Raw genomic sequence first — 57,671 nt, 5'->3', positions numbered from 1 at the left:
CGATGCCGTTGAGCCTGACCCGTCTCTGGAGACCGTTATGAAGGGCGCGAAGCTGTTCATGCAGGATCATGCAGACCTGATCATTGCACTGGGCGGCGGTTCCCCCATAGATGCGGCCAAGGCCATCGGTCACTTCGGTCACAAGGCAAGTGAGAACCCGGTCAAGCCTATGCTGGTAGCCATTCCGACAACCAGTGGCACTGGCTCCGAAGTGACCGCCATCTCCGTGGTCACCGACAAGGTCAACGAGGTCAAGATTCCCCTCAATGATGACGACCTGATCCCGGACATGGCCATTCTGGACGCCCGCTTCACCCGCTCCCTGCCGCCCCACGTCACCGCGGCAACGGGTATGGACGTGCTTACCCACGCCATCGAGGCATACACCTCCAGACAGGCCAACGCATTCACTTCCATCTACGCCCTGCACGCCATCAAGTGCGTCTTTGAATTCCTGCCCCGCGCGTACGCCAACGGCGACGACATGGAAGCGCGTACGCAGATGCTGCTCGCCTCCTGCATGGCTGGCATGGCGTTCAACAACAGCGGTCTGGGTATCACCCACGGCGTGGCCCACAGCCTCGGCGGCATCTTCCACGTACCCCACGGTCTGGCCAATGCCTCCATGCTTTCCCACGCCATCCGCTTCAACATCTTCGACGCAGGAATCCGCTATCAGGAAATCGCACAGGCCCTCGGCCTCGCAGCCACCAAGGTGGAAGAAGGCACGGAGAGCCTGATTCAGGCCATTCGCGACATGAACGACTCCATGGGCATCCCCAATCGCATCCGCGACCTGAAGATCGACGAGTCCGTATTCCGCGAACAGATGGACACCATGGCAAGCAACGTCCTCGAAGACATCTGCACCGGGGGCAACCCCAGGCAACCGTCACACGGCGACGTGAAACTTCTGCTGGAAGAGGCCTGGTAAACAACGACTGTCATACTAACAAAGAGGAGTGGTCATGCAGCAGGATATCGTAACGAAAATCAGGGAAGCAGGCATTATCGGTGCTGGCGGCGCAGGGTTTCCGACCCATGTGAAAGCCGGCGCCAATGTGGACACCGTTCTGGTCAACGGCGCATCCTGCGAGCCACTCCTCAAGAGTGACATCCATCTTCTTGAAAAAGATCCGGACACCGTTATTCGAGGCCTCATAACAGTCATGGACTGTGTCGGGGCCGCGAAGGGCATCGTCTGCGTCAAGGGCAGACACGCCGCAACCGTGAAGGCCGTGCAGGAATGTATTAACCAGCTCAAGGATGCTCGTCTCGAGGTCTTTGAGCTGGGCGACTTTTATCCTATCGGCGACGAACAGGTACTGGTGCAGGAAGTCCTCGGCAGGACCATTCCGGAACAGGGGTTGCCCTTGCAGGTAGGCGCCGTGGTCAGCAACGTCGAATCCCTGCTGAACATCGCCCGCGCCATGGAAGACCAGCCTGTCACCCACCGCTATCTCACTGTTCTCGGTGAAGTTAAGAATCCCATGGTGCTCAAAGTACCTGTGGGAACGCTGATCAGCGAAGTGCTCGAATTTGCGGGCGGCCCGACCATCTCCGATTTCAAAGTCGTCAACGGCGGCCCCATGATGGGCCGGGTGATTGAGGACATTAACCAGCCCGTGACCAAAACCACCACGGGCCTCATCGTGCTGCCGCCCGACCACAACGTGGTCGCTCCAAAGATCATGTCTCCGGAGCGTCTGCGCCGCATCACCACGACGATCTGCTGCCAGTGCACACGATGCACTGACCTGTGTCCCCGCAACCTGCTGGGCCATTCCATTCATCCACATAAGCTCATGCGCGTGATGGAATCCCAAACCATGGAGACCGAATCCGCCAAGGAAGCCCTGCTCTGCTCCGAGTGCGGCGTGTGCGAAAAGTTCGCCTGCCCCATGGGCATCTCTCCGCGAGAGGTCAACGCCCAGATCAAGCGTGAGTTCATGGCCAATCGGGTTCGGTGGGAAGCAACAACCGACGAGTACAAGCCCAATCCTTTCCGCAAACAGCGAAGGGTGCCCATTGATCGTCTCATCCAGCGCCTTGACCTCACCAAATACAACGTCGATCGCCCCTATTGTGGCGAAATGACCGTCTCCTCGGTCACCATCCCGCTGCACCAGCACATCGGTGCGCCGTCGACCTGCAAGGTCTCGGTGGGCGACAATGTCCAGCAGGGAGACCTGATCGGAGATATTCCAGAGGGCGCACTTGGCGCGCAGATCCACGCCAGCATCAGCGGTGTGGTCGAATCCATCACTGACAACGCCGTCACCATCAAAGCATAAGGGGAAATAGCATGAAGATACGGACAATCGGATGTGTTGAACTCAACAGTGTTGCCATGGGAATGTATGTCGCCGACGAGATGATCAAAGCAGCAGAAGTGCAGCTCGTTCTGGCTCGTCCCACCTGCCCCGGACGGTACGTCGTCATCATCACCGGCGATGTCGGAGCTGTGCAAAGCTCGGTTGATACGGGCTGTAAAATCGGCGCGGACATGGTCGTGGACTGGTTTACCATCCCCAGCGTGCACGAGGACGTGATCCCGGCCCTCAGCGGCACCACCGTTGCCCCGAGAATCGACGCTTTGGGAGTCATCGAGACCTACACCACCGCCTCCTGCATCCTCGCAGCCGATGCTGCCGCCAAGGCCGGTTCTGTTTCTCTGCTGGAGATCCGCACCGCATCCGGAATGGCCGGCAAGGCTTTCGTCACCATGACCGGTGATGTCGGCTCCGTGCAGGCCTCTGTAGACGCCGGTGTCGAGGGCGTGGCCGAGTCCGGCCCGGTCCACAGCCATGTGGTCATCCCCTCTCCCAGCGAAGAGCTCAAAAACCAACTGCTGTAACCTGTTATTTTCAAGGAATCATAATGTCCTACCAACCGGAAGAAACCAAACAGCGGATCATTCAGGAATATGTACCGGGCAAGCAGGTTACGCTTGCCCATCTCATCGCCAGCCCCCAGCGCGACATCTACCTGAAGCTCGGTCTCGACAATGAAACCACTGGCGCCATCGGCATCATGACCATCACCCCCAGCGAGGGTGTGATCATTGCCGCCGACGTCGCCACCAAGGCTGCCTCCGTTGAGATCGGATTCCTGGACCGTTTCGGCGGTTCCCTGCTCTTCACTGGCGATGTGGCGAGCGTGGAAGCATCCCTGCGGGCCGCGCTCGAATACTTTGAGGATGTCCTCAAGTACACTTCCGTGGAACTCACCCGCTCCTAGCCAACCTCTGTCATGAAAAAGACGATGCTCATAGGTGAAACCCGGGCAGGCAAGAGCAGCCTGATCAGGGCGCTCTCGGGAGAGGAATTCCACTCTCACCGGGCCATGGCCGTCGAGTACTTTGGCGACTTCATCAACACACCGGGCGAGTTTCTGGAAAACAGCCGCTACTACCATGCGCTGATCACCTCCTCTGCCGACTGCGACACCCTCATCATGGTGCAGGACGCTACCCGCAACACCAGCCTTTTCCCGCCACTGTTCGCACCCATCTTCAATCGTCCCGTTGTGGGCGTGATCTCCAAGATGGACGCTCCGAACGCCAACGCAGAACGAGCCGAGCTATTTCTCAGAAATGCGGGGGCACGTACCATCGTCCCAACCAGCGCCAAAGACGGCACAGGAATCGACGTCCTCAGGGACATGCTTGATTAGCCTCCAAAGAAAAAGCCCCGAACGGATATTCCGCCCGGGGCTTTTTTAATTACTTCGGTCAGAGCTATGCCTTGACCACCTTCACGGTAGCCTGAGCAATTTCCAACTCTTCATCGGTGGGAACAATCAGGATGGGCACGCCGCTGTTGCCTGCCTGAATTTCACGGACACCAGGCTTGCGGGTGGCATTTTCCTCGGCATCCAGAGTCAGGCCGAAACGCTCCATGCCTTCGCACACGGCTGCACGGGCAATGTCGTCGTTCTCGCCAATGCCGGCGGTAAAGATGATGGCATCCACATCGCCGAGAACAGCGAAGTAGGAGCCGATGGTCTTCTTGATGCGGTAGGCAAACATCTCAAAGGCGAGCTGTGCATCTTCGTTACCCTGCTCACAGGCGGCGTGGATATCGCGCATGTCACTCATGCCACACAGACCGATCAGACCGCTTTCCTTGTTGAGCATCTTGTCGATGTCGGCAACGGAGTCGCCTCGGTTCTCGGCGAGGAAGGAGATGATGGCCGGATCAATATCACCGCTGCGGGAGCCCATCATGAGGCCAGCCAGCGGGGTCATGCCCATGGTGGTGTCCACGCACTTGCCGTTCTTCACGGCAGCCATGGAGCATCCATTGCCAAGGTGCAGGGTGATCAAGTTGACCTCTTCCACCTGCTTGCCCAGGTGCTGGGCTGCCAGACGGGTGACGTACTTGTGAGAGGTGCCGTGGAAACCGTATTTGCGAATGCGGTATTCCTTGTACAGCTCCTTGGGGAGCGGATACATGAACGCCTTTTCCGGCATGGTCTGATGGAACTCGGTGTCAAACACGGCCACTTCCGGCACTTCGGGCAGCAGCTTTATGGCGGCATCAATACCCATCAGGTGGGCGGGGTTGTGCAGCGGTGCCAGCGGGACAAAGGAGCGAATGGTTTCCTTGACCTCTTCGGTGATCAGCACCGGATTCTGGAAGACGTCACCACCCTGCACGATACGATGGCCCACGGCATCGATCTCGTCCAGAGATGCGATAACGCCCCACTCGTCGTTGGTCAGGCGGTCGGCGACCAGAGACATGGCAGCGTCATGGTCAACCACGGGCAGGGTCTCGGAGAACTTCTGTTCTTCACCCTTGGTGGTATTCTTCTGGGTGATGGCACCGTTCTCCTGACCGATGCGCTCGACCAGACCGGAGGCCACAACCATTTCCTTATCCATGTCACGAAGCTGGTACTTCAGCGAGGAGCTGCCACAATTGATAACGAGAATTTTCATTGTCTTTCCTGAATGATGAAGCCTTGGCTGCAGAGGGCCCCTGAGCCTCAGCACTAAATTGTATCGATATGCCACTCTCACGAGCAGCATGCCTAAAACCGACTGAGTTAGATTCTTGAATCCTCTTTTAGTGAGGATTCATCTGCATATGCCGTTGATTACATTATGTGTACCCCTTCCCCTAAGAGGAGGGTTCACTTTTGCCTGGATTGAATCGCGGCACCACCTCCATACGCAAAGCAAAAGGCTTACGAGACACCACCTCGTAAGCCTTTTCGTTGCGATAATAGAACGAGTTTTCCGCTATCGCCAATCACCCTGCAGCACAAAGGCTGCCCAGTAGTATGGATCACCATAACCGTTCTTCATGAGGTAGAGCTTTGCCTCTTGAAGCGCCTGACTCTTGTCCATATTGCGCTTGAGCAGATTCTCGTAAAAGCGCACAGCCAGCAACGCGGTGGACTGGTCGTCGATGGGCCACAACGTGGTGACCAGCGACGGGCTGCCAGCCACAAAGAAGCCGCGCACCAAGCCGATGAGTTCATCGCCGCCGCTGACTCTGGCCCGGCCTGTATCGCAGGCGGAAAGGAAGACCAGACACGGATTGGACTTGAGGCGCATTATATCGCCCACGGTCAACAGGTTGAGGTCCTCCATCTTCAATCTGCCAAGACTCTGCCCCTGTGAACCGCTGGCCATGACCAGAGCGGAATCCAATGGCGAAGCGGGATTGAAGATCCCGTGACAGGCGAAATGGACCACATCTCCCTGCCCCATGGTTGATTCAACCGATGCCGCAGTTACTTGCTCTCCAGTCAGCACCACGGACTCATCAAAGAGGGTCCTGACCGTGTTCACCTCCTGCCGTGCAAAGGAGAGGTCGCCCAAAGGATCGCTGTAGGCCACCAATCGGGTCGGTCTGCCTCTGTTCTTGGTACGGCAAAGACGAAGCGCATTCAGCGACGGGGTGTAGGATACGGCATTGGTTTCAATGAGGTACTTGCCGTCGCTCCCCTTGAGGGTTTCGAACGGCAGGAAGTGCAGGACGCTGTGCGGAACGATGATCAACTGCTTGTTGCCGATATACTGTCTCACCGGCTTGATCAGCACATCATAGAGCGACTGCTTGAGTGGCGTGTAGGAGAAGCCCCGTTCTTCAATGACGATCAGACTGTCATCCTTCCCGGCTTCCGTGATCAGCATGCCCGAGGCAAAGGCGGTCCCGAGGTTCGTTTCGATGTAATTCTCGATGTAATTGCTGTACGACCAGTCACCGCCATACTGTTCTTCTTCGTATATGACAGCCTTCTTTCCGGCCGGAATCGACTGAACATCTGCTGTGACCGCCACCTGCATGCTGTATCCCATAGGCAGATACGGGAAGTGGGCACCACCAGCATATGACCGATACAGGGCGCTGATACCGTTGATTTCCAGAGGAAACGGCATGCCATTGGAGACAGTCAGGCGTTGCGTTCCCTTGTCGACGTTCCAATCCACGGTAACCTTTCCACTCTTGCGAGAGTACTTCGAAGAGGGATCAAGCAGCTTCTGTCGATAGTCATACACCGCTCCAAACATGGCGCTCTTGGAAACGGGAACGACCTCGACCTCTCTGATCCCCTGACCGATGACGTTGATATACAGGGCGTCATCAGACACATAGTAGGAGAGCGCCACCGCATCGGGCCCGAGCAAGGCGGCGAGCTGATTGGCTCCAGCCACATCCACGGATATCAGTGAGTGTAGTTCGGGAGCGTTGCGCTTGAGCTCCTTGAGGCCCTTATCCAGCTCCTTGCCAGCAATGGCCCGGGTTTTTCGCTGCTGGGCCTGCTTGCCGGCCTCGCTGGCCGCCGCCTGCCGATACATGGCGACCATTTGCAACGTGGGGTCATTTATATTCTCGATACCACCCGCCATGAGGTCCACCATGGCGCGAGACTTTGCCCGCTCCATGCCTAGCAAATTGACGCCCGGATCATTTGTCGAAAGCGCGAGATACCGCTCGTACAGGCGCTTGTTGGCTGCCAGATACCCACGCTTGTGGGCCTCGACAGAAAACGATGCACGCGCTGTTTCGCGGGTTTTCAGCAGGTTGTCGATATACCTGATACCTTCTCCCTGCTTGCCCACATTTTCATAGAGGGAAGCGATTTCAGAAGCTGCCAGTTCCTGATACCGGTCGCCAAGAATTGCTTCACGCATGATATTTGACATTATGGCAGCCTGCTTCTCGGCCTGAGATGCGCTTGAGACATCAATGGCAGGTCTATTCAGCTCGTCGATGACCCTGTCCCACTCCACGATGGCCCGGGGATCATTCATCCGGGTCAGGATTTGCGCCCTGAGAAAACGCCATGCAATGAGATCAAAGCTCTGTTGATCCATCATGGTTTGCCAGTAGCTGCCAATGAAATCCGTTTCAACTTGCGGCATGGGGGCAGGAGACTTGATCTTCGCAAGAGCTTGATCAAGGAAGCGAAGCGCCTCTTGTGGACGATTCACATCCAGAAGTAACGTGGCCTTTACTGCCATACCCCACGGCTTGGAGACGTTTTCACGATGATAATCCCCCAAACGACGATAATCCCGGGCCTGAGCGATCTGCGCCGCCTGCCCACTCTTTTCCGCATTCTTCGCATTATTCTCATACATGAGCGGACCCGTGGGATTCTGTTCGACAACAATCTCAACAAAGCGATCGATCAGCTCTTCGATCCCACCTTCACCGACCATGCTGCGCCGAAAGATTTCCGCCCTGAGGGCAGTGCGTTCCTGCATGGCACGCTGTGTCTCTTCCATCATCCTCAAGGAAGCCTGTGCCTGCTCCTCGGCCCGCCGTTCGATCTCGGCCTCAGTGAGGGTCTTGTCGTACTTGGCCTGAACTCTCAGTGAGTCGATGTACGTCTTCTTGGTCGCTTCATAGGTATTCTCAACCTGTTTTTCGCTCCGCTTTGCCATCTTGCGACCAATGTCATCCGCCTTATCTGACTCGCCGGCAGCACGATAATACTGCATCCGGACGGAATCATTGGTCGTACGCCAGGCGTCGAACATCCTTTCCTTGTTGCCGCCGAAATTCCGATATTCCGGTTCCTTGCTGCTATCCAGGACCCCATAGCCGTCGTCATCAATGGCAACCACGCCAATTTTCTCGACCACATCCAACAACTTGTCAGACTGCTCGGCATAGCCAAGCGCCTTACCGTAATCCTTCTCCTTGACGTACAGTTGAGCGATATTCGAGCAGATAGACGCTCTGGTGAAGGGCCAATTCTGAGAATCATACTGAGCTAAAGCCTGCTCCCAAATCCGTATGGCTTCCGGATTGTCCCCACGTTCCCCCTGGGCGGCGTAGGCCTCCCGCTGAGCTTTCTGATACGCGTTCTGCCCATAGTAACCACTTGATCTGGTGGTCCCAGTTGTTCTGGATGGCTCCGGCGTCCCGGTAGTCAGCACATTGACTGCTGTTTGGACACACGATCCAACCAGCAGCACCATGACCAGAACCAGAATGTTGATATACGGGCGCATCGACTCCTCCTCATGTCTGTTCCCCTCTCCAAGGGAAGGTCGTCGGATGCCGGTAGATACGGGTGTCTGAAGGAATGGATTTTATGCGGACACCGGCACTTATTTTATAGCACAACGGCACCCTTTGGAGGATTAGATTTTTCTCTCGTCCAGAGGGACAAAAATCTAATATCCAACCTTTCTGCAAAGGATTATTTTATTATTAATGGGAGAAGTCTTTTAAGGAGGTGTGCAATGCCTGCTCAGCAAGTCTTCGGACGAATCGCAAAATGTGTCACCTTGCTTGCGATACTCTGCATTGTTCTCTTGGTATCCGGCTGTGTGCCACCCAAGGAATCCACCTATCAGACCTATGAAGACCCGCTGGAACTGATAGGAAAGTCAGGGGTCAATCCAACAGCCCAGTATCAATCCCTCAAGCTTGGCGTCATCTATTCCCCCAATGCCGAAAACGCCATGACGTATCTGGACCAGTCCCGCCAGCAGTACGCAGCATGGGGCCTCAACTCCTACGACAAGGAACCACTCATCAACGGCATCAAGAAAATTCTGGTCAACCGGTTCAATGAGGTTGAACAGGTGATGAATCTGGATGATGCCATGAACAAGAGCTGCAATCTGGTCATGATTCTCGACATGAAGATCACTGCCGGTCAAACCTCGGGAAACGATACCATCATCATGATCGCCGGCATCTTCATGGACATGGATTCCTCCATCCTTGGCAACGTGAAATCCGAAGCAAGAAAAAGAATCCCCTGGCCTGCAACGCTCGTCTACGATGATGTAGTACCTGAAGCATTGAAGGGTTTTGCCACAAACTTTGATCAATCAGCACCGCTGGCGGCCAAGCTGGCCGATCTGGAGCGCGGACCGGAACTCGCACCAGTCCCTCAGGATGCCGCAAGGTATATGGCTACAGGCGATCCTCGCCAACGCTTCGCGCTGGTCATAGGCAACTCCTCATACAAGACCGGACCGCTCAGAAACCCTGTCAATGACGCCAGCGATATGGCTCGGCGTCTCAAGGAAGCGGGCTTCAACGTCACGCTGCTCAAAAATGCCAACCAACGGCTGATGGAAGATGCGGTCCACCGCCTCGGTACGTCATTGCGCAAGGGAGGCGTGGGGCTGTTCTTCTACGCAGGTCACGCCATGCAGGTGGACGGCAGCAACTACCTGATTCCCATCGGTGCCAAGATCCGCTCCGAATCAGACATTCGCTATGAAGCCGTGGACCTTGGACGGATTCTCGGAAAGATGGAGGATGCCGGAAACTCGCTGAACATCGTCGTTCTGGACGCGTGCAGAAACAACCCCTTTGCCCGCAGCTTCCGATCTGCCGCCAAGGGACTGGCAATAATGGATGCCCCCACTGGATCGCTCATCGCCTACTCCACTTCACCCGGCGATGTGGCAGAAGACGGCACTGGACGAAACGGCACCTACACCAAGTACCTGCTCAGACACCTGATGACCCCGGGACTGACCATCGAGGACGTGCTCAAGCGAGTGCGCATCGACGTGAGTCAGGAGACAAATGGTCGCCAGATTCCGTGGGAGTCCTCGTCTCTGACTGGATACTTCTACTTCAGAAAGGATGAATAACAGGGCAGGAGGGCGTCACTTCTTATCCGCCGCTCTCCGCCCTTGCCCTTTCACTTCCACCTGCAATGCAGAGGCCTGCTTGATGTGGATATCCCGCTGAGGGAACGGGAACGAAATGCCGTGCTCTTCAAAGATGTCGCAGATCTCGAAATAGACGTCGCTCTTCACATTTCGTACGCCCACCTCTGCGTCCGCGATCCAGATCCACAGCTCCATATTGATGGCGTTGTCGCCCAGCTCAACGATGCGGGCAACCGGGGCCGGGAATTTGAGTACTCGGGTCACGTTTTCCGAAGCCTTCTCCAACAACACCTTTGCCTGGCGTGTGTTCGTGCCGTAGGCGATGGATACAGGCACGATCAACCGAACAATCCGGTCCGAATGCGTCCAGTTGACGACCTCGTTGGCGATCAACTGCTCGTTGGGGACAAGGTACTCCTTGCCGTCACGGGTGAGCAGCGAGGCATATCGTCCGCGCATATCCTGCACCGTGCCGAGCACACCTCCTATCTCGATGGTATCGCCCGGTTTGATGGAGTTGTCGATGAGCAGCAGGATACCGGAAACATAATTCGAGAAGATGGTTTTCAGCCCAAATCCGATACCCACACCGATTGCGCCGGAGAAGATGGTCAGGCTGGTCAGGTCGATGCCCACGCTGGTCAATGCGAGCAGGATGGCCGCCGTATACAGCAGAATGTTCACGATCTTGGAGATGAGCACCTGAAGCGTTGGCGACAGGCTGCCCGTTGTCTCGATTTTCTTGACCGTAAACCGGGAGATCAGAGAGGCGACCTGTAGACATAGCGCCGCCATGACGATGCCCTTGATGGCACCGTACACCGTTATATGAGCATCTCCCATGGCGATACTGAGGCCTTGGAGATACGCTTTTATGTGGACCATCACGCCCACGATTTGAAGCAGAGTGATGCCCCAGATGAAGACTGCCGCAGTCTTGGCTATGGCTCTATTGGGGATGATGAAGGAAATCAGCCTGATGACGATCCAGGCAAAGGCAAGATCGCTGGCAGCAAACAGCCAGTGCGGGAAATGATCACGCAGGACAAAGGTTGCAATGCATATCTGGGCGAGGACGAAGAAAACAATGCTGTAGCCAATGCCCGTAGAGGCAAGAAACGCTGAGCGGAGCAGCTCATTTTCCACTGACGTCTGCACCCACGTTTCAAACCTAGGGCGAATGACACTGACCACAATGGCAGCAAGGATCAGGGCGCCGAGAATGCACGCCCACTGAGCAGCCGTGAAGGTGGTCAGCACATTGGTCTGCACCCACTCCACTGCGAAAATACGATATTGCTCAAGCCACTGTTCCATGACGCCCGCCTGAAGCAGAGGCTCTATTTATCTCGAATCTCGCACATGTATTCCTGAACCGACTCGTTACCGTCGTCGTCGGCCACCTTGATTTCCAGCTTGAATCGGCCGGACGGAATCTTCACGTTGTTGGCCCTGATGGACTGCCCGAGCAGATACGGCTCCAGCCGCTTGGTCAGGTTCTTGGAGAACCACCCCTTCTTGGCCTTGATATTGAGACTCTTCATATTGACCGGGGCAATACCTTCCCTGAAGAAAACCAGCAGGTCCATGGTACTGGGTGAATCAATGACGAGCCCCTTATCGGTCTCCTTCACCTTTGGACTCTCAAAAACGATCTTTGGACCAATGCCATAGCCCAGAGCCTTGGGCATCCCGCCCTTCTCCCATTCCTCGTCTTCCAAACGCAGTTCTTTGGCCTCATCCATAGACAGGAGCATGAGACCGTCTCCTGCCAGAATTGCCTGAGAAACGATTGTCAGACAGACGATAATAGCTGCAATGAGTAGACGGCTTGCTTTCCAGATCATCGCTCACTCCATTTAGTTTGCAGTTTCCTGGTCATCTTTCCTATCGAACACCACCTTGGTGACGATGCCGGTATTTTTCTTGTAGTATATGTAGGCATTATATTCCTTCACAGGATCATATATCGCCTTGTCCCTAAGGTAGTCATAGACCGAGACCAACAACGACATGATCTCTGAAAGGATACCCTTGTCAGTATCGCTCACAGGAACGAGTTGCACCTCGCCGCCGTATTCTTCCACCTTGGAAAACCAGTGGTCGAGCCGCTTCGGTATTGAGTTGAGGGTGATCGCAGCCGGGAACAAAACGGTGACTTCTGGCAGGTCAGCCCTGAGCGATGAGGAAAGCTGTCGGTCAAAGCTCTCTGAGTCGAAGAACTCGACCTGTCCTTGCGCCTCCGGTAGCGGGACCTGTCTGGCTTTACAACCCGAGATCATCAACGCCGCCACTACGAACAAGATGAGAAGTGCATACTGTTTCATGTCGTCTTTCCTTCGCTATTTAATGGTAACGTAAACAATCCCTGCGCCATACTTTCTCGGCTTGGGCTTGGGAGGCTCCGGCGCCTCCGGCTCGGGAGCGGACTCCACGACAAACCCGCGCGTTGAAGACTTGGACATCATCTTGAACACGCCTTCGCCGTACCCCTGCTCATACATATTGACCTTGTTGGGAGAAACAAACACCGCGATCAACGCCTTGCCGGATGGCGGCGCAGCCTTGAGCACAAATCGGTCTCCAGGAGCCGGGATAGTCACGGTCTGCCCTGCCCCGATCCAATTGTTCACGTGATATTTGTTGGGATAAAGGACCGTCGGCACATTATCCCCCGGCTGCAGGGTGACGATGTTGACATACCCTCCCTTGGCGATCTTGCTGGTGATCACCAAGGAATCTCCGACCTTGAAACTCCGGGCATTGGTCGTGGCCGAAACAGTGTATGCCGCACTATCCACCAGTTCCTTGAGTTCCTCGGACCACGATTGCTTCTTGGGCGGCTTCTGCGGCTTTTGCGGTCTGGGCTTCTTGCTGACAAACATGTTCTTCTGATTATTGTCCGCCCCGCCCACCAACGCAGGCCGATGCACCAGTCCCGGATCAGGCAGCTGCTTGGCAATATATGCGGTTGTCTTGTCGTGCAGGGACAACATGGTGATGGAACGCCTGCCCTTGCTCGCCTTGACGATGGCATCGCGAATACCCAGGGTGAAGAAACTGCCAAGGTTGGAAGCCTGCGCCCGCTGATTATCCTGCGCTGCGCTCAGGGCCGAATATGTGCCAGCTTGCAATCCCTGAATGGACTTTGAGGCAAAACTGACAGAACGGGTTGTCCTCGGCATGCCTGGATACTCAATATACTTCGGGTAAAGCCCTTTCTGGCCGGGAATACTGCGAGTGGCCGTGCCGCTGTGACATGCATCAATCAGGATGAAGACATTTTTCGACGGAATCTTTTCCAACATCTCGTTGAACATGTCGTCCACAAAGACGTTGTTCAGCGTGTTGACGCCGATAGAGGCGTCATGGGTAACCAGCACCTCGTCCGCCTTGTCCGGTTCATCCTTGTTCTTGTCGTAAATCTGCGAACCATGACCGCTGAAATAGAAAAGGACATTATCATCCTTGCCAACGCCCTTGATGAGCCAGCTATCGATTGCATGACGGATATTCTTGAGGGTGGCCTGCTTGTCGAGGAGGACCTTGATCTCGCTTTTCTGGTAACCAAGCGTCAGGGCTACCTCCCGCATCATTTTGATATCCTTGTCGATGCCGGGAAGATTTGCCCCTTTCATCTGGTAATCACCTACCCCGATGAGCAGAGCCCGGTTGGCAGAATGTGCTTCCGTGACAGATACAAAAATGATGGCCAAGAGCAAAAGGATGGTCGCTAACCGCATCTCTCCTCCTCACTTACGGATAACACATCGTTCTATTGGATATTCCCCCTATCCCAAGGAGCCTCACTCCAAGAGGGAGTCCATGATGTAACTATAATATGGCTGGCATTATTTTCGGATTATAATTCTAATGTAGGTAGAGGACCGTCGTTCATGGTGGCCCCATTCATGGGAGGGAGCATGTCTAAAATAGCTATCGCATGCATTGTCAGTCTGATGCTTTCTGTCGTCTGGATCTTCCCGGCAACTGCGAATGAAGACATCGTACAGAGCGAAGAACTGATTCAGCAGTTGAAGAAGCAGCCACAGACACGCAAGACACGTGGCTTCGTGATTTCCGGTGCCGAGACAGGCCCAGCACCGCAACAGGCCGCTCCTCCGTCTGCCACCATCTATGTCTACTTCATCTCCGGAACAGTGGACTTTGCTGACGAGCAATCCCGCCAGCAACTCGACGAGCTTGGCCGGGCATTGACCTCCAAGGCACTGACGGGTGCACGCTTCGAAATAAGCGGCCACACGGACAGCGTGGGCAGCGACGAATACAACATGAACCTTTCCAGAAGGCGCGCCGAAACCGTCAACGCCTATCTGGAAGAAAACTTTGGCTACTCGACCACAGCAGTAGAAGGATATGGCGAGACCCAGCCCATCGCCACCAATGACACATCCGAGGGACGTGCCAGGAACCGGCGCGTCGTCATAACCCGCTTGGATTAACACTCAGACTCAGGCTTCAGACATGACACACACCATCCGCCTCACGACTCTGGCACTCTTGATCGTTTTGTTTACCGGAATACATTCCGCCAATGCCTCCGAACCAGCTATCGGGACAGTGACCCGCATCAAAACAGCCGCCATTATAGACGGAAAAGACGCCGCCCTTGGCACTGATGTCTATTCGGGCAGCAGTATCAGCACAGACGCAGACGGCAGACTCGAAGTGACCTTCAAGGACAACACCATGCTGCAGGTTGGAGGCGGATCGACGTTCGTCATAGACAGCTTCATCTTCGATCCCGAGCAGGATGAGCAGGTGCAAAAGGCCTTCTTCAATCTCACCAAGGGATCATTTCGCATGGTCACCAGTGAGTTGATTGATGCCAACCCCGAAATCTTCGGCGTCAAGACCCCGCTGGCCTCCATCGGCATCCGCGGCACCGACTTCTGGGGCGGGTATCTGTCGGACATCGAGATTGATATCGTCATGCTCAAGGGCAAGGGCGTCATCGTTACCTCGATGGGCGGCGTGGTGGAAATCGACGAGCCCGGCAAAGGCGTTTCCGTTCCCGACCCCATCAACCATCCCATGGGATTCGCCAAGGCGCTCCAACCTCCCACAGTGAAGAGGTGGAGCCAGGAAAAGCTCTCCCGGGCCACGGCAACTGTATCGTTTGAATAAGTACGTCCCAAAAGAAGAAAGAAAAAATAGGCCCCACGCAGATAGCACGCTACGTGGGGCCTGAAGAAACTCCGTTGCCATGTGTCGCAAGGTCCGGCGCGACAGCTTACGGAGGTGTTCTGTCAATCTGGTCGAAATACTCGCTGGTCGTGATGTGCCAGCGAACATCTTGAGCAGTCTGAGAAAAAAGAAAAGCCCGGGACGGGGGAGGTGTCCCCGCCCCGGGTGTTTAGTAGGTTCAGTCTTAGCTGGTCATACGCTTGACCGGGCGACCCAGTTTGGCCAGGAACTGCTTCCTGGACATGGGGCCCTTCTGGATGGACGAAGCGTCTGCGGACAGCATTTCATAGTAGCTGTCAGGATCGGTCTGCACGAGGTAGATGACACGAGTTTCATCGGGGTCTACCAGCATGGCATCAGGCCATTTTTCCTGGACTTCTGCCAAACGTTTTTCGGCCAGAGCCAGCATCTCGTCACGATCACCGAAGTTCATGGTTCCGGTCGGGCAGCTGGTCACGCAGGCAGGTCTCATACCAGCCTGTACGCGATCGATGCACATGTCACATTTCATGACTTTACCGGTCTCCTGATTCGCACGCGGGATATCGTAGGGGCAGGAAGCCTGGAAGGCGTCCTTGTCCTTTTCCTGCATGGTCAGATCGGTGTAGACGACTGCGCCGGTTTCCTCGTCGTGAACGACGGAGCCGGGAACCTCCATGGCGTCGATGCACGGCGGCTCGACACAATGGCGGCACTGTTCAGGGAAGAACAGCCACTGCAGTTTGTCATCGATCTGCACTTCACTGAAGCGGACCAGACGAATGGTGTTGCCGGACAGATCCTTGGGGTTCTGGTGGGAGCCCCAGTTGGTGGTCTTTTCGGCGGGCAGCTTTTTCCACTGCTTGCAGGCTACCTGACAACCGCGGCAGGCGGTACAAAGGGTCAAATCAACAAAGAAGCTTTTACCACTCATTATTTATCCCCTTCTTTCCACTTGCGCAGGTTGACCATGAACGCCTTGTATTCGGGAATACCGGTGTTCGGATCACCAACGTTGGGGGTCACAATGTTCGCAGAGTCACCACCATCAAGCGGCTTCACCCAACCGTAGTGCCAAGGCATACCAACCATGTGGATGTCATTGCCATCGATCTTGTACGGCTGAATGCGTTCAGTCACCATTGCGATAGCCCACAGGGAGCCACGGATACTTTCGATGGTGACTTTCTCACCATTTTCGATGCCGCGCAGCTTGGCCAGCTCAGGGCTGATCTCAACAAACATCTGCGGTTCTGCTTCCACCAGCCAGTCACACCAGCGAGTCATGGAACCAGTCTGCCAGTGTTCAGTGACACGGTAGGTGGTTGCAACGAACGGGTAGCGCGGGTCACACACGGCCTTCTCTTCACCCTTGATCTGAACAGCAGTGGGGTTGTGGAGAGTGCCGGAGAAGGGATGCTCCTTAACGGGGCATTCCAGCGGTTCGTAGTATTCAGGCAGCGGTCCATCTGCGCGGCCGGGGCCAAAGAGCTGACCGAAGCCGTGTTTGCGCATGATGAACGGATTCTTGGTGCCGGGAGCCCAGCCACCATCGGGGACGTCGCCGATCCACTTCTTGCCGTCCCACTCGATGACAGTACGTTCCGGGTTCCAGGGCTTGCCCTGCAGGTCAACGGAAGCTCTGTTGTAGAGGATGCGGCGGTTGACAGGCCAGCACCAGGTCCAGTTCGGGAACAGGCCGATCTTCTTCTGAAGGTCAGTCTGTGCCGGGTTGTGACGCTGGGACTTGTTCTCTGTGTCAGACACGGAGTTACAGTAGAGCCAGTTACCGGAAGTGGTGGAACCATCGTCCTGCAGGTAAGCGAAGCTCGGGACCTGCTGGCCCTTCTTGAACTGCTTGCCTTTGACGACGGTGTCACGGGTGAACCAACCGTTGCAGAGACGGGCGGTCTTTTCAGCACTGAAGTGCATGTGACCATGGCCATCGTCTTCACACATGTTCTCGAAGCTCAGGCGAGTGATAGCCTCGGGGAATGCGCCGCCCTCTTTCTTGTAGAGTTCGGCCATTTCTTCCCACAGCTCGTGGAACATGTGACCATCGGTGAGCACGCCGTCCTTCGGTTCCGGACCAGCGTAACGCCACTGCATCCAGCGACCGGAGTTGGAGACGGAGCCGTCTTTTTCGATTGCGGTTGCGCAAGGAATGAAGAAGGTCTCGGTCTTGACCTTGGCGGGATCCATGTCCGGGCCTTTCCAGAAGCTGGAGGTCTCACAGTCAAAGACGTTGACGTTGACCATCCAGTCGAGTTCGGCAAGAGCCTTACGGGTCTTGACGGAGTCGGAGCTGGAACAAGCCGGGTTCATGCCCCAGATCCACGCACCGGTGAAGCCGCCTTCGTACATGCGGTCGATGAGCGGAATCCAGGAGTACTTGCTGGCAGCATGGGTATCCAGCTTGGGCAGGTACTTGTATGCTTCTGCCGGGGTATCGTCAGAGTACATGGCCTTGAGCAGGCTGGCGGAGTACTTGGGATAGTTCTGCCACCAGTTTGCACTCATCGGATCGTTGGAAACAGGCGCGAACTTCTTGTTGTACTGGTCAAGAGTGTCCAGTCCGGCAAGAGGAGTTGCGATGTAACCAGGCAGGATGTGGTACAGGAGAGCGTAGTCAGTGGAACCCTGAACATTACACTCACCGCGCAGTGCGTTAACACCGCCACCGGCGATACCGATGTTACCGAGCAGGAGCTGGATCATGGCCATGGCGCGGATGTTCTGCACACCAACGCTATGCTGAGTCCAACCCATGGCGTACATGATGGTACCGGCTTTCTTGGCAGTACCGGTGGAGGAGTACATTTCGTACAGCTCATCCAGATCTGCGTGAGAGAGACCCGACATGCTGGACACCTTGTCATAGGTGTAACGCTCGAAGTGCTTCTTCACGATCTGGAAGACACAACGGGGATGCTGCAGGGTCTTGTCTTTTTTGGGGATGCCATTGGCGTCAGTTTCAAACGCCCACTTGGACTTATCGTAAGAGGCGGTCTTCTCGTCGAAACCGGAGAAGATGCCGTCCTCGAAACCGTAACCTTCGCCAACGATGAAAGAAGCGTTGGTGTAGTCACGCATGTATTCGAGGAAGTAGCGCTTTTTCTCGATGATATACTTAATCATACCACCGAGGACCGCGATATCGGAACCGGGTCGCAGCGCAATATATTTGTCAGAACGTGCGGAAGTACGCGTGTAACGCGGATCAACGTGAATGATCTTTCCGCCCTTTGCTTGCGCTTTCAGGGCCCATTTGAAGGAAATGGGGTGGTTTTCGGCAGCATTACTGCCCATTATCAAAATACAGTCACTGTTCTGAAGATCATTCCAGTGATTGGTCATCGCACCGCGTCCGAACGACTCTCCCAGAGCCGCAACAGTTGCACTGTGTCAGATACGGGCCTGATGTTCGAGGTATACGATACCCTGGGCACGCATAAATGCATGCATTGCGTAACATTCTTCATTGTCGAGTGCAGCAGAGCCTAGAGAAGCTACACCCATGTTACGGTTGACGATCTGGCCTTTGGCGTTCTTTTCCTCGAAACCCTTGTCGCGGGATTTCTTGGCAAGCTTGGCGATGCGTTTCTTACACCAGTCCCAGCTCTTCTCTTCCCACTGACCGGAATAGGGAGCGCGGTAGAGACATTTGCCATTACGAGAAGCGTTCTCGGTCATCTGGATAGAGCTTGCGCCCTTTGCACAGAGAGAACCTTCGTTAATGGGGTGGTCGGGGTTACCTTCCACGTTGATAGCTCTTTTGGTCTTCAGAGAAGTAGTAACGACCAGTCCACAACCAACAGAGCAATAAGCACAAACGGAGGTCGTTTCCTTACTCCATTCGGGCTTCATCTGTTCGATTTTGTTGACCACTGTTTTCTTACAGCCAAGGCCGAGCCCGCCAAAGGCGACGCCAACCGCTGCTGTAGAAGACAGCTTAACAAAGTCACGACGATTCAGTTTCATTCCTAACCCTTAACTTGTTATTTATCGTCCACGAATCTCACAGCCGAGCACTGTAAGAAGCCTATAGCCAGAGAGCGCCACAGGAGGCTCATGAAGAGTCATGCCGTCGCAACAAGAAACCGGAGCCCAAGTAAAGACTCGGACCTCCAGAGTGCTGGCATATTCTTCACACGCCTCGAGAGACACCCCCAGCCCTCCAAAAGGAAGGTCGGCTGTGCTCCGCGCTGTTATAGATTTTTCATTGAGTGCCAAGATGCACCTCCATGACCTTGCTTCTCTACTTTGTGTACAAAAGCCTGAGTTTTCTATGGAGGATACTGGTGAACAGCAAAAATATGGAACAGCCTCGAATTTCTACACAACCGCCCCAATCCAACTTAAGGATCTTTAATTACTGACTTATTAAGGCATGAAACATGGGCGTTTTCACACAGCAAACACTCTATCAATACCAAGAGTTTGCACTGCGGACAGTCTTGTAAGTTGAACACCTCGCCAAGACGACAGACAATCACGCGAGAGGATTTAGGCCTTGGCGTGATTGAGTTTCCCATGTTCGCCAAGTTCACCTACACTTTTGTAGGCAGGTGGAATGACACTTAAAATCCGCAATTGAGTATCGACAACACTGGTAAGATTTTTTTGTTTTTTTCACATCTTCACAACAATAAAGACTTACAAACCATGATTTGTAAGCCTTTACAGTTCGTTCAGGAGGATCAAATAATCCAAGCCCCAGCTCGAAGTACTATTTCACCATGTATTTCAGATCTGATGTATATGTAGGATAGGCCCACAGGAAATCTGCGAGATCCGAAGCCCGTATGTTAAACTTCATTGCCAATCCAAACACATTGATCACTTCGGCGGCATTGTGTCTGACGATGTGTGCCCCCAGGATCAAGTCGGACTCATTGTCGATAAGAACCTTGTAGGTTCCAAACTCCTCGCCAATTCTCTTGGATGAAGGCCAGCCTGTGGTGTCACCATTGTTCACGCGGAAGTCCCGCCCCTCTTTTCGAGCCGCCGTCTCTGTCAAACCAACCGAAGCAAGCGCCGGAATGCTGAACACGGCAGAGGGAATCACGCCATAGTCGACCACGGATGAATTGCCATGGAGAATGTTCGAGGCAGCGACCTGCCCTTCCTTATCCGCGACAGGAGCCAGCATATACGGTGTATCAACGCAATCCCCTACGGCATAAACCTGTGGATTGCTGACACTCTGCATATATTCGTTCACGACAATTCCCTTTCGTGAATGTTCAACATTGCCGAGATCCCCGTCGAGGACCGAAAGGTTGGGATGACGTCCTGTTGCTTCAATGACGAGATCGACCTCATACACCGCCCCAGTAGAGGAATAGACTTCATATCCAGTTTCAGTGTGAACAATCCGTTCGGGAGACTCACCAAGCAAAACGTCAATCCCGGCAGCAGTGCTGGCCTTCAACAGGGTATCAACCATATCGCTATCAAAAGCCTTCAATGGCTGCGCGGAACGATGCATGATCTGGACTTTGGACGCCCCTGCACGAATGGCGACATGCGCAAACTCGAATGAAATGAAGCCGCCCCCGACAAAAAGGACTCGCTCGGGCAGACTCTGCATATCAAGAAAATACTCACTATCGCGGACGTGCTCCGCCCCCTCAATTGAGAGAGCATTAGGCAACGCACCGGTTGCCAGCACGATCTTCCGCCCCTTAATGGTCTGTCCGCCAACTTCAATCTGGTCATCCGCTATCATTCGAGCTTTACCATTGAAGGTGGTGACGCCACTCTTCTCCCAATGGGCCTGATCGGCTTCCGAACGCCCTTCAAGGAACGCGTTCTTCAATTCCTGCAAAGCCGCCCAGTCAGTCTTGGCCTGCCCCTCAATACCACGCCCCAGCAGGTGGGATACCGAGGCCACAACCTCGGCGTTGCTCACAAGATATTTCTTGGGCTGACACCCCCGCAATGCGCACGTCCCGCCGTATGGACGTTCATCAATAATGGCGACTCGCAAAGCCTTATCCTTGATTACCCCTGAAACAACATAATAAGCGGACGTACCAGATCCAACGACGATGACATCAAAGTTTTCCATATTCATCTATTTCCCAAACAGAGTAGTTTTCAATTCTGGATGCAATATCACTCAACAGTATTTTGAGCTAAGGCTATACCAAAACCAAAAGAGAAAAAAGGACTTCAGCATCTCATCTGAAGTCTTTTGTTTTCTATGGAATGTTTGCCAACTGCACGGCAACCAGGACGTCAGTAACCTTCTATGAAAACACGCCATAATTGAATCTCTGAAATTCTCATCCAATCAGATATTGACAAAGGTAGTAATCACTGAATATAGGCACGACATCAATTTAAAGGAGCTTTGATGTTTACCAATGTAAAAAGGGTGTTCCTGTCCTAGGAATGCGCTTGAAGGGCTTAACCATTAGAAAACAATTCTAATGGAAGCTTTCTGCTTTTTTATACCCATATATTCATTCCGCATTCCGCAAAACAGGGCACCCCTGCCCCGGATTGTCATTACTACCGATTAGTTAATTGTAGCTGCTTTCATTAGCCGCTCTTGGTTTGTGCTGTGCGCAAGCAAAACAACTCGCGAGAATCTCCAAGTAGGTTCCATGATTTCACTTTGCCGCGCCCTTTAACCGCCAACCAAGAGTCTGACTTCGTAAACAGCTGCATAGATAGGTAAATACAATTTGTATTTGCAGGAGCAGACTCATGTCCAGACAGCGGAAAACCATACACTTTGATACGAACCCATTCATATGTGAGCATTGCGGCCTCACAGTCCCATCACCATTAAGCGGAACCAAAAACCGAAATCATTGCTGCCACTGCCTGCACAGCAAGCACGTAGACATGAAAATTGGTGATCGCCGTTCCGGTTGCCGAGGCACCATGGAGCCAATCGGCCTATGGGTTAAGGACAGCGAGGAGTGCGCCGTGATACATCGGTGCCAAAAGTGCGGCTTCATCCGCACCAACCGCATTGCCGGTGACGACAATGAGGTCGTGCTGTTTACGCTGGCAGCGCGCCTGATTACGCAATTACCATTTCCGGCCAAAGTAGCTTTGGAAAAAATTGAACGTCAGCAAATGGGTGGCGAACATGTATAGTATGGAACAACTCGGTTGGAACGCGTTCTTTGAGGACCATTTCCAGCCATACAAGGAACAAGGATTAGGCGTTGGCCGCGTATTGAGAGAAGTACGCCACCAATACAGGATATACACACCGCAAGGCATCGTGGACGGAGACGTCTCAGGGCATTTCCAATACACCGCGATCGACCGGGCCGATTACCCCACGGTAGGTGACTGGGTCGTCATACGACAGCATGATGATTACGCCCTGATCGAGAAGGTCCTGCCACGCACCAGTGCGTTCTCCCGCAACAGAGCCGGCACCGAAGTGCAGGAGCAGGTCGTTGCAGCGAACATTGACTATCTCTGCATAGTCTGCGGCTTGGACGGCGGAAGGAACTTCAACCTCCGAGGTATTGAGCGGTATATTGCCATGACAATGGAAGGCGGAGCAAAGCCTGTCATCGTCCTGAACAAGTCAGACCTCTGTGCAGACGGAGAACTCGCCATGCTCCAGGCCCAAAGTGTCGCGGACGCTTTCCCCATCCATCTGGTAAGTGCGTTGACCCATGAGGGGCTTGAGGAGTTTTCCATGAGCTTTGAAAGCGGCTCTACCGTCGCCTTTGCCGGGCATTCCGGTGTGGGGAAATCCTCATTGATCAACACCCTGTTGGGCCGCGCTGAATTGAAAACCAACTCACTTCGAGAGAGCGACCTGCGCGGGAGGCATACGACCACTCACAAGGAACTGTTCTTTCTGCAAAGCGGAGCCATGGTGATCGATACGCCCGGCATGCGCGAACTCCAACTATGGGGAAGCCAGCAAAGCTTGAACGACACCTACAGTGAAATACATGAAGCTGCCCAAAGGTGCCGTTTCAATGACTGCACTCATCAGAATGAACCCGGCTGTGCCGTGCGGGAACTGTTGATTGACGGTTCAGTGGAGATGGAGCGCTACGAAAACTATTTGGATATGCGTTCCGAGCTTCTCTTCCTTGAGAGCAAAAGAAATGAAAAGAAAAGTCATGAAAGGAAGGCAAAAGAGAAAGCCCTTTCAAGATTGATTCGTCGGTCGCAAAAGAACCACAAAAGGAAGTAATTCCAAACGGCAACATCCATTAACACAATACAAAAGGGTGACTCGGCTAAAGCCGAGTCACCCTTTTTAATTACAAAACGAAATAACAGCCTGGGCTTTCAGGACACTGTTCACGAAAGCTTTTCAAGTATCCAGTCAAACCACAATTTATGAAGATTTTCGCTGTAATTCTCCGACATCGGGTTCATGAAACCGTGCCCGCCGTCAGCCTTGAAACACTGAGTCCGGTCTTTCCCCTGCAGTTGCACAATGACTTCATCGACATCGAAGTGTTTTTCATAATTGGGGAAAACCAGATACGTCGGCACCCTTGGCGTCCGATCATGCATTGTACGTATGGATGAACCATAGAAACAAAACGCACTTAACGCCTCGCCAGTCACTTCCGTAACCGCAGCCCAAACAGCGCCTGCGCCTGCACTAAAACCAAGAAGGCTCACCGGCCCTTCAACTTCACACAAGCCCTGTACCACCCTGCGGGCATACTCTTCATGCCCACACGCAGCGAGATATTCCGCATACGCCTCATCTTCATTCACAAAGCCCGGATCGGTACCATCATATGGATCAACAATTAACACGGAATTCCCAACACTTCGCAAGGCATCAGCCATTGCTTCAACGTGTGAGGTTCTCCCCCAGATTTCCGTGACAAGAAGTATAGTCATCGCTTTCCACCTTGAGTGGTACACAGCTAGTGTATTCAAGAAAACAAATCAATTCTCCCATACTGCATCACATGGAGGTCCAGTCCATTCCAGTGTACCGTTATGCACAGCTAACCGCTCTTAATCATTCACATCCATAGGCAAGCGAACTCAATTCACCGACTGACTCTGGAACGTTTTATGCTTGGATTGCATATTTGTGACAGGATAAATTGCCATACGTCTTAGTTTTTTTCATGACAAAACAGCATGTTAAAACAAGACAACACTTACCGGCGTTAGCTGTAGCGACTTAAGCGGACAGAAAAACGTTGCAAAAAGCAACAAGCCACGCCCGTAGGAATCGTCCAAACGCCCGGCAAGAGAAGTGAGTGAATGATGACTGCTATTACTATTTTCAACGGTTTGTTTTGTGATGCCGAGTCTGTCGTTAAAGAGGTTGTGGACATCACCGGATATAGCCTAGTTACTGACATAGATGTAATTGACGAAGCCGCACGGCTTTCCGGCATAAGCCAAAAAACAATTCTCAAATCTTTCCCTTCTGGACGAGGCACACCCAAACCAGATCACTTCCGCAGCAAACGCGTTTTCCGGGCGTTGCGTTTTGCAATGGCTAAAATGATTTCTGAAAAACAAGACATCGTATTTTGGGGATATATGTCTCTGCTGCCACCGCCTTCTATCGAAAATTTACTCAGGGTATGTCTGATTGACGGGATGGATGCCCGTGTTTGCAAAGCTACCCAACAAAAAGGATATCCCATTGCAGATGCCCGTGAGCACATCCGCAATGACGACAGCATCCGAAGCAATCTGATCCTCGATGTTACAGATTGCAACGATCCTTGGGATAGCAGCCTCTATGACCTTCTTATTCCCGTCACTTCCACGGGGATAAAAGAGAGTGCGAATATTATCGTCCAACAACTCGCCAGCAACGAACAGGATTCCTTGTCCTTCCAAAAAAGTATGGATGATTATTTGTTGGAGAGCAGTGTTCAGACGACTCTGGCAGATAAAGGCTACGACGTTTTTGTTTCAGCCAAAGAACAGTCCCTGATCATCAGCTTTGAAGACCATCAGAACGTACTGGACAACATGTCCCTTCATCTGACTGAAACTATTTCTGGATTTGAAGGGGTTGAGGGCGTGGAAGTAGGCGTCGGCGACCGTTATAATCCCAATGACATATTTCAGAGAGTCCCACGGTTGAGGACCCCCAAGGATCATTACTCAGCGAAGCCGTCTTCACTTGAAAGTGTAGGACTCTTAGGTGACGGAGTGGATGACACTGCGTTGGCACTCGAGATTCAGAATTCATTGTTGAATCAGGACCTGGATGTTTCCGTCGCAGCCAAAAACGGTTTTGTTTCAATTTCCATAAACGATCATCGTTCCACCCTAACCCATATGGCCCGCTATCTTTGCGACTCCATTTCCAAGCAGGAGGGCGTCAAGGACGTGGATATCAGTGTGGGCAGAAAGTACTATCAGATGTCTGGCTATATGCGAATGCGTAAACAGTACGCCGAAGCGTTTATTGCCGATGACAACCGTGAATTCGTGCTGGCCCTGTCAGACAGGGTGCAGCAAAGGGAACGGAAAGGGACGTTCGTTTCCCCGGACAGACCAGTCAAAAGGAAAACCCTTTCCAACATCACAAGGTCTGCCCCTCAAAAGAATCGCATGTATTTATATCGTTGAGGCGAGTCTTTAATTCAAGATTTCCTTCTGCACAACTCCGACTGCCTCTCCCCAAAAGCAGTCGAATCATTCGGCACGGCCTTGAAACACCGAATAGGCAATCATTGGAATAGGGAGCTATTCTCCTGACTCTCCGGCATCATGCCCCCTTGCATTTTCTCTTGGCGAGGCATAGCCTTGATTCTTCCGAAATCCTCAGAGGACACCATGCTCAGACCGAACCTCAGACAAACCATCGTCATCGGCATAGCCATATTCACTCTTGCCTTCAGCGGTATTGCCATGCTGTCGCTCTCCAATATCAACCAACTGGAGCAGGAAGTAATCCTCGTCGAACGGGCAGACGACCTTCGTAATCTCATTCTCGAAATCCGGCGAGAGGAAAAAAACTTCTTCCTCTATCACGACAGAGCCGTGTTCACGCTGAACCGGAGTAATATTGAAAGAGCAACCAAGCTGCTCGACACCCTTTCATATGAGATAGACAAGCCCGATGGACGAGAACACGGCCAGGCCTTGCTCCGTGGTCTGGAGCAATACGGCACCCTGCTCAAGCAACTCACGGCAAGCTCCACTCAGGTCAGGGAGAATGATCCCACGGCCAAAGCCCTTCGCGAGACAGGCCAAAAGCTGGTAGAACACTCACGGGCCATCGCTGAATTTGAACGGCAGAACATCCTCTCGATCAACGATAAACTCCGGACGACATTGATCATTTCCATGGCTGTCGTCGCGGTGGTTGTCCTTGCCCTTGTCTTCTTTGTCTCCAAAAGTATCCTTGGTCCACTTCGCCAGGTTCAGGAGGCGACCCGCCAGATTGCCCAAGGCTCCTTTGTGCCCCTTGCCGTCCAGAACGCGGACGATGAAATACAACAGGTTTTTGTCGCCCTTAATTCCATGGTCGAAGAGCTCAAACAACGCCAGACACAGCTCGTTCAGGCACAAAAACTCTCATCCATCGGCACCCTGGCCTCCGGCATCGCCCACCAGTTGAACAACCCCCTGAACAACATCTCCACCTCGGCGCAGATCCTTGCCGAGGAGACGCTTGGGCACAACGAATTCGGCGACAAGATGATGAACAACATCCTTCAAGAGACCATCCGCGCCCGCGACATCGTCAAAGGGCTGCTGGAATTCTCCCGCCACAAGGATTTCTCTCCAGCCCCGCACGACCTGCGCACGGTCCTTGAGACAGCAATCCAACTCGTCTCCAGCCAGGCAGGTTCAGGAATCTCCATCAAACTGGGAGTCCCTGAAGGCGTCAGTCTCTATCTGGACCGGCAACGATTCCAGGAAGCCGTTATCAACCTCATCATCAATGCCATTCAGGCCATTGGAGATCGCGAAGGCGTCATTGAGATTCAATCGGCACAGGAACCCGACGCCAAAATCATCACCATTTCTGACACTGGTGCAGGCATGACACCCGAGACTCTCCAACGTATTTTTGATCCGTTCTTCACCACCAAGGAAGTGGGACAAGGTACGGGCCTCGGCCTCTATGTCGTGTACGGCATCATCAATGAGCACAACGGGACCATTCGAGCAGAAAGCACCCCGGGTGAAGGGACGACCTTCACCATTCAACTCCCCCTCGAACCAGAGGAGCAGGCATGATAACCTCGTCCATCCTGTTGGTCGAAGACGAAAAGATCGCCCGCGAAAACCTGACCCATGTCCTGACAACAACAGGATACACCGTCACGGCTACAGGCTCGGCCGAGGAAGCCCTTCGTGAATTGAAGCGAAAGGAATACGACCTGCTGATCACCGACCTGATGCTGCCCGGCATGGACGGCATCCAACTGCTGGACCGTGTACGAGCCCGGCACCCGCTGACCATCGTCATCATGATCACAGGGCATGCGACCGTTGCCAACGCGGTCACGGCCATGCAGAAAGGAGCGCACTCGTACATCGCCAAGCCGGTCAAACTGGACGAACTACGGCTCCAGGTCGAACGCGCCTTGGAGCAACACGCCCTCTCCGCTGAGGTTCTCCGCCTGCGCAAGATCATTGCACAGGGCAAAAGCGATTTTCCGCTGGTCGGTCAAAGCGACAAGTTCAGCAAGCTCAAGAAAATGGTCAAACAACTGGCCTTGATGAACTGCAACGTCCTTATTCAGGGCGAGACAGGCACCGGTAAGGAATTGGTGGCGCAAGGCATTCATCAACTCAGCCAACGTTCCGAAGAACGGTTCATGGCCATCAACTGCGGCACCTTTACCGCTGAACTCATGGACAAAGAGCTGTTCGGGCATGAGAAGGAAGCCTTTACCGGAGCCAACCGCGGGCAGAAAGGCATCCTTGAAGTCGCGGATGGCGGCACCGTCTTCTTTGATGAAATCGGCGAACTGCCATTGAACATGCAGGTCAAGCTGCTTCGGGTGCTTCAGGAACGAACCTTCCTCCGGGTCGGCGGCACCAAGGAAATCCCTGTGGACATCCGCGTAGTGGCGGCCACGAACTGCGACCTGCGTGAATTGGTTGAGAAAGGCGAATTTCGACAGGACCTCTACTACCGCCTGAATGTGGTAACCCTCGAAGCGCCGCCATTACGGGAACATCATGAAGATATCCCGGTTCTCGTCGGACACTTCCTTGAAAAGCACCGCCATCCGGGCCAGACCATCCACTCCATCACCCAGGACACGCTGGATATTCTGATGCATTACCCCTTCCCCGGCAATGTGCGAGAACTGGAAAACATCGTGCAACGGGCGCTCGCCCTTGGACAGGGACCTGAGTTTACGCCTGATCTGCTGCCGGAAGAGGTCAGCCATGTGCAACCGGAAAACCCTCTCCCCACGCTAGAGGAGTTGGAGAAGGCACATATTCGCAAGGTGCTTGCGGCCTCGGCTGGCAACAAGACTCAGGCCGCACGGGCGCTGGGCATAGACAGGGTTTCGCTCTGGCGAAAGATTAAGCGACACAATCTGGAGTAAGATCGTCGCACAGTGCGATCCGAGCCGCCTCTTCCATGGTGGAAACGTAGTGAATATCAAGTCCTTCCGTCACTTCAGGCTCAATGGACTGCACACGGGACGCACATCCTTCCGGCAGAATGACAACCTTAATGCCCGCAGTCTGGGCAGCCATCAGCTTTTCCCTGACTCCGCCCACAGGAAGCACTTCCCCCAACAACGACAATTCGCCGGTGGAGGCAACGTCCGGACGGACTGCCCGGCCGGTCATGAGCGACAACAAGGCGATAGTGATGGCCAAGCCTGCCGACGGCCCCTCTTTGGAAACCGCACCGGCAGGGATATGCACGTGAATATCCGACAGTTCGTAAAAATCCGGATTAATATCAAATATCTCAGCATGACTACGGCAATAGCTCAGCGCGGTCTGCGCTGATTCTCGCAGAATTTCACCGAGAGAACCAGTGAGGATGAGTTGCTTGTTGCCCTGCATGCGTGCGGCCTCAACAAAAATGATCTCGCCGCCGTTTTCCGTCCACACCAAACTCGTAGCCAAACCAACCTTGGATTGCTTCTGAGCCATGGTCGAAGAATTGAGTGGCGCACCCAACATCTGGTGAACCATATCCGTGTCAACGGAAACAGCTCCCTGCCCTTCTGACAAAATCTGCTTCGCAATCTTGCGGCACAGGGCAGCCAATTGCTTACGCAAACCTCTCAGTCCTGCCTCGCGAGTATAGCCTGTTATCAATTCCCGTATCGCCTCGGGGGAAACTGAGACCAATTGCTCGTCCAACCCATGCTGATGTAACTGATCTGGAAGGACGAAATGGGAAGCAATGTGATGCTTTTCATGCAGCGTATAGCTCGGGAACTCGATCACCTCGAGCCGGTCACGCAATGGGGCGGGCAAACGCTCAACCGAGTTGGCAGTACAAATGAATAATGCGCTCGAGAGATCAAAGGGCAATCCCAGAAAATGGTCCATAAAACCGTTGTTCTGTTCCGGGTCCAGCATTTCCAGAAGGACAGAAGTCGCATCGCCCTGAAAATCCTGAACAGCTTTGTCCACTTCATCGAGCATGATGACAGGATTTCGCGAGCCCGCCTTCTGAATACCCTGAAGAATGCGTCCGGGCATTGCTCCGACATACGTTCTTCTATGTCCACGCAACTCTGCTTCGTCTCTGAGACCTGCAAGGGAAAGTCGAAAGAACTTGCGCCCCATTGCTTCGGCAATGGCTCGCCCGATGGAAGTCTTGCCCATGCCGGGAGGCCCGGAAAAGCACAGGACCGGTCCCCGCAGGTGTTGCATTCTGAGACTCTTTTCATACATCTCGGCAACATAGCCGCGCAGCTTGGTCAGATTGACCGGTTTGCCAAGGTACTGGTCAGCGCCCTGCTGCATCGCGGCAACGGCCGTTTTGACCGTGGCATAGCCTGTAATCATGATCACTTTGGTATCAGGCCAACGCTGCCGCAACACCTGCAGCAGTTCCATGCCGTCCATACCTTCCATCTTGAGATCAGAGACAACGATGTCGGCCGGAGACTTTTCCATTGCCGCAACAGCTTCCAGCCCATTGGCAACGGCCTCAACATCATACCCCTCGCCCTGAAAGACGATAGCCATGTTCTCTCGTGCGATGACTTCATCATCCACAAGCAATATACGGGGGTTGTGCCGAGCACACAGGTTCTTCACCGCAAGGAACTCAAGGATACGATCCTTCACGCGGTTCAAGCCATAATGCCGGGCATTAAGCACTTCTTCTGCTCTGGCGATATCCAGATCATCTTTCGTGGTCGTATCCCAGGGTAATGAAAGAAGCACCTCAAGAAAATTCAAGGCAATCGAATACTCAGGAGACGACGGATCGGTTACGTCGATCCGATCACACTCAGCCCGGGCCGCAGCCAAGATCTCCGGAGGAAATCCGGCAGACTCGATGTCTTCCCGAAGTGAAGCATGGGGAGTAGGGGCAGTTTTTTCAACACTGGCCTTCGAAATATCCTCGGTGACAGATTCCACTTCCCTTGAAGAAGATTTCTTACTGAACCACCCCATATATGTCGCCTCCGATTGTTGAGAGGAAGGTATGTATTAGTCGAAATACGCAAGGCGTCTCTATCGATTTCCTGAATATATCACGCGCCTTATGCCTTGTTAAGGTTGCAATTCGTAACACGGGCTGGTTCCCCGGCCCTTTATGCCAAGAAAATGGTCATCTCCACACAGGATCAAACGAGACCCAGATAAATTATACATATTTTACAGCACATTACATCGACATAGAAACAACTGATCATGTGAAATTTTGTTCAAGCGAACCACAGTATTCTTACCAATCGGGCCTCTTATACCCCTCACGCAACCCCCTCGTTGCGTTTTGCAACATGCGTCGTAAACCCTTTGTTTTAGGCCATTCCGCATTATTCGTGCTCAGCACAGGAATAGATCGTTGCAAATTGCATCACATCGTTATCACATATTTTGTGCAAAACATATTTTATTCAATACATTCAGCACTTTAATGAAAGCGCCATTATTGGCATGCGATTTGATTAATAGGGAGCGGGAAGAAGAGAACGAGCAATCTCACACAACAACCAAGGAGTAGAGATATGCCCCTCTTTACAACATTAAGAGCACTGATGGACAAGCATTACAAAGCACAGGCCGAGGCCAACTGCAACACATGCCATGTCGGATCATGGGTGATCTGCCGTGAAGACCATCTGATGCAAAAAAATGGAGGATCTTCGATGATAGATATGTTCAAACGATTCACTCAGAACCGCAAGAAAATGATCACCGACACCCCCGTCAGTGCTGAAGCCTACTGCGATTGCGAACGCCAGGAATGCAAAATCCTCATCGTATGCAAAGGCAATTCGTTTTCCCGCGCCATCTCCGACTATGCCATCCACATGGCCAAGAAAACCCGTAGCTCGCTGGTAGCACTCAATCTCGATGAGTCCGGCCGCGACTTCAACGGATTCTCTGACAAGGCAAAAAACAATATCGATTACTTTTCATGCAAGGCCGCTGAATCCGGCATCAGCTTCTGTCACGAAATTCGTCAGGGAGACGAGGAAACCATCGTCGCCCAGATGCATGAAGCTGACCCCCGTTTCAAGTATGTAATGGATGACACTGCTGTTGTTTGCAAAAGCCGAAACACCATTCCCGTCTACACCCGAGCAACGTTGCGAGCCAAATAGGGCGCTCGCAACGTTTTTCTCCATACGTTTTAAGGATTTCACATGACTCCAGAGATTATAACGGTTATGGCCGTTCTCGTTTTCGCTATTCTCCTTTTCATCTTCGAATGGGTTCGGGTAGACGTTGTCGGCATCATCATGATGGTATTACTGCCGCTTCTCGGTCTCGTTACGCCGCAACAGGCTATCAGCGGACTGAGCAGTAACGCCGTCGTTTCGATCATAGCCGTCATCATAATTGGCGCCGGTCTTGATAAGACCGGCGTCATGAATTCAATGGCACGCGTCATTCTCCGATTTGCCGGGAAAAGCGAATCCCGCATCATGACACTCATATCGGGAACCGTCGCAATCATTTCCGGTTTCATGCAGAACATCGGCGCCGCTGCGCTGTTTCTGCCTGCCGCCAAACGAATCGGCAATCAGACCGGCGTTCCCATTGGCCGACTGCTCATGCCCATGGGTTTTTGCGCAATCATCGGTGGCTGCCTGACCCTGGTTGGCTCAAGCCCGCTCATCCTGCTTAACGACCTCATGGTCGTTGGCGGCACCAAGTACGAACCTTTCGGCTTGTTCAGCGTCACTCCGGTCGGCCTCGTGTTGATCGCCGCTGCGTTGATATACTTCATTCTTCTTGGTCGTTTCATCCTGCCTAACCGCTCAGACGATGAAACTTCAGGCCCGATGTCTTCCGTGCTCGCCAGCACCTACGACCACGTCGGTACCCTTTACGAGCTTGCCATCCCGGCAGACTGGGAAAATGATGCTCCGCTCAAGTCCCTCGACCTCAGACCCATATACTTCTGCACCCTGGTTGCCATCGCCCGCGACAATGCCGCGACCCGAATCTTCGCTCCGACTCCGGAAGAGACGATTCAGCCAGGCGACCATATCGTCGTCGTCGGACCGCAGGAATTCGTCGAGCATATGGCCGACGACATGGGCTGGGCATTGCAACCGGAACTGTCGACGTTCGCCGAGGAGCTTTCTCCGAACAACGCAGGCATCATGGAAGGCATTGTTACTCCCCGCTCCGAGTTCATGGGCCATACCATTGGCGAACTCCGCATCAGAGAACGTTTTCAGGTCTCCCCCCTCGCCATCTTCCGCGGGGAAAAGATATTCGTCAGCGGCTTGAGCGACATCGTCATCGAATCCGGTGATGCTTTGCTGCTGCACGGCCGCTGGGAAATGTTCCACATGCTCAAAGGCCTGCCTGACCTCGTCTTCACTGAGACGGTCAAGGGCGAACTGTTGCGCACAGACAAGGCGAAGTTTGCACTCATGTGGCTGGCCATTTCCCTTGTCATGATCCTCGGCTTCCACGTTCAGCTTTCCATCGCGCTCCTTACAGGCGCTCTCGGCATGATCCTGACCAAGGTCCTGACCATCGACGAGGCTTACCAGTCCGTTGACTGGATGACCGTCTTCCTGCTGGGTGGACTCATCCCGCTGGGTATGGCCTTTGAGAACACCGGTGCCGCAAAATTCATTGCCGACACCATCATGGCTGCCCTTGGCACACCGTCTGCCGTAATGTTGCTGACGGTCATCGGTATCCTGACCTCCTTCTTCACGCTGGTGGCATCCAACGTCGGCGCAACAGTCCTGCTCGTACCGTTATCGATGAACATGGCAATCAACGCCGGCGTCGATCCGCGAGTGGCTGCCCTGACAGTAGCCATAGCCGCATCGAACACCTTTGTTCTGCCTACCCACCAGGTAAACGCATTGATCATGCGTCCCGGAGGATACCGTACGGTTGACTACGTTCGCAGTGGCGCAGGCATGACCGTCATATACATGGTCGTGATGATCGCTGCCCTGATGATGTTCTATTAGCTCACATAGGGCACCGGGAACTCTTCCCGGTGCCCATTTTAGATATTCCAACAGCACATATTTTCTTTAACCCAAGCGACGTCCGGCTGTGCAAAAGCCGTATGGCGTCTTGTCATGTTTTAGGAGAACTTCATGAAAAAACCGATAACAACCGTCTTCGCCGAGACCTTCCTTGGAAGCGCACCGGCCTGGTACAAACTGGTCCTGCTGGGTTTCCTTGTAGTTAACCCGATCCTCATGTTCACCGTCGGCCCATTCATAACCGGCTGGGCACTGATCGCCGAATTCATTTTCACTCTGGCTATGGCCCTGAAATGTTATCCGCTTCCAGCTGGTGGTTTGTTGGCCCTCGAAGCCATCTTTCTGAAACTGACGTCGCCGGAGACCGTCTACCACGAAGCGCTCAACAACTTCGAAGTCATCCTGCTTCTTATCTTCATGGTGGCAGGTATCTACTTCATGAAGGACTTCCTGCAGTTCACCTTCACCAGAATCCTTGTACGCGTTCAGTCCAAGAAACTGATCGCCCTGTTGTTCTGCTTCGCCGGAGCCTTTCTTTCCGCCTTCCTTGATGCCCTGACGGTCACGGCTGTCATCATGGCGGTGGCCTACGGGTTTTACAACATTTACCACCGCTTCGTATCCGGTAAGGGGCATACTGATTCGCACGACTTGGTTTCAGACAATGCCGTTAAGGACAAGAATCGCGAAGAGCTCCAGCAATTTCGTGGCTTTCTGCGAAATCTGATGATGCACGGCGCAGTCGGAACTGCTCTGGGCGGTGTCTGCACCCTCGTTGGAGAACCCCAGAACCTGCTCATCGGCAAGGAGATGGGATGGCACTTTGTCCCCTTCTTCCTGCACGCCATGCCTGTCACCCTGCCCGTATTCGCTATCGGCCTGTTGACGTGTCTGGCAGTAGAGCAGTTCAAACTCTTTGGTTACGGGTTTCAGATGCCTGGCAACATTCGTTCCTTCCTTCTTGAAACCGCCATTGAGATGGAAGAGAAGCAAGGACAGAAAGGCCGTCTTAAACTTGTCATCCAGGCGCTCGTCGGGGTTTGGCTCATTCTGGCCCTTGCCTTCCACCTCGGAGCCGTCGGCCTGATCGGCCTCTCGGTCATCATCCTCCTGACCTCTTTCACCGGCATTATCGAGGAGCACCAACTTGGTCACGCTTTCGAGGAAGCGCTTCCCTTCACCGCCCTGCTGGTGGTTTTCTTCTCGGTGGTTGCAGTTATTCACTCTCAGGAGCTTTTCGCACCTATCATCGAATATGTCCTGAGCCTCAAGGGTCAGAACCAACTCGCCGCCTATTACGCGGCCAACGGTCTTCTCTCCTCTATCTCAGACAACGTCTTTGTGGCGACGGTCTACATTTCTGAGACCAAGCTGCACTTTATTCACGTGTTGGATGCCATTCCCGGAATCGGAATGAGCGGACATGACCTCATGGCGAAACTGACGGACGCCCACATAGCACGGGCCGACGTGCTCGCGACTCTTCCTCAACCAGTCGCAGCACACGTCAAGGAAACCATGGAGCACTTTGACAAGCTGGCCGTTGCCATCAATACCGGGACCAATATCCCGTCTGTGGCTACACCTAACGGCCAGGCAGCATTCCTCTTCCTGCTTACGAGTGCGCTTGCTCCGGTTATCCGCCTTTCCTACGGCAGGATGGTATTGTTGGCGCTCCCATACACCATCACCATGTCCTTGACCGGACTGGCGGCGGTGTACGCCTTCCTCTAGAACTCGAAAGCACTATAGTCCAACACGTAAGGGCTCCCGGCCGACCAGACCCGGGAGCCCTTTTCTGATGCAGAGAATCTGGATTTGATGACGGCATTGACAGCTAAACCGGAACAACAGGATAAAAAGGCCGACAGGAGTCAGTGACCCTGCAGCCCGTAAAGAACGAACTCCCTTCCACCAGGATGGACTAGGAAATAGCATGGAAAATATTAATCGCCTCATCAGTCACATCATCTCCCGTGTGAACATAAACCTTGATCCGGTACACATGGATGTCGAACCATTGGTACGAAATACTGTCAGCCTGGAAAAAATGACGAAGTACTATGCCTACTACGCCCTTTCGATGGGCCACCCGTGGTACTTCTCCTTCAAGGAAAGCAACCTGAGTGGAAGCTACTTCATGGGCCGTTGCGAAGTGGACCGCTCCATCATCCACATGAGCGACATCCGGGGAGATGAGCTGAAGCCCAAGGGCACAGTGGTCAACTCCGGGAGCAGAGCAACCGAACTCTATCAGGATGAGACCATCCAGATCACCAACTGCTGCCTCATCAAGACCTTGGTTCACAACAACTCAAAGAATACGGAAACACCTGAGTTCTTCCGCATTCTGAACACCGTGGCCATGCACTACTCCAACATCCACGGCACCACGACCGAAGGGGTCTGCCTCGGGGCATTTGCCACGGCAGACCTTTCAGTAATGCGCAATTGTGTTCTGGGTGACTTTTCCTACGTACAGGCAGAGGATCTGTCACGGACCATCATTGAACCAGGCAGGGTATGGATCAAATGCGGCACTTCGTTTGAATTCGATTACACCTACCCAGAAAACGTGGTTGAAAAATACGTCTCATGGACGCCGGATGGGAAGCTGACCGGTGCGTTCTCCGATTTTCTCAAGAACAGACGAAGCGACTTTCTGCCCGTATACGATTCCCTTGCTATCGAGATGCCCGTTCCCGTTCCTGAAAGCGCATTCGTCAGCCGCTACTGCGTGGTCAAAGACGACTGCACCATCGGCGAGAACACTCTTGTCGCCCAACGCGCCTATGTGGAGGATACGGATATGGGCATCGGATCCAATGCCCAGGAAAACAGCTTCATCGTTAGCAGCAGCCTTGCAGGACGGGACATCATTGCCCACGGCGGCAAGGTCATTCACGCCGTGCTGGACGAAAAAGTCTTCGTCGGGTTCAACTCTTTCCTCCGTGGCGAGGAAGAACACAAAATCACGATCGGCTCCGGCTCCATCATCATGCCGCATACCATCATCGATGCCGACGAACCGATCACCATTGATGATCAGACTTTGGTATGGGGGTACGTTACCTGCCAGGAAGACCTTGCCTTCCAGTCCATGCCCCTGTCCGAATTCTCCACGAAAAAGTCCTTCTGCATCGGCAGGCTCACTTTCAACGGAAGCGGCGCCGAGTTTGTCGAAGCCTTCCAGCACCGCATAGAACACATCCTCGAAGAAAACGGAGCCGACTTCGACGGCAGTCACGAAACGATGGGGCATTCCCAAAAGACGCAACGGGTATCATACAACCTTTTCCAGCCCTACCTCGGTGGGGAAGAAGAAGGCATGTTCCCGGCCATTGTGGTCGGAAGCAGTTCGTAGATCGGACATGGGCGGAACATGCATCCGTCTTCTCCCAATTCGCGGGTTTTCTTTTTCGTTTCCTTGTTATTAGCGCCTTCCACTTGAAACCATTGGGCTGAGCATGTAACAGTTCTTGTATGCAAAATCCTGATCAATCCGTATCGCTTCAGTTCTCTGCTGAAACTCGATTCATCCCCCTTGTGCAGGGGGTAGTGGAACATTCCGCCAAGGCGTTTGAGTTGGATGCAGCCAAGAGCCTGCGCCTGACCATGGCAGCGGAGGAAATCGTCTCGCACCTGGTTCAAACCGCAAGGGGAACCGAGGTGAAAGTCTCTCTTTCCACGCGCCGTTGGTGTGTCCTTGCCGACTTCTCTTTTGAAGCCAATCCTTCTGACCTTTGGGCCATGAATCTGGCGGCCAAGGAACGTGTCGGAGGAGAACAATCCATAGAGCATCTCGGTCTGCTGCTGGCGTCACGGATGGTCGATGGGTTTTCCATCCGCCTACAGGGAAAGATCGTTCATCTAGAGTTGCGTCAGGACCATGCGTATCCGACCATTGAGGCGCAGCCCGGAACACAAGGGAAGCTCACGGGAGCTCTCTCCATTGCGGAGAATCCCGAACCGGCCCTGATCAAGGAAGCATGCACTTTGGCTGTGAACAACTATCCTGCCTACCTGATCAATCAGGTGTTGTTCACGCCGGGTAAAGTCGTGGATATGGTCGCCCAGGGAGACCTTGATATGGCCATCTGTGTCGATGAGATCGGCACCCTCGCAGGGATAATGGTCTGGCGGTCCCCCTCTGAAAAAAGCGTCAGCTTTTCCGGCCCGTACATCCTGACAGGCGAAAGCGAAGTTGCCGACCTGCTTGAGCAACATCTCCTGAGTATCGTTTCCCGGACACAGGCAGTGAGTCTGTTCAGCGATTTGGCAACGCCTGACATGACGCCTCTGAACTATGAACACCTCGGTCGGCTCGACTTCACTCAGGCGGACAATCAGGACAAGGCGCTGGATATCTGGTTCCGGCATTTGCGCGAAGACATGGGCGCTGCCGTCTGGACCCACCCAACAGTGCGAACCTTCCTTGAAGAGACGTATGATCGATTGGTCCTTATGCGCACCATTCGAGAGGTGGACAATGCCGGTGAAGGCGTACCCGACAACTCGGTCTTCTCCGCCCAGTTGAGACCGGAGCTGAAAGAGGCAGTCCTCTCGCCCATGGTTGTGGGAGCCGATGTAAGCGAAGCCGTCAAGAGTCACCTCGATTGCCTCAAGCAAGACGGGTACGAGAACATCCTGTTCCATCTGGACTTGGCTTATGGATGGCAGGCATCAATGGGCGGCGTCCTCTGCGAGCATGGATTCTCGCCAACGATTCTCCTTCCCCATGGCGGCATTTCGGACGTGGTGGTGTTCCGACATGGCTAACCTTGATTTTCAACACCTCGTTCCCGCCTACATCCAGACCTTTGAGGCCTACTACCCCAGCCTGCCCGACCAGGAATTAATGGTCACCTATGGCGTGGACCACCTTCATAGGCTGAACAACAATGAAAACGCCCTTGGACCGCCTCCCAAAGCAGCAGAGATAGTGGATGAATTCCCGCCGCGCATGGTGCCGGAGTACCCCAATGGCGACTGTTTCTACCTGCGTCATAAACTGGCCGAAAAGTTCAACAAGGAACCAGAACAATTTCTTGTGGGCAATGGCTCGTGTGAAGTCATTGGTAGCGTCATCAAGGCTTTTTGCGAAGAAGGCGACAATATCATCACTGCGGACAAGACCTTTGCCGTATACGAATGGGTCGCGGAATTTTCCGGGTTCGAGGCACGCCTCATCCCACTCAAAGACCACGCCTTTGATCATCGCGCCATGCTTGATGCCATGGACGAACGGACCAAGATCCTGTTTGTCTGCAATCCCAACAACCCCACCGGGACATATTGGGACAAAGAGACCATGAACGCCTTCCTGGACGAGGTGGATAACCGCGCCATTGTGGTGATTGACGAGGCATATTGCGAATATGTGGAGCAGGAAGACTACCCCAACGGCATGGAGCTCATGGAGCGCTACCCCAATGTCATCGTCTTCCGTACCTTTTCCAAGATGTATGCGCTGGCCGCCTTACGCATAGGCTACCTGTGCGGAACAAACGAGATTGTGGACATCGTCCGCCGCACACATATCGTCTACTCCGTAAACACTCTTGCCCAACGTGCGGCAGTGGCCGCGCTCTCCAATGACAGTCCTTTCATCGAGGCCACACGAGCCATGATCCGCGATGCCAAAAAGCTGGTGACTGCCACCTGTGAATCACTGGGGCTCGAATACATCTGTGGAGAGGGAAGCTACATCATGATCAAGGTGCCCATGCCGGACACCCTCATGTACCGCAAGCTGATGAAAAAAGGCGTCATGGTTCGCACCATGACCGGATTCAGGTTTCCCAACTGGATCAGGGTGAGCCTTGTGCAGCAACCGGTGATGGAAATATTCTGCCAGGCCTTCACCGAAGTCATTGAAGGACGATAATCTGATCAGATAGTTAGCCTATCACACATTTCAGCCGGAACTCAGCTGGTAAACTGACCTCCATACCCCTGCCTAGACAGGAAGGAGTCGGCACTACCCTCGTTCCATCCTTTCAAAATCCGCTTTGACGGCACGCATGACCGCTGCGCCATTCTCCGAATGGAATTGCGGCAAGCTGAAATCCGGTGGGATCGGCAGCTTCTGCATCATGATCCCGTCGCTTTCAAACCACAGAGGAAGATAGCCGCCAAGGAAGAATCCGTTTTCACGAATGATGTCCACTGCCCAAGGCGCACCCGGCTGACTGACATCGACTTTGACCTGGCGTCGATACGATGCAGCTTCGGCCTCAAACCGAGCCAGCACCTCGCCCAAATCAGCACCGACACGGGACACCGTCAGCGTGGCAATACCCGCATCACCGATGATGTTTGTCGAGCTCTGTGTCGAGCCTTCTCCTGGGGTAATTGCGGTCTGCACACGCCGATCTATGGCGAGCGCCGAGCAGGTGGACTTCACGAACTCGGCATAGGCAGGATGGACAAATATTTCTCGAGGCTCATCTTCGAGCGTCTTGAACATCATCAACAGGGTAATATTCCGCTCAAGCGTTTCAGCATTGTCGAAATTGATGGTCGGCAACCACTCCAACTCCAGAGCCGTGGGTACTAATCCATATCCTTCGGCCATCTTCTGGGAAATGGTATGATTGCAGAGAGCCTCCCCGAATTGTCCCTTGACCGGAACCTGGGTAGGAAATTCGTTGAATGTGGCCTTAGAAAGTTCCTCGGCAATTCCCCGCTTTCGATACGTCTTTCTGACCATTAGCTGCCCCACCTCATAGAGCAGCGGATTTGGAGCGGAGCGGAACATGCTTACCATTCCGGCAAGCTCTCCTCCCTCAAGACGAGCCATGGCAGTGCGATGCTTAATACCATCATATTGTGCAACGATCGCTTCAGGATCGTAGACATACTTGAGAGGGAAATCTTCGCCATACACTTCCCGGTAGAGGGCACACACGTCTGGAGCATCTTCCGGCTGGAAAAGCGATACATTAAAGTCTCTAGTCATGAGTAATCCTTTGATACGATGAGGCAAACGTCTCCAAACATTCCGCCAGAAGATTAGCGGCTATGGAGCGACGATAGAGAGCCGAAGAACGATGATCGTCAATGGGAGCAATGGCAGTTTCAACCATACTGCTCAACGCGGGAACGGCGGCTTCAAGGTCGGACAGCAGCAGTCCTGCGCATGCCGCCTCAATCTCAGGGCAACGAATTATGGTAGGTCCTACCGAACCGTACGCAATGCGTATTTCTTCCACCTTCTGATCTTCTACACTGGCCCCGACGGCAAGGGAGACCTTGGTGATGGCATTGGCAACGCGCGGACTCACTTTACGATGATAGAACATGTTGATTCCACTGTCGGGGAGAATAATTGCACTGACGAGTTCATCTGATTCAAGCACGGTCCGCCCGGGGCCGAGGACAAACTCGCTGATAGGCACAGTCCGGCTTCCTTCCGGAGAACAGATTTCAACCTTCGCACCGAGCACGTACAGGGCAGGCAGGCTGTCCCCAGCCGGAGAGGCTGTGCAGACGTTACCGCCGATGGTCGCCACATTGCGAAGGGCTGGCGACCCCACGCAGTTGCATGCCGTTGCAAGCAGGCGTGGTATGGCCGTATCCACCGAGAGCTCGGCCATGGTCGTTAGAGCACCGATTCGCAGACCGGATTCCAGAACGGATATACCGGAGAACTCCCTGACTCCTTCAAGAAATATGAGCGGAGGACATTGCCCCGTCTGCACTGCCTTGGCATGACGGACCATGAAATCCGTGCCTCCGGCATAGGGGACACCCCCTTCCAATCTGGCGCGGCACGCTTCCCGGACAGTGGTGGGATGCGGGTTGAATGTGGTTACCATGCCTCCCCCCTGCGTTGAGCTGCAAGCGAAACCGCTTCCACAATCATGGAGTACCCCGTGCATCGACAGAGATTTCCGGCCATGGCCGTACGGATGGTCGTTTCATCCGGTTCGGGATGATCACGAAGAAGCGCATAGGTCGTCATGATCATTCCCGGCGTGCAGAAGCCACATTGCACTGCACCCGCGTCATTGAACGCCTGAGCCAGAATCGCAAAGCCCGGCGCATTCCGCAGCCCTTCGATAGTGACGATTTCTTTCTCTTTAGCTGCACCGAGCAATACCAAACACGAGAGAGTGGGACGACCGTTCATCAGCACCATACACGCGCCGCACTCCCCTTCGCCGCACCCTTCCTTGGTGCCCATGAGATGGAATTCGTCACGCAGTACATCGACCAGACGGACACTCAGTGGTGCTGTGGTGGAAACGGATTCCCCGTTGAGAGTAAATGAAAGAGAAGTTGTCATGATTTGTTCGCCATTGCTTGCATGAGATATTCAGGAGAAACAGGAAGTTGCCACACTTCCACGCCACAGGCATTGGCCACGGCATCGGCAATGGCCGGGGCGACGCCCACCAAAGGCGGCTCGCCCACGCATTTGGCACCGTAAGGCCCGGGAGGATAGGGGTTGGCAATCAACGCACTCTCCACAGGGGGGGCATCCAACGTGGTCGGGATGACATAATCGGCCAGCGAGGTCGTCATGCCATCAGGAGGCATGGATTCAAGGAGACTGTATCCAAGTCCCTGAATGGTCCCGCCGTCGATCTGGCCCTTCACTATGCGTCGGTCAATTGCCGTGCCCACATCCAGTGCGGTCCAGATTTTCCGCGTGGCAACCTGCCATGTGACGGTGTCCACCTCAACTTCAGCTATGACCGTGCCCCACACATAGGAATGGAAGGGATCACCCTGCTGTTTTTCCGCATCCCACTTGAGATGTTCCGGCTGGCGGATCGCTTCCAGCACACGGAATTCGCCGGGCTCATCCAGCTTGGGTTTGAGCTTGTCTGCAGCGTCCTTCAACATTTGACCGAACAACACCACGGACATGGATGCTCCGGTGATGGACGCTTCCGGATCACAGTCCGTGTCGGCATCCTCATAGACGACACGCTCCATGGGGATCTCCAGCGCGTGAGCCACAATTTTCCTGAGCGCAGTATGCAGCCCCTGGCCCATGTCCACCAACTCCGAAAGGATCTCAACCTTGCCGTCTGTCCGCTTGAGCAATCCCATATACCGTTCCGGCAAGGGATGATTAGTGCTCAGAGAAAATGGCGCTCCGAAATTGAAAAGCGCCTGCCCAATGCCACGCAGTTTCCGCCCCTGTTGCACAGGCTGTAGCCTGCGCCGAGCGTAATCTGCCAGCTTGGTGGCTTCTTCAACGGTTTCGGGCAATGCCACATGAAAATGGTATTTGCCACCAGTGAGGGTCTCCCCACCCTGTTTTGTAAAGTAAGCTGCCTTGAACTCAAGTGGCTCCCGTCCGAGCTTGCGGGCCAGAGCGTTCATGTGTGTTTCAATGGCAAAAAATGTCTGCGGACCGCCGAATCCCCGGTACGCGCCGCACATGGGATTGTTAGTGGCAACAGCCCGTCCACGCACGCTCGCTGCCGGGAAGTGATACACTCCCGTAGCTTTCTTCAACCCGGTATCAAGGACCATGCGGCAGGAAAGGGCGTACCCCCCAGCCTGAAACACCACATCCACGTCCACAGCGAGGATATTGCCATCGCAGTCAAGAGCGGACCGTGTGATGACTCTGGAGGGATGGCGCTTGGTGGTGACCAGCAAGTCCTCCTCCCTGCTGTAGATCAGCCGAACGGGACGATTGCATTTATGAGCGGCAAAGGAGGCGTGTCCGGCCAACAGAAACGGGGGCTCGATCTTGCCGCCGAAACCGCCGCCAAGCATGGTCTGACGCACACGGAATCGCTCCTCTTCCCATCCGAATGCCCCAGCGAGCACCTTGCGCATGGCGTGCGGCCCCTGTGTAGAGGCGTGGACGGTGATCCGCCCCTCCTCGGGAACCGCGACCACTCCCTGAGTCTCAAGGTAGAGATGTTCCTGATACCCCGTATGTGTCTCTGTCTCAAAAATCTCGGCAGCACGGGAAAAGGCTTCATCCACATCGCCGTAGGCAAAGCGTTCCCCGAAATACACATTGTCTTCATTGTGCAACGGAGGCTTGTCCCCATTCAATGCTTCATCCAATGTATGTATGGCGGGAATTGTTTCATATTCCACACGAACCTCGTGGGCGAGCCTGCGCACAGTTCGCACGTCAGGTCCCACAACGAGCAGGATGGGCTGCCCGATGTACCGGACTTCATCCTCGGCAAAATAAGGACAGGGATCATAAAAGTAGGTGACCTGATTGAGGTCTGGAATATCCGAAGCATCCACAGTGTAGTACCCATCAGGCAACTCCGGCAGGATGATCGCTTTGATCTTCCCCCGCCGGATCGTGGAACGAACCGTCACGGCCTCAAGCATACCGTCAAAACGAAGGTCGCCCACATACGCGGTGGCACCAGAGCACTTGCCGGGCGTATCCGCCCTGTCTGCATTCTTTGAGAAAGGCATGTATGTCCTCTATTCGGAGATGTCTGCTACGTGCATGGCCTGCGTCATGAAATCCAGAGTGACATACTTGGGCGCAAAGATCGGCTCTCTTTCAACAAGCCCGGTATCGGCCAGCAAATACGCGAGGACCTCGTTGGCAAGCAGGGCATTGGATGCCAGTCCGCCGATAGCCGTGGTGGGCAACACCCCCTTGGACAAGCCCTGCTTCATCCGCGCCATGGCCTCACCGCTGAAGCAGTCCTGCATGACCGAGGGTAAAAGCCCGCCGCCGGAATCGTTCTCTTTGGCGAGTTTCCAGAACACATCCTCTTTCATGCCGCCCGGTGCATAATTCACCATCAGCGCCCCAAACCCGATGGCACCACAGGTGAACGCCGGAATCTGATGCTTCTCCAGCAAGGCGGGCGTCATCTGCTTCACATCTTCACCCTTCTCCACATCAATGACCGCGACAAAGGCATCCGAATCCACGAGAAAATCGTCGAGATTGTCAGCATTGATGCCGTCGGGATAGGTCTCCAGCTTGATATCCGGATTGATGGAACGGGCCAGCTCCACGTACACATCTATTTTCTGACGATCCATGGTGTGGCCAAATGCGCCTGCCTGGCGATTCATGTCCGGAGGATCGAATACACCGTTCTCGGCAATACGGAAATTGCTGGCACCGCAACGGACGAGGGCAAGGAATGCACCGCCGCCCACACCACCGAGTCCGGCAAATGAGATGGTTTTTTCCTGGAGGATAGCAAACCCGTCATCCTTGAAGAATGGGGTCGCCCTATCGAGAAAGTTCATTAAGACCTCACATGTTCAGTTACGGAAGAAGGCGCTCTTCCTTCTCGTTTCATGAAAAAAACAGCAAAAGCCATCAGCAGCACCGCACAAACGACAACCCCCACCAGGGCCAGAGAGAACCCGCCCTGAGCTGCAGCCACCCCGCTCTTGCCCGTGCTACCGAACATATACAGGGAGGCAAAGAGGGAGAGTCCCAACGAACCGCCTACGGAAACCGAAAGGGAATTGAGCGCAGAGAAAACCCCCTCCTGACCTTTGGGAGCCCTCTCCAGCAGCAGGGTCGTGCTCGAAACCATGAGCGGAGCCACGGCGATACCGAACAAGGCAAGCACAAGAGCAAGTGTCATCTGCCCGGGTGATGCTGGAAGCATAAGTGTCCCTGCTGCAATGAGCGCGAGGCAGCCCGATGCAATGGCCTGAATGGTTTTACCGCCATAAAGATCGGTCAACTTGCCGCCAAGCGGAGTCGCAATGGCCATGGCAATGGCATTAGCCAGCATGGTAACCCCTGCCTGGGATGCCGTCATGCCCACGCTCCTCGTCAGGAAGAAGGGAAATACGATCATGACCCCATTGACCACCATGAGGAGGAACAGCTTGATGGCGAGCAGGATATTCACTCCCTGATCACCAAAAAGCGAGAGCGGTACCAGGGGGTGTTCGGCCCTTTTTTCCACCATCACAAAAAGCACCAGCGAAATGGAAAAAAGAAGCAGCAATCCCCAGACCTGCGGGGAACGCCATCCCGAATCGGCAACAGTAGCCAAGGCAATGGGAAATGAGCTGAACATGAGGATGCTTAGAACACCACCTTTGATGTCAATCAGCGAGAGCCTGCTTCGAAACGGCTTTCTTTCCCGAGCAGGCACTGCCCGCAGATGGACCAGCAAAGCCCCGATGCCTATGAGGCAGAGAGGAACATTGATGAGGAACGCCCAGTGCCATGAAAAGTGTTCAGCAAGATAGCCCCCCAGAGGCGGCCCCACAATCGTGCCGACACTCATGATCATAAGCACGATGCCGATGGTACTCCCGGTCTTTTCCCGCGCAACATGCTTGAGAATGACCGCACCAAAAGACGAAGCCAGCATGGCCCCGCCAATACCCTGCACCATGCGTCCAGTGAGGATGTGTGCAAAGGAAAACGAAAGCGCACATCCCACTGACCCGATAAGGAAGACGATGACGCCCAATAAAAAGACTTTTGACGCACTGAAAATATCGGCACAGCGGCCAAAGAGCATCTGCAGCGAAGCGAGCATTGTCAGATATATGGTCGCCAGCATCATGGATTGCGACACATTGACTTTGAACACGGTCTGCAGTGTCGGCAAAATGATGTTGACGATACTGGCATCGAGACCGCAGACAAGCATGCCGAGCATCAAGCCACACACCGCAGCCAACTGCGAGGACGCCATGGCCGCGGCGGTTGGATCCTTTCGAGCCATTACCTGCACTCCTTGCAGTCGCACAAGGAGAAGGCCATATCCCCTTCCGTTTCAATGCTTTCACGCGTGATGCCAAGGTCGTCCAGCAGCGGCTGGAGCGGTTCCGGTTCCCCGAAATAGCCAAGCCCTTCCAGTTCGGCGAATCCTTCCTCACGACTGATGAGGCCAAAATAAATTCCGGCACTGACTTCAACGATGGACTGGGGGAAGAAGGTGCTGCGCATGTTCTGATACCGCATGAACTGGCAATAGTCCTTGACCCGCTCAATGACGCAACTGGTGTGGAGCAAGCCCTTGTGTCCCGGAGGCATCTTCCACTCCATTTCGGTTTTCACCAAGTCGGCCACTTCACTCCATGTTCCATAGGTCTTGTTGGTCCTCAACCTGCGAAATTCAGGAATGGGAAGAGAGGGCTCCTCTTTCGCCCGCTTGAGCGTATTGTCGAGGTGCTCGTACAACGGCTCCAGCTGTTCTCGAACAGAGCGTTGGTATCGCATGAAGTCAGATGTAATGGCATGCGGCTTTGGCGGTTCAGGGGCATGTGCCACCGTGCTGAAAAAACCAAGTGTCATATCACGGTGACTCGGGGCAGGAGCAGGTTTTGCTTTCTTTCCGGATTTCAATTCGTCCATGACGTAACTGGTAACCGCCAGTTGAACCTCTTCCACTCCCTGCATGATGAATGGAATCCGTTCCTCCACAGCCATGGGGAAGAAAAGCACATGGGCAACAGTGGGACACAGGCAGGGAACGCCCACTTTCGCGAACTGCCCTTTCATGGCCTCCCTGATCATATTCCACGGCAACGTCCGCTCTACAAGCTCCACGGACGGGAGCAACTCAACCGAACGGCGAAGATTATCTTTGCAGGTATCATTGGTGTACGGCATGTTCCATGACACTGCCAGCACCCTGAGGCCGAGCTTCTTGCCCAACAGCCAGAGTAAATAAGTGGAGTCTTTGCCACCGGTGCACAACACCATCACATCAAAACGCGACTGCGTGTTGTTACGTGAAGCTTCCAGCAGTTCTTCTTCAGTGATGAAATTCTGCGGACCGGCAGACGCGCCGATCTTTTCCGCCCGCTCATAGCACTGACAGAATGCGCACACCCCTTCTTCATTAAACTCAAGTCCGGGCAACAACATATCGTTATTGATACAACGGGTGCATTCCTGCTTTGTCTCTTCCGTGGCAGGATGGCGCACCGCATTCGCGTCAACCACAATCCCGTCTTCCACCAGTTTCATAAACTGGGGGTGTGCGAGCAGTTCCTCTGGAAGCTCATCCCTTTTCCGAGCCTCGGCCAATGCACCAATGTGTTCGGCGACCAGATCCTCCAGATCAATCGAAAGCTGTGTATGCAAGGGAGGATTTCGCAACCCGTAATAAACCAAAGTCTGCTTATCGCCTTCGTTTCGTATTTGCCACCGGTACTGTAAAGCCATCAACTCGGGGAAACTCATATCCTCTCCTCATCTCGTTCAAAGTGCCAACTCGATCTGATGCATACCCCATTTCAAATCAAAGATGAATGAGCGCGCCTCTTCCGTACTCTCTCATTCAAGCGACGCAACAAGTGCGCTGCTCAGGATATCTCAGACTTGAATGTGATCATTTATTTAACTGGATGCTGCGACCAGATCTTCAAGTATTTTTAGGTATTCAGTGAGTAATTCATTCGCGAAATCGGCATCGCAGAACCCTGCTTGAGCCATGCATTGCAAAACAGGTCTTTCATCATGGTCAACCACCACCAGGGCCAGGGGGAGCGGCCAATGTTTCATTGGCGCCGGAGGGTCCATTCTGCTCTCAAAGTCAACGAACTGAGGGCCTGTCTGTTCGAAGAACGGCACATAGTGGAAAAAGATATCGGGATATCCTTGTCCGTTGGGGTCGACGTCTTGCCAAGTCGGCCACAGAGCATGGCGGGTACCTTCCTGCAGCACAGTCTGAACACGGTTCACACACGTTTTGAAGTGATCCGTATCAATGGTTGCACGGATATATAATCGATTAGTGAGGCATCCAATCAGGTTCTGGAGCTCCGTACGATCACGGAGGGCCGTAACATACGCTGTCAAAACGTCTTCTTTATCACCTTTTCGTCCAAACAGAACCATGTGCGCGGTGAGCAAACCTTCAAAGAAAGTACAGCCTGTTTGCTTGCAAAGGGCTTCGAAGTCGTTTCTCAGCTTGATGGGAAGTGGCTGCATGCTGCTCACTGATGCGTATTTGTGCTGAGCCGTATCTGGTTGGGGAGAAGTATCGAATACGGGCTGCACCCCATCCAGCTGTTCTTTCCAATAAAGCCGAGATTCTTCGAGACGACCATTTTCGACAAGCCCGTTATACCAGTCTGTAAAGTCCATGACCTGATACGGTTCAGGCTCAAGATCAGGCTCTCTGCCCTCTTTGCTGGCATTGTAGAGTTCGACAAGTTCCGATGACATTTTACGCATTGCCCACGCATCAAGAAGTTCATGCGTTCCGACCATAACCAAAGCGTGCTCGGTACGGCTGAAACGGAACAAACGAAATTCGCAACTCGGATAGTTATCGTTCCGGTCGCCCTCAACCCATTGGTTGATGAGTGCAGGGAGTTCCTCTCTTGAGGTATTGATAACCCCACCAGGACCGGCTGTCGTGACAGGGTGGAGACGGACTTCACTCCCCTCTTCACTGATGCGTATCCGTAATGCATCGTGGCGGGCGACAAGTGCATCAAGTGCATCCAGCATGATGTTTTCGTCCATCGGACCATTCATCTGCCATGTCGTGATTGATGCGGGGCTCGGGACACCGGCCGCAATCATGGCCTGTTCCTGCCTGCGCATCATCAAGGCGTTGAGAGGCATGGGTTCGGGTCTGTTGTGTAGCCGTTTTTTCAAGCTGGGCAATTGTGGCCCCACATCGCCGGTTTCAATGAGGACCTGTGCCAGATTGGCGATGGTTCGTTGCTTGCGAACCATTGCAATATCAATATTCAGGCCTTGGTCTTCAGCTTCAGCGATAAGAGACATGCACAATAAGGAATCGCCACCGACGTCAAAAAAGTCGTCCAACACACCGACCTGCTCCAGCTCAAGGAGATCTTGCCAGATCTTGACGAGTTTCCTTTCTATCTCGTTACGTGGCGCCATATACTCGGTGAGCGCAGTATCATCATGAGCAGGTTGAGGCAGCTTGCGTCGATCGATTTTACTGCCGGGAGTCATGGGGAATTTATCCATTATGACAAAGGCTGATGGCACCATGTAGTCAGGCAGCACATTGGCAGCCTCGGTTCTCAGAAAGTCCGGCGTTATGAGCGCTTTCTTGTCAGACGAAGGGATAACGTATGCTACCAGCTTATGCGTAGCTCCACTGGGAAGCGGAATGACGAGACAACTGTTTACGCCGTCCATGCGGGAAATGGCCGTCCCTACTTCACCACATTCAATACGATGTCCTCGAATTTTGACCTGAAAATCCACTCTTCCAATGAACTCGATATGCCCCGTATCCATCCAACGGACCAGATCTCCGCTCTTGTAGTTACGCGGATTTCGCGCTTCTTTTGTAGCGAAAGGATTTTCAAAAAATGCTTTCGCATTCAATTCAGCCCTATTGATGTAGCCTTTGGAAACCTGCAATCCACCGATGAACAATTCTCCGGGAATCCCTACTGGCAGAAGTTGCATGTACGGATCGAGAATATAACAGCTGACATTCTTGAGCGGAGTGCCAATGTCATTGGGAAGGCTGTTGCCGTCAATCAGGCCAGCCGTGGCCGCGACCGTATTCTCTGTCGGACCGTATGCGTTGATGAGCTTTCTGCCCTTGGACCACTGTTTAATGGCATCAGGATCAGTACTTTCACCGGCTACAACAAGAGAGGAGAGAGCCGGCAGTTCCTTGTATGGCATGATGGCCAGCATTGCCGGTGGAATCGTCGCGACTGAAACGTCCATCTCTTCCAGCATTCGACCGAGTACGTTGGCGTCACTCCTGTGTTCTTCCAGCGCGACAACAAGCGTTGCCCCTGTAAGCAGGGCCGGGAAGATTTCTGCAACAGAAGCATCAAAATTGAGCGAGGCAAACTGGAGTACACGGCTCTTGCGGTCTATGAAAAATGCTTTCTTCAATCCATCAACCAGATTGATAACCTGGTGATGCTGAATAGGCACACCTTTTGGCTTGCCCGTAGTGCCAGAGGTATAGATCGCATATGCTTGGTCATCAGGACCAGTCATATCCTCAATGCGTTCCATGCGACCTTTTGGAAAGTCATTGATATCCACGGCAGTCAAACTGCTAAATAGCTTTTCGTGCCCATCGTTAGCCAAAACGATTCCAATCCCGGCATCTTCTGCCATGAACGCAAGCCGCTCTTCCGGATATTCCGGATCCAGTGGCACATACGCGGCACCGCTCTTCAGAATACCCATGATCGCTGCAATCATGGAGATACTGCGTGTCATGGAAATTCCGACATACTGCCCGGACAGGGAGACGCCCTTATTCAACTTCATGAGCCCGTGGGCAATGTTATCAGTCCAGGCATCCAGCTCGGCGTATGTTACAGAGCCTTCAGTACTCATCAGGGCGATATGATCAGGTGATGCACTCACTCTCTCTTTGAACAGAGCAGGAATGGAGAGTTTGTCCCGGTAGGCTTCAAAGCGAGGGTTGAAGCTGAGAACTCGTTGCTTTTCCCTTTCAGAGACAAGGGATAGTTGTCCAACCGGGGTATCCGGAGCGCTTAATGCTTGATTCAATATGGCAGTAAGGCTTTCGTACAGTGTATCAATGTCTTGTTTCGAGTACACTTCACCATCTGCCATAAACAGGATTTCCAGCTTCCCTTCACCATCGGTACCAGCAAGGTTGATATGGATGTTTAAACTGTTCCTGCTTTGACCAGGCAAGACTATTTCGTAGGCAGGCGCATCTGTTTTATTAGGATGTCCCACAATGCTCACATTCATGATGTGTCCAACATCAATGTCATACTCGCGACGCATGTCAGAAACCAAGAGATCAAGCGGGTATCTGGAGTGCTTTTTCAGGATGTTGTTAATCCGCTGACTGGACTCAAGAGCATACTCTGCAAAACTCTTTTGGGGATCGAAATCGAAAACAAAAGGGAGTGTGCTGACAAACATTCCGCACATGTCGTAAAATCGTTTCTCCGATCTATTGTGGTTGGCTATACCAACGGCGAAAGACTCAGAGCGTGTTGCCTTGGCTATATAAACTCCGAAGGCGGACATGATCTGCTTGTAGACAGAGACGCCATACTGGTCTGCGAAGGAATGTATTTTACTGTGCAAATCCTCTGAAACGACACTTGCGACCTGAATCAACTCAGCATCTTCTTCTCCATTTCCGTTTGCCAGCTTGAGCGGCTCGGGAAATGAGGAAAGTTCATTCATCCAAAATGTTCGGTCTGAGTTGAAGGCGGAAGACTTTTTATAAGTATTTTCGAACTCAATGAAATCTTTATAACTATCAATAGTTTTAACAATGGAAGGGTCAGACAATCGTCTTTCAATTTCTTCCATCAAAACCATTGTTGTACGCCCATCGCTGACAATATGATGGAGCATGTAGAAATACCCAATGGCACCATTGATCGAAACACCCGTAAACCGGAACAGAGGAGATCTGTAGAGCTCCATTGGCACCAATGCCTGTTCAAGCATCCATTGGTGTGCAGTTTCCGAGTCTGAAAACTCTTTATGTTCTAGCTCAAAGGGACGGTATTCTGAAAAGAACTGACAGGCACCAAAAGATTCATCGCCGGCACTCCCTTTGGCAATACGGGCCCGTAATGCTTCATTATCCCGGACACATCCGTTAATTGCGTCCTGAAGGGCTTCAAAACTGGTTCCTTTGGGACACGGAACATACAGTGCAATCGTATTGATAGCCGTGTTGGGATACTCGGCCTCGGCAAACCATATACGACGCTGTGGATGACTTAATGGGTATGTTTGCATGATGAATACGTATTGTTGTGGTTCAGCTTCATAACCACCCACAGAAACGTGGGAGCTTGGGGCGATGCTTGATACGCCTACTTAAACCAAATCAAAAGTATGTTCCAGTAAACTTGATACTTAAGATAGAATCAACTCCCAATCAGACAAAAGAAAAAGGACCTCAGCTTTTCATCTGAAGTCCTTAAATTTCTAGTGGTGGAGTTGGAAGGAATTGAACCCACAAGCCTTTGAATGAGGTTCAAGGATACTTGTAAGAAAACAAAAACGGATACTTACTGCTACACTACCTTCAAAACAGCGATGGTCATATCATCCAGCTTGCTGGAACCTCCACGAAACTCTCCGAGGTGGGCGCGAAGCGTTGCAATTATATGTTCGGATTCAGCCTCGGCGTTATTTCTGATGAGCGTCTTGAGACGGTCCTTGCCATACAACTCGCTTGTCTCGGACTGGGTTTCCCAGATGCCGTCAGTGCCAATAATGACAATCTGGCCGGATCGAAGATCTTTCCTCTGATTCAAATCGAAATCAACATCGGGAATGACGCCCAACGGCATTCCGTCACCGGATAACTCTTCAAACGTATCTGTGTTCGGATCATAGAGCAGTGCGGGGTCATGGCCGGCGCGTACCCAACAGACTGAGCCATCGTTGCTCAGCTCCATAAGAAACATGGTCATGAAGCGCCCAGTCCCATCAAGATCTTCAAACATCAGATCGTTAACGGCGGACAACACCTCATCAAGAGAACGTTCACCATACGTCTGTCCCCGCAGATAGGCCCGGGCGGAGGCCATCATCAACGCCGCCTGAAAACCGTGACCGCTGACATCCCCCACAGCTACGACGAGGGAACTACCATCCGTGCCATGTCTCGGAATGAAGCCGTAATAGTCTCCGCCGGTTTCATCGCAATATGCACTGATGGCCGCGATATCAAAGCCGGGGAATTCGGGATTATCAGCTGGTAGCAGATTCTGTTGTACTTCCTGAGCAACTTCAAGATGACTCTTGATCGCCACACGCTCTTTCAGCTCCGGTACCATCTTATTAATAGCCAAACCAAGCTGACCTATTTCGTCTGTGGAACGAATTGTTGCCCTGACATTGAATTCCCCTTTGGCAACCAGTTTGACGGTAGTGACCAGCTCGGAAATGTTACGAGTCACGAACTTGGAAAGAATCAGGGCGGTCAGCACAACCAGTAACGCGACCGACAGGACCACGATTCCCATCTTCCTTTCATGCTCGTCCACTTGCGAAAGGACAAAATCCTGTGCAGCCTTGGCCTCTCTGACAATATCACCTCTCGGCACAACCAGCAGCAATGATGAGTTATTTTCATCGATAGGGGCGTATGCCCAAAGCGCCTCACCGCCTTCGTAGGGCATCCCTACGACGCCAGGCTTTCCTGCCAACAATGCAGTGGTCATAATGCCAAACTGTTCAGAATCATCAGAAGTGAGCCACTGATCCTGTTCGGGAATCTGCCAGTGCCCCCGCCCCGCCTGATACTCTTGTTCCTGTGCAGTTATTCTGACTCTGTCAGGGGTATTACCCTGCCCTTCGATAGGTTTGACCAGAAATGAAACCGCAGCGTCTGAAAACATGCTGACATGCAGGTTTTGATGCAGGACAGAATCCACTGGTACAACCAGAGTCAAGTTACCTTGCAGCTCACCATTTATATTACGAATAGGCGAAGCAACACGGAACACCATTCTTCGAGTTCGTGAATCAACTTGCGGTAATGTCCAGCTCAGCGACTCTTTCAACTCCGATTCGTTCGACCGGGACGTTTGCCTCATGCCCATGCGTTGCTGCTCGACCTTGGGATAGACCAGCTTCGTCCCGTCCGCCAAGGCGACTTCTATCCACATGATCAATCGTGGAAATTCAAATTTGACCCTTCCCAACGGTGTCACAAGCCCTTGCCTGACCATTGGAATATCGGGACCGCTTTCCAAGGCCACCTCGTTGAAGTCGACCTCAAGCTGCTGTTGCCTCCCCTTCATGTGCGTATAGGTGTATTCCCCCATGATTTCATTCATCTGAATATCGGGCGGGATAAACGAACCTGTAGGAGGGATATGGGAATGGCCGTACAAAACTCCTTCGATTTTTGACGCGAGCAGAAGTGACGTTGCTTCCAGTAACTGGCGTTCACGGTGCAACACCCGAGCATGGTCCTGCACAATTCGTTTCAACCCATTGCTCGCTTTATGTACCAACACATTGCCACTTCGTTCTGCCAGCGTGTCCCCCATTTCAGACAAATCACGCTGCACACTTGTCCGCACAACAAGCAACGGGGCTAAAGAAATGAACATCAGTAGTATCAATAGCTTATATCTAATTTGCATAAACGTCCCACGAGCATCTGATCAGCTACATCCGTGCTCGGAAATCAGCTAAAAGGTTACAGGCCACACCCTCTGTTCTTGGCAAGCATCATTCCAAACAATAATACTTTTCAAGAAATACCATAATATTATAATATTAGTCCCATTCATATATCTGTGTAATAGGCGATACATTTGCGCATACGCATTGCACAAAAACAGTGCACCTAATTGCACAACACATGCAGTCATTTGCACCAATCCTGACAAATTTAGTCGGGATTTTTGAGAGCATATTTGGTAACAAGTAGAAATACAAGACGATGCACCGATGGCACGCACCTTGTTAGAGTAATGCAAAATCTGGAGCCCCAATGACCATGACCCCCACCAAGATACTCGGAACATTCTTTCTTCTGCTCTTTGCCATGCTGGTAACTGCATCCGCCGAGGAATCGCCCGAGATGGAAGTCGACACCTTGCCCGGCAGCTATCTCGGTGACAGGACTGAACTGAATGATCTGAAGTCATTCCTTATTTTGGCTGCGGATAACAACAATGAACTCAGAGCAGCATTCCAGAAATGGCAGGCTGCAATTAAAAAGGCCGTTCAAGCTGACACGTTGCCTGATCCCAAATTCTCCTTCGGATATTACACCACCCCACTCGAGACACGTGGCGGCCCAGCGCGGTACAAATATGGTTTGTCACAGACCCTGCCTTTCTTCGGAAAGCTCGATTACAAAGAGCAAATGGCGCTGCGTGAAGCTGATGGTTTCAAGGCGAAGTTCGACAGTCTGAAGCTGGATACGTACTACGAAGTCAAAAAGATATACTATGAATATGCATATCTTGCCCGCGCCATAGATATCACCCGGGAAAACATCGAATTGATGAAGTACCTGGAAAAGATAGCCACAGCTCGCTACACGACAGGGTCTGCCAAACACTCCGACATCATCCGTCCTCAGGTAGAACTCGGAAAACTCGAAGATCGACTCAATTCCCTCAACGATCTGAAATTTCCCCTTGCCGCAAGACTCAATGCCTTGCTCGACCGTCCTGCTGAAACAGAGATCGCGTTGCCTGCCGCCATACCTGTGATGACAATCGTCGATCCGAAAGAAAATCTCAGCGGGATGATTCAAGAGAACAATCCCAAGCTGGCATACTGGGATACCGTCACCGCCAAAGAAGAAGCAGGCAAAGGACTGGCTGAGCGGAACTACTACCCGGATTTCACCTTTGGCGTGGATGTTACCGAAGTGGATAAAGCTCGCAACTCCGGCGTCATGGGGGACGGACAAAACCCGGTCATGACCTCCATGTCCTTCAACATTCCCATCTGGCTCAATGCCCGAGATGCAGCAGTAGAAGAAAGCAACGCCAAAATCATTGCAGCGAAACGCAGCCGCATTGGCCTCGAACGCAAACTGAAAGCCGATCTTGAGTTGGCGCTCTACAAATATCGAGATGCCGGGCGCAAAATCAATCTTTACAAGGACACACTGGTTCCAAAAGCAGAACAGGCTCTGGGAGTCACCATGGAAGCCTTCATGACAGGTCGCGGCACTTCACTCGACCTGATTGACGCTGAGAAGACTCTCCTTGAACTGCAACTCGCTTACTATCGAGCCCTCACCGATCAGGCCCAACGTCTGGCTGAGATCGAAACCCTTGTAGGTCAGGAACTGGCCTGCGAGTTCCACGGATCACTACTCAAGGACAACAAGTAACCATGCGCAAACCATTCTTCATTGCTGCAGCTGCGGTATTCACTCTGATTCTATCAGCAATGCCAACATTCAGCGCTTTTGCCACAGCCGAAACTGGCGACCAAAAGCTGTGCCCTGTAATGGGCTTTGAAATTAACCGGGACCTTTTTTCGGACTACATGGACAAAAGAATCTACTTTTGCTGTCCGATTTGTCCTCCAGAATTCAAGCGATCCCCGGAAAAATACATGGCCGAAATGCGTAAACAGGGTGTCATCCCAGAAAACACCCCGGCATAAACATAGAGGAAATCATGAGCAAACTCAGGAACACAAAGCTGATACTGATCGTCATACTTTCAAGTGTGGTCGCCTTCTCTGCTGGCTATCTGGTCAAGGGAAGCGATATAGCTCCTCCCAAGGGAGTGGCCGAGCATCTTGAAAGCGAGGGTGAACACGACCTCGAAGCCCACATTGACGAGGCGGGCAACATCACCTGGACCTGCTCAATGCACCCTCAAATTCAGCTCCCCGAGCCCGGGAAATGCCCTATCTGTTTCATGGAGCTCATCCCGTTGCAGCGAAAGGATGACGGCGAACAGGCCAGCATCAGGGAAATAACCCTCAGCGAGGGAGCTCGAAAACTGGCAGGGATCACAACCGAAGCGGTCAAGCGCCTTGATGTTGCTATCGAGACACGGATGGTCGGCAAGGTTGACTATGATGAGACAAGGGTGAGGAACATTACGGCATGGACTGGTGGCCGCGTTGACAGAATGTACGTCGACTACACCGGCGGCCTGGTTAAAAAAGGCCAGCCGATGGTGTCGGTTTACAGTCCGGAGCTGCTCACTGCCCAAGCCGAACTGATACAGGCCGTGAAGGCCATGCGCGATCTCAAGGACAGCAAGCTCGACCTGGTCAAGAACAGCGCGGCTCGCACTGAGGAGGCCGCCCGCGAGAAGCTGCGCCTTCTGGGGCTGACAAAAGCCCAGATAGACAAGGTCGTCCAAAACGGAAGGCCTTCAGACCACATTACGCTGTATGCTCCTCAGGGGGGCGTCGTCATCCGCAAGGACGTCAATGAAGGTCAATA

Annotated in this window: 42 protein-coding genes (2 of these 42 only partly in view); 22 read left to right on the top strand and 20 right to left on the bottom strand. The window is 53.2% G+C overall.

The features are described 5' to 3' along the window. The 5 genes in view from HFN16_RS11920 to HFN16_RS11900 are tightly spaced (at most 34 nt apart) and all read left to right on the top strand, a layout consistent with a single transcriptional unit that may run on beyond the window. Positions 1–934 carry the 3' portion of a 1-propanol dehydrogenase PduQ gene (locus HFN16_RS11920; RefSeq protein ID WP_168890961.1) on the top strand. 176 nt of this gene lie to the left of the window's left edge, so the window shows 934 of its 1,110 coding nt (coding positions 177–1,110); the start codon falls outside the window, past its left edge; its stop codon occupies positions 932–934. A 34-nt stretch (positions 935–968) separates the two neighbouring features. Beyond that, entirely contained in the window at positions 969–2,294 is a 1,326-nt protein-coding gene (locus HFN16_RS11915) for a 4Fe-4S dicluster domain-containing protein (protein ID WP_168890960.1), read from the top strand. 11 nt (positions 2,295–2,305) lie between these two features. After that, a complete protein-coding gene (locus HFN16_RS11910; RefSeq protein ID WP_210772191.1) occupies positions 2,306–2,857 on the top strand; it encodes a BMC domain-containing protein in 552 nt (183 codons plus the stop codon). Between the two features lie 23 nt (positions 2,858–2,880). Further along, entirely contained in the window at positions 2,881–3,240 is a 360-nt protein-coding gene (locus tag HFN16_RS11905; RefSeq protein WP_168890959.1) for a BMC domain-containing protein, read from the top strand. 24 nt (positions 3,241–3,264) lie between these two features. Next, on the top strand, positions 3,265–3,675 hold the full coding sequence (locus HFN16_RS11900; protein ID WP_247648325.1) for a EutP/PduV family microcompartment system protein: 411 nt from the start codon (positions 3,265–3,267) through the stop codon (positions 3,673–3,675). 64 nt (positions 3,676–3,739) lie between these two features. On the opposite strand, the gene HFN16_RS11895 is transcribed toward HFN16_RS11900, so the two are convergent. Continuing rightward, positions 3,740–4,945 (bottom strand): acetate kinase, encoded by a 1,206-nt coding sequence (locus tag HFN16_RS11895; protein ID WP_168890957.1) that lies wholly within the window; start codon positions 4,943–4,945, stop codon positions 3,740–3,742. A 303-nt stretch (positions 4,946–5,248) separates the two neighbouring features. Next, entirely contained in the window at positions 5,249–8,479 is a 3,231-nt protein-coding gene (locus HFN16_RS11890; protein WP_168890956.1) for a CHAT domain-containing protein, read from the bottom strand. Between the two features lie 234 nt (positions 8,480–8,713). Here HFN16_RS11890 and HFN16_RS11885 point away from each other — a divergent pair, with 234 nt between their 5' ends. Beyond that, positions 8,714–10,087, top strand: a complete 1,374-nt coding sequence (locus tag HFN16_RS11885) for a caspase family protein (RefSeq protein WP_168890955.1) — start codon at positions 8,714–8,716, stop codon at positions 10,085–10,087. A gap of 15 nt (positions 10,088–10,102) precedes the next feature. On the opposite strand, the gene HFN16_RS11880 is transcribed toward HFN16_RS11885, so the two are convergent. Genes HFN16_RS11880 through HFN16_RS11865 form a run of 4 tightly spaced genes read right to left on the bottom strand, consistent with a single transcriptional unit; the run spans position 10,103 to position 13,851 of the window. After that, a complete protein-coding gene (locus HFN16_RS11880) occupies positions 10,103–11,425 on the bottom strand; it encodes a mechanosensitive ion channel domain-containing protein (RefSeq protein ID WP_168890954.1) in 1,323 nt (440 codons plus the stop codon). 23 nt (positions 11,426–11,448) lie between these two features. Further along, entirely contained in the window at positions 11,449–11,955 is a 507-nt protein-coding gene (locus HFN16_RS11875) for a hypothetical protein (protein WP_168890953.1), read from the bottom strand. 12 nt (positions 11,956–11,967) lie between these two features. Next, positions 11,968–12,435, bottom strand: coding sequence for a hypothetical protein (locus tag HFN16_RS11870; protein WP_168890952.1), 468 nt, complete (start codon positions 12,433–12,435; stop codon positions 11,968–11,970). A gap of 15 nt (positions 12,436–12,450) precedes the next feature. Beyond that, a complete protein-coding gene (locus HFN16_RS11865; RefSeq protein WP_168890951.1) occupies positions 12,451–13,851 on the bottom strand; it encodes a caspase family protein in 1,401 nt (466 codons plus the stop codon). 180 nt (positions 13,852–14,031) lie between these two features. Between HFN16_RS11865 and HFN16_RS11860 the strand changes: the two genes are divergently transcribed. Together HFN16_RS11860 and HFN16_RS11855 are read left to right on the top strand one after the other, a co-directional pair. Beyond that, positions 14,032–14,571 carry an OmpA family protein gene (locus HFN16_RS11860; RefSeq protein ID WP_247648324.1) on the top strand — a complete coding sequence of 180 codons (540 nt, stop codon included), beginning with the start codon at positions 14,032–14,034 and terminating at the stop codon, positions 14,569–14,571. A gap of 22 nt (positions 14,572–14,593) precedes the next feature. Continuing rightward, positions 14,594–15,256 (top strand): FecR family protein, encoded by a 663-nt coding sequence (locus tag HFN16_RS11855; protein WP_168890949.1) that lies wholly within the window; start codon positions 14,594–14,596, stop codon positions 15,254–15,256. A 244-nt stretch (positions 15,257–15,500) separates the two neighbouring features. Here HFN16_RS11855 and HFN16_RS11850 read toward each other — a convergent pair whose 3' ends face one another. The 3 genes from HFN16_RS11850 to HFN16_RS11840 form a co-directional block, all read right to left on the bottom strand. Further along, complete coding sequence (locus HFN16_RS11850) at positions 15,501–16,229, bottom strand: 4Fe-4S dicluster domain-containing protein (protein ID WP_168890948.1); 729 nt, start codon at positions 16,227–16,229, stop codon at positions 15,501–15,503. Further along, positions 16,229–19,276 (bottom strand): formate dehydrogenase-N subunit alpha, encoded by a 3,048-nt coding sequence (gene fdnG, locus HFN16_RS11845; protein WP_168890947.1) that lies wholly within the window; start codon positions 19,274–19,276, stop codon positions 16,229–16,231. Before fdnG ends, HFN16_RS11850 begins: the two co-directional genes overlap by 1 nt. Positions 19,277–20,024: 748 nt before the next feature. After that, positions 20,025–21,368, bottom strand: coding sequence for an NAD(P)/FAD-dependent oxidoreductase (locus tag HFN16_RS11840; protein ID WP_168890946.1), 1,344 nt, complete (start codon positions 21,366–21,368; stop codon positions 20,025–20,027). Between the two features lie 644 nt (positions 21,369–22,012). On the opposite strand from HFN16_RS11840, the gene HFN16_RS11835 reads away from it, so the two are divergent. Both HFN16_RS11835 and rsgA read left to right on the top strand, forming a co-directional pair. Further along, positions 22,013–22,411 carry an RNHCP domain-containing protein gene (locus tag HFN16_RS11835; RefSeq protein ID WP_168890945.1) on the top strand — a complete coding sequence of 133 codons (399 nt, stop codon included), beginning with the start codon at positions 22,013–22,015 and terminating at the stop codon, positions 22,409–22,411. Further along, positions 22,404–23,480, top strand: coding sequence for a ribosome small subunit-dependent GTPase A (gene rsgA / locus HFN16_RS11830; RefSeq protein WP_168890944.1), 1,077 nt, complete (start codon positions 22,404–22,406; stop codon positions 23,478–23,480). The genes HFN16_RS11835 and rsgA overlap by 8 nt, the downstream gene beginning before the upstream one ends. 110 nt (positions 23,481–23,590) lie before the next feature. Here the strand turns inward: rsgA and HFN16_RS11825 are convergent, their stop codons facing one another. Further along, positions 23,591–24,148 carry a dienelactone hydrolase family protein gene (locus tag HFN16_RS11825; protein WP_168890943.1) on the bottom strand — a complete coding sequence of 186 codons (558 nt, stop codon included), beginning with the start codon at positions 24,146–24,148 and terminating at the stop codon, positions 23,591–23,593. A gap of 375 nt (positions 24,149–24,523) precedes the next feature. On the opposite strand from HFN16_RS11825, the gene HFN16_RS11820 reads away from it, so the two are divergent. From HFN16_RS11820 to HFN16_RS11810, 3 genes are all read left to right on the top strand, one after another. Further along, positions 24,524–25,855, top strand: coding sequence for a cytidylate kinase family protein (locus tag HFN16_RS11820; RefSeq protein ID WP_168890942.1), 1,332 nt, complete (start codon positions 24,524–24,526; stop codon positions 25,853–25,855). A gap of 207 nt (positions 25,856–26,062) precedes the next feature. Further along, positions 26,063–27,475 carry a sensor histidine kinase gene (locus HFN16_RS11815; RefSeq protein WP_168890941.1) on the top strand — a complete coding sequence of 471 codons (1,413 nt, stop codon included), beginning with the start codon at positions 26,063–26,065 and terminating at the stop codon, positions 27,473–27,475. After that, positions 27,472–28,803: a sigma-54 dependent transcriptional regulator gene (locus HFN16_RS11810; protein ID WP_168890940.1), complete on the top strand. Its 1,332-nt coding sequence runs from the start codon at positions 27,472–27,474 to the stop codon at positions 28,801–28,803. The genes HFN16_RS11815 and HFN16_RS11810 overlap by 4 nt, the downstream gene beginning before the upstream one ends. Here HFN16_RS11810 and HFN16_RS11805 read toward each other — a convergent pair. Beyond that, on the bottom strand, positions 28,781–30,850 hold the full coding sequence (locus HFN16_RS11805) for a S16 family serine protease (protein ID WP_168890939.1): 2,070 nt from the start codon (positions 30,848–30,850) through the stop codon (positions 28,781–28,783). The two genes, HFN16_RS11810 and HFN16_RS11805, sit on opposite strands and share 23 nt — an antisense overlap. A gap of 557 nt (positions 30,851–31,407) precedes the next feature. On the opposite strand from HFN16_RS11805, the gene HFN16_RS11800 reads away from it, so the two are divergent. The 6 genes from HFN16_RS11800 (at position 31,408) to hisC (ending at position 39,757) form a co-directional block, all read left to right on the top strand. Beyond that, complete coding sequence (locus HFN16_RS11800) at positions 31,408–32,007, top strand: universal stress protein (protein WP_247648323.1); 600 nt, start codon at positions 31,408–31,410, stop codon at positions 32,005–32,007. Between the two features lie 42 nt (positions 32,008–32,049). Next, entirely contained in the window at positions 32,050–33,849 is a 1,800-nt protein-coding gene (locus tag HFN16_RS11795; protein WP_168890938.1) for an SLC13 family permease, read from the top strand. A 132-nt stretch (positions 33,850–33,981) separates the two neighbouring features. Then, positions 33,982–35,604, top strand: a complete 1,623-nt coding sequence (nhaB, locus tag HFN16_RS11790) for a sodium/proton antiporter NhaB (protein WP_168890937.1) — start codon at positions 33,982–33,984, stop codon at positions 35,602–35,604. Positions 35,605–35,806: 202 nt separating this feature from the next. Further along, positions 35,807–37,234, top strand: a complete 1,428-nt coding sequence (locus HFN16_RS11785) for a transferase (RefSeq protein ID WP_168890936.1) — start codon at positions 35,807–35,809, stop codon at positions 37,232–37,234. A gap of 119 nt (positions 37,235–37,353) precedes the next feature. Continuing rightward, positions 37,354–38,649, top strand: coding sequence for a hypothetical protein (locus HFN16_RS11780; RefSeq protein ID WP_168890935.1), 1,296 nt, complete (start codon positions 37,354–37,356; stop codon positions 38,647–38,649). Next, on the top strand, positions 38,642–39,757 hold the full coding sequence (gene hisC / locus HFN16_RS11775) for a histidinol-phosphate transaminase (RefSeq protein ID WP_168890934.1): 1,116 nt from the start codon (positions 38,642–38,644) through the stop codon (positions 39,755–39,757). The genes HFN16_RS11780 and hisC overlap by 8 nt, the downstream gene beginning before the upstream one ends. A gap of 93 nt (positions 39,758–39,850) precedes the next feature. Here the strand turns inward: hisC and HFN16_RS11770 are convergent, their stop codons facing one another. The 9 genes from HFN16_RS11770 to HFN16_RS11730 form a co-directional block, all read right to left on the bottom strand. After that, entirely contained in the window at positions 39,851–40,831 is a 981-nt protein-coding gene (locus tag HFN16_RS11770) for a GNAT family N-acetyltransferase (protein WP_168890933.1), read from the bottom strand. Then, on the bottom strand, positions 40,824–41,690 hold the full coding sequence (locus tag HFN16_RS11765) for an FAD binding domain-containing protein (RefSeq protein WP_168890932.1): 867 nt from the start codon (positions 41,688–41,690) through the stop codon (positions 40,824–40,826). The genes HFN16_RS11770 and HFN16_RS11765 overlap by 8 nt, the downstream gene beginning before the upstream one ends. Continuing rightward, positions 41,684–42,160, bottom strand: a complete 477-nt coding sequence (locus HFN16_RS11760) for a (2Fe-2S)-binding protein (RefSeq protein WP_168890931.1) — start codon at positions 42,158–42,160, stop codon at positions 41,684–41,686. Before HFN16_RS11760 ends, HFN16_RS11765 begins: the two co-directional genes overlap by 7 nt. Continuing rightward, the gene (locus tag HFN16_RS11755) at positions 42,157–44,283 is read right to left on the bottom strand and encodes a xanthine dehydrogenase family protein molybdopterin-binding subunit (RefSeq protein ID WP_168890930.1); all 2,127 of its coding nucleotides are present in this window, start codon (positions 44,281–44,283) and stop codon (positions 42,157–42,159) included. The genes HFN16_RS11760 and HFN16_RS11755 overlap by 4 nt, the downstream gene beginning before the upstream one ends. Positions 44,284–44,292: 9 nt before the next feature. After that, positions 44,293–45,081, bottom strand: a complete 789-nt coding sequence (locus HFN16_RS11750) for a ThiF family adenylyltransferase (RefSeq protein WP_168890929.1) — start codon at positions 45,079–45,081, stop codon at positions 44,293–44,295. Beyond that, entirely contained in the window at positions 45,081–46,532 is a 1,452-nt protein-coding gene (locus HFN16_RS11745; RefSeq protein ID WP_168890928.1) for an MFS transporter, read from the bottom strand. Before HFN16_RS11745 ends, HFN16_RS11750 begins: the two co-directional genes overlap by 1 nt. After that, complete coding sequence (locus HFN16_RS11740; protein WP_168890927.1) at positions 46,532–47,998, bottom strand: hypothetical protein; 1,467 nt, start codon at positions 47,996–47,998, stop codon at positions 46,532–46,534. Before HFN16_RS11740 ends, HFN16_RS11745 begins: the two co-directional genes overlap by 1 nt. A 156-nt stretch (positions 47,999–48,154) precedes the next feature. Then, positions 48,155–52,558, bottom strand: coding sequence for a non-ribosomal peptide synthetase (locus HFN16_RS11735; protein WP_168890926.1), 4,404 nt, complete (start codon positions 52,556–52,558; stop codon positions 48,155–48,157). A 239-nt stretch (positions 52,559–52,797) separates the two neighbouring features. Further along, a complete protein-coding gene (locus HFN16_RS11730; RefSeq protein WP_247648322.1) occupies positions 52,798–54,849 on the bottom strand; it encodes a SpoIIE family protein phosphatase in 2,052 nt (683 codons plus the stop codon). Between the two features lie 386 nt (positions 54,850–55,235). Here HFN16_RS11730 and HFN16_RS11725 point away from each other — a divergent pair, with 386 nt between their 5' ends. The 3 genes in view from HFN16_RS11725 to HFN16_RS11715 are tightly spaced (at most 14 nt apart) and all read left to right on the top strand, a layout consistent with a single transcriptional unit that may run on beyond the window. After that, on the top strand, positions 55,236–56,597 hold the full coding sequence (locus HFN16_RS11725; protein ID WP_168890924.1) for a TolC family protein: 1,362 nt from the start codon (positions 55,236–55,238) through the stop codon (positions 56,595–56,597). Between the two features lie 2 nt (positions 56,598–56,599). Beyond that, positions 56,600–56,875: a hypothetical protein gene (locus HFN16_RS11720; RefSeq protein ID WP_168890923.1), complete on the top strand. Its 276-nt coding sequence runs from the start codon at positions 56,600–56,602 to the stop codon at positions 56,873–56,875. A 14-nt stretch (positions 56,876–56,889) separates the two neighbouring features. Next, a protein-coding gene (locus tag HFN16_RS11715; protein WP_168890922.1) for an efflux RND transporter periplasmic adaptor subunit crosses the window boundary here: on the top strand, positions 56,890–57,671 show its 5' end (the start). Its footprint extends 1,354 nt past the window's final position; the window shows 782 of its 2,136 coding nt (coding positions 1–782); the start codon lies at positions 56,890–56,892; the stop codon falls past the right edge of the window.

The organism is Pseudodesulfovibrio sp. zrk46 (assembly GCF_012516435.1).
Classification (GTDB): Bacteria; Desulfobacterota; Desulfovibrionia; order Desulfovibrionales; family Desulfovibrionaceae; genus Pseudodesulfovibrio.
The sequence above is the reverse complement of the archived record's forward strand: the minus strand, read 5'-3'. Positions and strand labels throughout refer to the sequence as shown.

Bases quoted from the DNA above. Each gene is read 5' to 3' on its own strand.
- HFN16_RS11835 (WP_168890945.1), top strand. From the start codon at position 22,013: ATGTCCAGACAGCGGAAAACCATACACTTTGATACGAACCCATTCATA.
- HFN16_RS11910 (WP_210772191.1), top strand. From the start codon at position 2,306: ATGAAGATACGGACAATCGGATGTGTTGAACTCAACAGTGTTGCCATG.
- HFN16_RS11840 (WP_168890946.1), bottom strand. From the start codon at position 21,368: ATGGAAAACTTTGATGTCATCGTCGTTGGATCTGGTACGTCCGCTTAT.
- hisC (WP_168890934.1), top strand. From the start codon at position 38,642: ATGGCTAACCTTGATTTTCAACACCTCGTTCCCGCCTACATCCAGACC.
- HFN16_RS11750 (WP_168890929.1), bottom strand. From the start codon at position 45,081: ATGAACTTTCTCGATAGGGCGACCCCATTCTTCAAGGATGACGGGTTT.
- HFN16_RS11860 (WP_247648324.1), top strand. From the start codon at position 14,032: ATGTCTAAAATAGCTATCGCATGCATTGTCAGTCTGATGCTTTCTGTC.
- HFN16_RS11745 (WP_168890928.1), bottom strand. From the start codon at position 46,532: ATGGCTCGAAAGGATCCAACCGCCGCGGCCATGGCGTCCTCGCAGTTG.
- HFN16_RS11760 (WP_168890931.1), bottom strand. From the start codon at position 42,160: ATGACAACTTCTCTTTCATTTACTCTCAACGGGGAATCCGTTTCCACC.
- nhaB (WP_168890937.1), top strand. From the start codon at position 33,982: ATGAAAAAACCGATAACAACCGTCTTCGCCGAGACCTTCCTTGGAAGC.
- HFN16_RS11740 (WP_168890927.1), bottom strand. From the start codon at position 47,998: ATGAGTTTCCCCGAGTTGATGGCTTTACAGTACCGGTGGCAAATACGA.
- HFN16_RS11770 (WP_168890933.1), bottom strand. From the start codon at position 40,831: ATGACTAGAGACTTTAATGTATCGCTTTTCCAGCCGGAAGATGCTCCA.
- HFN16_RS11765 (WP_168890932.1), bottom strand. From the start codon at position 41,690: ATGGTAACCACATTCAACCCGCATCCCACCACTGTCCGGGAAGCGTGC.
- HFN16_RS11730 (WP_247648322.1), bottom strand. From the start codon at position 54,849: ATGTTCATTTCTTTAGCCCCGTTGCTTGTTGTGCGGACAAGTGTGCAG.
- HFN16_RS11875 (WP_168890953.1), bottom strand. From the start codon at position 11,955: ATGATCTGGAAAGCAAGCCGTCTACTCATTGCAGCTATTATCGTCTGT.
- HFN16_RS11865 (WP_168890951.1), bottom strand. From the start codon at position 13,851: ATGCGGTTAGCGACCATCCTTTTGCTCTTGGCCATCATTTTTGTATCT.
- HFN16_RS11880 (WP_168890954.1), bottom strand. From the start codon at position 11,425: ATGGAACAGTGGCTTGAGCAATATCGTATTTTCGCAGTGGAGTGGGTG.
- HFN16_RS11820 (WP_168890942.1), top strand. From the start codon at position 24,524: ATGATGACTGCTATTACTATTTTCAACGGTTTGTTTTGTGATGCCGAG.
- rsgA (WP_168890944.1), top strand. From the start codon at position 22,404: ATGTATAGTATGGAACAACTCGGTTGGAACGCGTTCTTTGAGGACCAT.
- HFN16_RS11810 (WP_168890940.1), top strand. From the start codon at position 27,472: ATGATAACCTCGTCCATCCTGTTGGTCGAAGACGAAAAGATCGCCCGC.
- HFN16_RS11915 (WP_168890960.1), top strand. From the start codon at position 969: ATGCAGCAGGATATCGTAACGAAAATCAGGGAAGCAGGCATTATCGGT.
- HFN16_RS11850 (WP_168890948.1), bottom strand. From the start codon at position 16,229: ATGAGTGGTAAAAGCTTCTTTGTTGATTTGACCCTTTGTACCGCCTGC.
- HFN16_RS11780 (WP_168890935.1), top strand. From the start codon at position 37,354: ATGCAAAATCCTGATCAATCCGTATCGCTTCAGTTCTCTGCTGAAACT.
- HFN16_RS11720 (WP_168890923.1), top strand. From the start codon at position 56,600: ATGCGCAAACCATTCTTCATTGCTGCAGCTGCGGTATTCACTCTGATT.
- HFN16_RS11885 (WP_168890955.1), top strand. From the start codon at position 8,714: ATGCCTGCTCAGCAAGTCTTCGGACGAATCGCAAAATGTGTCACCTTG.
- HFN16_RS11805 (WP_168890939.1), bottom strand. From the start codon at position 30,850: ATGGGGTGGTTCAGTAAGAAATCTTCTTCAAGGGAAGTGGAATCTGTC.
- HFN16_RS11815 (WP_168890941.1), top strand. From the start codon at position 26,063: ATGCTCAGACCGAACCTCAGACAAACCATCGTCATCGGCATAGCCATA.
- HFN16_RS11755 (WP_168890930.1), bottom strand. From the start codon at position 44,283: ATGCCTTTCTCAAAGAATGCAGACAGGGCGGATACGCCCGGCAAGTGC.
- HFN16_RS11825 (WP_168890943.1), bottom strand. From the start codon at position 24,148: ATGACTATACTTCTTGTCACGGAAATCTGGGGGAGAACCTCACACGTT.
- HFN16_RS11800 (WP_247648323.1), top strand. From the start codon at position 31,408: ATGCCCCTCTTTACAACATTAAGAGCACTGATGGACAAGCATTACAAA.
- HFN16_RS11890 (WP_168890956.1), bottom strand. From the start codon at position 8,479: ATGCGCCCGTATATCAACATTCTGGTTCTGGTCATGGTGCTGCTGGTT.
- HFN16_RS11725 (WP_168890924.1), top strand. From the start codon at position 55,236: ATGACCATGACCCCCACCAAGATACTCGGAACATTCTTTCTTCTGCTC.
- HFN16_RS11895 (WP_168890957.1), bottom strand. From the start codon at position 4,945: ATGAAAATTCTCGTTATCAATTGTGGCAGCTCCTCGCTGAAGTACCAG.
- HFN16_RS11855 (WP_168890949.1), top strand. From the start codon at position 14,594: ATGACACACACCATCCGCCTCACGACTCTGGCACTCTTGATCGTTTTG.
- HFN16_RS11795 (WP_168890938.1), top strand. From the start codon at position 32,050: ATGACTCCAGAGATTATAACGGTTATGGCCGTTCTCGTTTTCGCTATT.
- HFN16_RS11905 (WP_168890959.1), top strand. From the start codon at position 2,881: ATGTCCTACCAACCGGAAGAAACCAAACAGCGGATCATTCAGGAATAT.
- HFN16_RS11785 (WP_168890936.1), top strand. From the start codon at position 35,807: ATGGAAAATATTAATCGCCTCATCAGTCACATCATCTCCCGTGTGAAC.
- HFN16_RS11870 (WP_168890952.1), bottom strand. From the start codon at position 12,435: ATGAAACAGTATGCACTTCTCATCTTGTTCGTAGTGGCGGCGTTGATG.
- HFN16_RS11900 (WP_247648325.1), top strand. From the start codon at position 3,265: ATGCTCATAGGTGAAACCCGGGCAGGCAAGAGCAGCCTGATCAGGGCG.